This window comes from Marinomonas pollencensis, from assembly GCF_003387375.1.
GTDB classification, from domain to species: Bacteria; Pseudomonadota; Gammaproteobacteria; order Pseudomonadales; family Marinomonadaceae; genus Marinomonas; species Marinomonas pollencensis.
Genome location: NZ_QUNG01000011.1, coordinates 1 through 57,671 on the forward strand (window position 1 = coordinate 1; position 57,671 = coordinate 57,671).

Genomic DNA, 57,671 nt, shown 5'->3' on the forward strand with positions numbered 1-57,671 from the left:
AGCATCATCGAAACGGCAAAAGCGAATGGTCTTATTCCTTATGATTATCTAGTAAAGCTCTTCGAAGAACTGCCCAAAAGACAGGCTAACGACAGCCTTGATAATCTTCTGCCATGGAATGCCCAACGCCTCTAGGTGGGGGTGGCCGGACGCTCACTTTGTAAACATGATGTTCTCCAATTTATTGGAAGATCTATTTCTTCCGAATTAACAAAAATTATATGTCGAGTCGATATGTGGACGACGAAGGAAAGATTATCAAAGGATATTGGCTTTGATAATGAAGGTAATCAGAGATCACTTCATAGATTTTATTTATAATAGGGTGGTTGTAGTGATAACTCACACTAAAATCTGCTGATTTATGCGAGCAGATATTAATTTTTGAACGTCGACCTTAGGTGAAAATGAGTTAATTGAGCGAGGTTTAGCTATAAATTGTTGAAAAATTTAGACTTGAGTTATGTTGGCTTTTTAGTGATTTACCACAGCATTTCTAAAAAATACTTTTCTTCGAACTTAGTCGCATTCTCTAAGATGCCTCTCAAGCAATAGTCTTTCCAAAGCAAAAAAAATGGCATGAAGAGTTCAACCCTTCATGCCATTTTTTATTGCTACATTATTTAATATGCGAACTATTTTTGCTCAGGTTTTTCATCCCAAACAGTCAAGTCGATGTCTTTTTTCAGTTCTGGGTACTCATCAGAGTTAAAGACAGGTGTGTGTGTCTTATTCTGCTTAATGTAGTCTTTGGTTAATTTAATCACTAGGCCAGAAAGTAAGGTAATGGCAATCAAGTTGATGGTGGCCATTAAGCCCATAGCGGCATCTGCTGCGTTAAATACCATAGCAACACTTTCATAGGCTCCCCAAGGAATCATTGCCAGCGCAAGTATACGAAGGATAAAGATGCCTGGCTTGTTGGCCCATTTAAGGTAGGTTAGCGCGTTTTCTGCGTAGCTGTAGTTACCTATAATTGAGGTGAAAGCAAAGAAGAATATAGCGATAGCAATAAAGTAATGACCAAAGCCGCCAATGTGATGAGACATGGCTGTTTGTGTCAGTGCAATACCAGACTCGCCATTGCCTAAAGAGCCAGAAAGCAAAATCATCAAAGCGGTTGCAGTACAAATTAGCAAGGTATCAATAAACACACCAAGGGACTGAACCATACCTTGAGATGAAGGATGGTGAGGGTTCGGTGTGGCAACTGCGGCAATATTTGGTGCAGAACCCATACCAGCCTCATTAGAGAATAAGCCACGTTTGATACCATTTAGCATGGCGCCAGCAACGCCGCCTGCGGCTTGCTCAAAACCAAAAGCACTTTTGAAGATAAGCGCAAATGCCGCTGGCACATCAGAGATGTTGACCGCAATGATGTAAAATGCCAACAGTAGGTAGACGATCGCCATAATCGGGACAACGACTTCAGCAAAGCGTGCGATTTTGCGAATACCACCAAAGATAACAATGGCAGCCAGCGCCATGATGATAAAGCCGGTAGTGATTTTAGGAACACCAAATGCTCCTTCAACGGCGCCTGCAATTGAGTTTGCTTGTACCGCATTAAAAACTAAGCCGAAAGCCAAAATCAAAGCTAGTGAGAATACCGCGCCAGCCCAAGGTGCTTTTAAACCTTTGCTGATATAAAACGCAGGACCACCACGCAATTGGCCATTTTGATCTCGCACTTTATAGACTTGCGCTAGCGTACTTTCAGCATACGCAGTGGCCATGCCTATAATGGCCACCACCCACATCCAGAAAATAGCACCAGCACCACCCAGAGCAAGGGCTACAGCCACGCCGGCCATGTTACCAGTACCAACACGTGAAGCGAGACTCGTACAAAGAGCCTGAAATGGCGTAATGCCACCACGGTCGTGTTGAGGTGCTTTAAATACCGTTCTAACAAACTCAGGAAATTGGCGTATCTGTATGAAGCCAAGGCGGATGGTGAAAAACACACCGACAGCCAATAAACCGTAAATGAGAATATAGCCCCAAAAGAGGGTATTCAACGAATCAATGATAGTGGCCATTTGGCACTCCCAAAATTATGTTTTCATTATTAGAGGGGGGGAGGGGTCGAATAACCCCTACGAACAGTCTCTCTTTTTGAGGTGCTATTCTGTAAAAGGCAGCAAGACTAGCGTCTAAAAAAAAATTGGCAAGCCAGAATGAATAAGAAATGTTTAAATTTGGTGCATTTTTCCTGCACCGTTTTGTTCCGTCGCCAATATTTGGTGCGAAATTTTAACAAAAAGAAAAAAATTGAGACAAAAAAGCCTAGTAAGAAAGATCTTTCTTGCTTCAATTTTGTGGTGACTAAGCGCCCTTTTTAGTAGCGGGTGAATTAGCGGCAATGATCATCGAGAAGGGTGATTGCCAGAGTAGCTGAGGGGAGCTAGTGTACTTGTGTTTTGCTCTGTTATTGCCGTTAATGATCGTTATTAAAAAAGGCATTGTGGTGACCCGCAATGCCTTTTTTGCGTTTACTGTTTTTGCTCCTTGGCTATTGAGGCAAAGAGCTTTTTAGTAAGGTGAGTCCTCAAAATAAAAGTCTTCTGCGTTGTCTTTAGTGACCAATTGGGCATCTAAGATAATTCGTGATGGCTCATTATACAGGTCGCCCAGTTTTTCTTGTTTGACTCCATGCACGGCCAAGGCAACGCCAGAGGCAATCATCGAAGGTGGATAGGTGACTGTCGCACGCACCATTTTGTTGCTGTCTGATTTAATCATCTTAATAATGTCTTTAGAGCCTGCGCCACCTAAAACTGTTTTGATATCGGTACGGCCAGATTCCTCAATCGCTTTTAATACCCCTTTTAGCATGTCATCGTCTTGGCACCATACCGCATCAATTTTAGGGTATTTTTGTAAGAAGTTTTCCATCACGGTTAAGGCTTTTTGCGTAGACCAATCGCCTGGTTGTGAATCCAGTACCTTGATGTCGGGGTAATTGCCCATGACTTCGTTGAACGCATCCACACGTTGCTTGTTAATAGGGATTTGCAAGCCTTCAATGGAAACAATGTTGCCTTTGCCTGACATTTGTTTGGCCAGCCATTGAGCACCAACACGGCCTAGACCTACGTTATCACCAGCAATAAAAACATTTTGCGAAGGGTGGGCCAGTTCGCGGTCAACCACGACGGTATATATGCCTTCGTCATAGGCTTCTTCGATGACTTTTTGTAAGGTGGCAGGGTTATGAGGAAGAATCACTAAAGCGTCGATGTCTCTGACCATAAGATCTTCTACATCTCCGACCTGTTTGGAGCCAGAACTAGCTGCCACGACATAAAACTCAATGTCTTTTTCTTTCTCAGAAAAGTCTTTTACGGCCTTATTTGCCCACCATAATAAGCCCGCGGTCCAGCCGTGATCCGCTGAGGGTACGCTTACTCCTATTTTGTACTTGGCTGCGTAACTTGTACCTATACAGGTAATAAGCATTAAGAACACGATCACTTTTCTCATGATATTATTTTTATATTTCATGAATACACTCCTTTAGTATTGATTAAATGGTAGGCAAGCCAATGGGCTTACCCACGAACCTTTTTACCGATCGCCTTTAAATTGAACCAGTACTGCAATTAGGATCACGAGGCCTTTCACCATGCCTTGCAAATAGGGTGAGATACCCATCAGGTTCAGCATGTTATTGATGATGCCTAAGATGATGACGCCAATGACCGTTCCCCAAATGGTGCCTTTTCCTCCCGATAAGGCAGTACCACCAATTACCACAGCGGCGATGGCATCGAGCTCATAAAAAATCCCCGCATCACTTGGGCTAATGGAATTCAAACGAGAGGTTAATAAAACCGCCGCAATACCCACTGAAGCACCGGCAATAACAAAGGTTTGAAAATAAACCCAGCGGACTTTTATCGCAGAATAAGATGCAACTTTTGGATTTGAACCAATAGCGCAAACATGGCGACCAAAAGCACTGTGTTTTAACAAAATATGATACACAGCAGCTAATAATAGAAAGACCCAAACAGGGTAGGGAATCCCCCATAAATAACCGCCGCCAATGTCAGAGAAATGAGCGTTTGTAGAGACCATTTCTCCTGCATCACTGATGTATAAAGCCATCGAACGGAAGATAGACATGGTGGCAAGAGTGGCGATAAACGAGGCCACTTTGCCTCGGGTAATAATCAATCCATTTAAGGCACCAAAAACGCCCCCTAATGCAATTGCAGAAGACACGGCCATCGCTACCGCCCACCACCCATCTCCGGCACCATTGATGATCATGATGGTAAGTACTCCAACCACCGCGACCATAGAGCCAACGGATAAATCAATGCCGCCAGCAATAATCACAAAGGTCATGCCAAGCGCGATGATGCCGGTGTAGGACACTTGTCTTAGCACGTTGGTAATATTGCGCGGCATTAAAAAAGTGTCGCTCGCAATCGATGAGAAAATTACGAGCAAAAGCAAGGCGATAAAAGGGGCGTATGCCGCCATGTTTAATCGTCTTAAACGGGTCATCATAGGAGCAGGTTCGAGTTTTGCCATAGTAAATCCTTGAATCTTTTTATTGTTATGTTTAAGTCGCTTGGGTTGTGTCTCAAGCTTGCTTCATGGTTTTTAATCCAGCTGCGTAATACATGATTTCTTTTTCATTGATGGCATCGCCAATTAATTCACCCATAATCTCACCAGAGCGCATCACTATGACCCGATGGGATAAGCCCATAATTTCCTCTAATTCAGAGGAAATGACGATAACGGAGACACCTTGTTCTGTTAGAGAATGAATAAAGTGGTAGATTTCCTTTTTGGTGTTTACGTCAATGCCACGGGTCGGTTCGTCGAGAATGAGAATGTTCGGGTGGGTGTCCATCCATTTGGATAAATACACTTTTTGCTGATTACCGCCGCTAAGATTAATCAGATTGGTGTGTAAAGATGCGGCTTTAATATCAAAGCGTTTGACGTACTCTTGAGCAACTGCGTTTTCTTTTTTCTGTCGAATCAGCCCTTTAACATAGGCTGCCAAGGAAATTAGCGTGATGTTCTTCGGAATATCAGAATTCATGATCAAGCCTTTGCCTTGGCGATCTTCTGATAAGTAGGCCAAGTGATAAGACAAAGCATCTGCAATCGAGTTAATCGTGGCGTATTGGCCGTTTATTTCGATTTCTCCCGCGTCCTTTTTGCGCAGCCCCATTACGGCTTCTGCGGTTTCGGTACGGCCCGCACCTATTAAGCCAGCAAAGCCCAATACTTCGCCTTTTTTAAGTTCAAAATTAATGTCGTTTAACACGCCTTTAATGGCCAAATGACTGACTTTTAGCACCACGTGATCGCTCGGCTCACGACGTGACGGATAAATCTGATTTAACTCTCGACCAACCATTTTTCTGGCCATGTCTTGTTCATTTATTTCTGACACATCGTCTAGGCTGACCAAATACCCATCGCGCAGGATTGCGAGTCTGTCACACAATAGCTTCACTTCTTTAAGCTTATGAGAGATGAAAATAAGAGTAACGCCCCGCTGTTTGAGGGTGTCGACCAAGCTAAAAAAGATCTCCACTTCATGGTCGGTCAATACCGTTGTTGGCTCGTCCATTATTAAGATACGTGAGTCGTTCACTAATGCTTTGGCGATTTCCACCATCTGCTTTTCAGCAACACTGAGGTTTTCCACCAGAGCGTCTGGGCTTAATTCGGTTGCCAATTCGGTTAACAAGCGAGCCGCTTTCTCGCGCATGGCGGCTTTATCCAGCAATAGGCCTTTTTTGACTTCATTACCGAGAAAAATATTTTCAAACACGTTAAGGGTGCTGATCAGATTGAACTCTTGTGGAATCATCGCGATGCCTAAACGTTTTGCATCGGAGGTCGAGCGGATCTCCACGAGTTTGCCATCTATCTTAATTTGGCCACTTGTTAGTGGGTAAATGCCGCTAATAATTTTGAGTAATGTCGATTTTCCAGCGCCATTTTCACCTAGTACACCTAGTACTTCACCCGCGTGAATGTCCAAGTTGATATTATGCAGCACGCGTACGCCTGAGAATTCTTTAACTATGTTTTGCACTTGCATGATAGGGGGCGTCATGACTCAGTCTCCTAGTGACGAATCATTAGAGGCGGCTGCCTCTAGTGGTCGCCATGCGCTGTTGTGAGCTGAAGAAGACAGCACCGCATTGATAAATTTCATGCCTTCTACGCCATCATTAATACTAGGGATAACGCCTTGAACAGATGACACTTCCGAGCCTTCTTCAATGGCATGAATCGCCGCAGCAATATCTAGATACAAGTTTGCAAAACCTTCTAAATAGCCCTCTGGATGACCAGCCGGAACTCGAGACAGACGATTGGCTTCTTCGCCTGCGCCAGGGCCTGCTCGAGTGATTCTTTGGGTAGGTTCACCTAATACGGAAAGCCACAGTTCATTGGGAGACTCTTGTGACCATTCAAGTCCTGCTTTGTCGCCGTAAACTCGAATTTTCAACCCATTTTCATTGCCTGGTGCGACTTGGCTAGACCATAACATTCCTTTGATTCCACCTTCGAAACGCAGCATGGTATGAACGTTATCATCTACGCGACGGCCATCTACAAAAGCGGTTAAATCTGCAGAGACTTGCTGCACTTTCTTTCCAGAAATAAAGCAAGCCAAATTGAATGCGTGTGTGCCTATGTCGCCTAAGCACCCGGCTAGGCCTGATTTTTCAGGATCTGTGCGCCATTTCGCCTGTTTGTTGTCTGTGCTTTCCGCTTCTTCTGTCAGCCAGTCTTGCGCGTATTCTGCTTGAATGACGCGTAAATTGCCCAACACTCCGCTATCGACCAAATGCTTTGCATGTCTTACTAAAGGGTAGCCAGTGTAATTATGAGTAAGAGCAAAGAAAGCGCCGGACTGCATAACCAGCGCTTTTAATGCCAAGGCTTCATCTAGGTCTTTTGTCACCGGTTTGTCGCAAATAACATGAATCCCTTGCTCTAAAAACGCTTTTGCAACTGGGTAGTGCATGTGATTTGGGGTGACAATAATGACTGCCTGAATACCATCTTCGCGTAGCTTTTCCTGTTTGGCCATTTCTATAAACGAGGAGTAGGACCGTTCCTCACTGATGCCAATACGAAGTGCTGACGCCAAAGCTCTGTCAGGGTCAGAAGAAAGGGCACCTGCCACCAATTCAAAACCATCATCTATTCGAGTCGAAATACGGTGAACCGCGCCAATAAAAGCGCCGTCACCACCACCGACCATGCCAATGCGGATACGTTTATATTCCATTTTATCGCTCCTTTACTTCAGACCAAGAATGCGGCGGTTGGCAGCGTTGTCTATGCCGCTGCTGGCAAAATCATCAAAGGCTCTTTCTGTCACCTGAATGAGATGCTCGTTAACAAATTTCACACCTTCTTTTGCACCTGCTTCAGGGTGCTTCATACAGCATTCCCATTCGATAACCGCCCAGCCGCCGAAGTCGTATTGGGTGAGCTTTGAAAAGATGCTTTTAAAGTCGACTTGGCCATCGCCTAGTGAGCGAAAACGCCCCGCTCGGTCAATCCAGTTTTGATAGCCGCCATACACACCTTGGCGTCCGGTAGGATTAAATTCAGCGTCTTTCACATGGAACATCTTGATACGCTCATGATAAATATCGATGAACTGCAAATAATCGAGTTGTTGTAATACGAAGTGAGAAGGATCGAACAAAATATTGGCGCGGGGGTGCTGGTTGGTGGCTTCAAGAAACATGTCAAAGGTTACGCCATCGTGTAAGTCTTCACCGGGGTGAATCTCATAACAAACGTTGACACCGCAACGGTCAAATTCATCAAGGATGGGCAACCAACGATTGGCCAACTCTTCAAAACCCGCTTCGACCAAACCGGCAGGACGCTGTGGCCAAGGGTAAAGGAATGGCCATAATAGGGCGCCAGAAAAAGTAACGTGATTGGTTAAACCTAAGTTTTTAGACGCCTGAGCAGACTTTAATAATTGCTCCACGGCCCATTTTTGGCGAGCCTCAGGGTTGCCTTTGACGTGATCTGGTGCAAAGCCATCAAACACCTCATCGTAGGCAGGGTGGACGGCGACTAATTGACCTTGTAAATGCGTGGATAATTCAGTCACCTCCATGCCATATTGAGCGAGTGTTTGCTGAATGTATTGACAGTAGGTCAGGTCAGTTGCAGCTCGGTCTAGGTCAAATATCCGCGCATCCCAGGTTGGGATCTGAACGCCTTTAAAGCCGAGATCAGCGGCCCATTTCACGATATTCTCAAAACTGTTAAAGGGCGCTTCATCGCCAACAAACTGCGCAAGGAAGAGAGCAGGTCCTTTTAAGGCTTGCATAATAGTTGCCTCCATTATTATTTTTATTGGTTCGGTTTTTATCTTTTGTATTGCTTTACATTTAATAGCATAAAGAATTTTTTGCCAATGCATTGCGAGCGCACGATATCGTCTATTTAAAGCATTACGAGGGGTTATAAAAAAGCCTTTCTGATCACTAATAATTAAAACTCGAAACAGGTGGAAAATAGCAGATAGGATAGTTCGGCAAGGATTTATAAAATTGAGATTGATTAAAAGTATTTAAAAATCAATGGCTTGAATTTCTTTGTTATGTAGATAATGAGTTGTTTATTACTGGTTCTGTATGAAGCTCAAAAGATAAGCTGGTTTTATAATGTATTACCAATAGCCAGTTTTTCGTGGCCATAAGCCAATGAATGGGGCATTTTTACTATAAAAAAACGCTACCAAAAAACAAAAAAAGATAATGAGTTTATGAGCTCGCTCTATCAGCATTCATCACTAGAGATATTTAACCTCGCGAATTAACTAACGGTCATGTTAACTGGTGATAAAAGCGATTATAAGGAAGCAGGGTATTTATAAAAAAGTAGAGTATTCATAAAAAAGTAGAGTATTCATAAAGCAGGAAGGTATTAAGAATAGATAAGCTGGAAGAAAGGATTAGTAAGAGAAAAATGACCTGGCACTTAATTGGCAAGGTCATTGTTACGACGCAAGTAATCTAGTTTACCGTTTTATACACGGCAGCGATGTCTTCATCGCTAAAGCCAGCTTTTTTAGCTTGTTTGAATGCTTCGTTCGCCGTGGCAGCGGAAGGTAGGGACAAATTCAGTTTGTCGCCTAATGCTACCGCGAGACGCATGTCTTTTTGCATGTGTTTAAGCGGGAAGCTGGTGGTGTAATCTTCGGCAAGCAGCATGGCGCCTTTGCCTGCAAACATGGGGTTAGCGATGGCACCAGCGGCGATAACATCGAGTATTTGTTCACCATCTAAGCCCGCTTTTTGGCCAAGCGACATGCCTTCACTAAAGATGCTTAACATGCCGCCCATCATCATGTTGACCACCAGTTTCATACTGGCACCTTGACCAACTTCGCCTAGGAATGGCGACATTTTCCCCATCACGTTAAAAGCAGGCAGAGCTTCCTCATAAAGGGATTGATCACCGGCGGCTAAAATAATCAGGGTGCCATCTTCAGCGGGTTTTTTGGTGCCAGAGACTGGCGCTTCTAAAAAGCGACCGCCAGCCTTTGTAATAGTGTCGGCAATAGTTTGGGATGTGCTGTCGTCTACGGTCGACATATCAATGTAGCCGCGACCTTCACCAATGCCGGCTGCTACGCCGTCAGGACCTTGGCAAATGACCAGTGCCGCAGCGGGGTCAGAGACCATGGCAAAGGTAATATCACAGCTTGCTGCCACCTCTTTAGGAGTGCTGCCTTGCGTGGCGCCTAACACAACAAGTTCGGTTGTTTTTTTTGCATTACGGTTCCAGACAGTGACTTCAAATCCTGCCTTGATAAGATTGGTCGCCATGGCTTTGCCCATGATGCCTAAACCTAAAAAGCCTACCTTTTTCATAAAACTCACTCTTTTTATCGGGATGTTTGCTGCAATAGTAAAATTTTACCATGCTGATTGGAAATGTCCGCGCGATGAATGAAGTAAAAGCAGAGGGTTGAATGGCCCGATAAGAAAAAAGCAGCACCCTTGTAAAAGAGCGCTGCTTTTATAAAAGCTCAGTGGTGTTCGAATTAGAGTAGGTCGTTCATAGCACACTGAATATGGTTAAACATACCGCCGTCACAGGCCAAATTCGTGCCTCGAATCCAAACACTGTCTGCTGATGCTAAAAAAACAATGGCAGGCGCTATATCATCTGGGGTGCCCGGGCGATCCATGACTTTCATGTCTTCTTCTACACGCTTTCCTAATGTGGCAATAAAATCTTTAAGAATAGGGGTTTCAACAGGGCCTGGGCTGACACAATTCATACGAATACCGCGGTCTCGCCAAGTCCAACGGTTTTGCATTGTCCATGTGATTAAAGCTTCTTTGCTGAAAGCATAGCTACGGGCGTCGTCTATGTTGTGCTCTTCACAGAACGCCCCCACCTGATCAAAATCCACTAATGAGGAAGCAGCCTTAATGCTAGGAATCGCCTCAGGCCAACCAACCCCTGCCAACGAGGCTACATTAACAATGGCTGCGTTATCAGCCAGTTTATCAACACAGCCAAGCGTTAGACGCTTTAGGGCTAAAAGGTTGACTTGTAAAACCAGTGTTGCCCCCGCTGTTGGTGGCACACCAGCAATATTTAATAGGCCATTGGCACCACTGGGCAGCGCCTCAATAAGAGCATCAATTGATACAGGGTCAGACAAATCCGCGTGATGAAATTCATCAACAAACTGAGTAGTAGGGTTTCGGTCTACTCCGATAACGGTGGCACCTTCTTTTTTTAGCAGTTCACATGTTTTTGCACCAATACCTGAAGCACAGCCAGTTACAATGATTTTTTGGTCTGAAAATTTCATGGTCTTCTCCTGTGATGAAAATAGAGTAATGGATAACGCCAGCGCACTGCGATTATGAGACAGCTGTTGGATTTAATACTCTTTGATGTAACGATTAAATGGGATAGTGCTGTTTTGGGTTTTCAATAGTAATCCAGCGCAAGTCGGTGAATTCTGCAATGGAGGATGTGCCACCAAATCGACCATAGCCACTGTTCTTAACGCCACCAAAAGGCATTTGTGGCTCGTCACCCAATGTTGGCCCATTAATATGACAGATACCAGATTCGATTTGACTTGCAACGCTCAATGCCCGTTGAATATTTTGTGTAAAGACCGCAGCGGACAGACCATATTCAGTGTCATTGGCGACCACAATGGCTTCTTCCACGCTGTTTACTCGAATAATGGATTTGACTGGGCCAAATGATTCTTCTTGATAGACGCGCATATCCGCCGTGACATTATCGAGTAAGGTGGCTTCCACTATTGTCCCCTGAATACCGCCTCCAGCCGTTAGGGTTGCCCCTTTAGACAGCGCATCCTGAATCAGTTGATGCATTTTTTCTGCGGCCTCAAGTGAAACGAGAGAGCCGAGAATGGCATCTCCTCGTGGGTCGCCGGCGGTTAACTGGGCGGCTCTTTGAGATAATTTTTGACTAAATTCATCCGCTACTTGGTGATGAACGATCAGTCTCTCCGTTGACATGCATATTTGCCCTTGATTCATAAAGGCACCAAATAACGCGGCGTTTACGGCGCCGTCTAGGTCCGCATCTTCAAGGATAATGAGAGGCGCTTTACCACCTAATTCTAGTAATGCAGGTTTAAGGTTTTCTGCCGCCAAACGGCCAATAATACGGCCCACAGCGGTTGAACCGGTGAAGTTGATGTGCTTAACCTGCGGGTGTTCGATTAACGCTTTGACAATGTCTGGTGCATTTTCTGGTGCATTGGATAGCACGTTTAACACCCCAGCGGGGAAACCTGCTTCAGTAAAAATCTGGCCAATAAGAGTTTGCGTGGCAGGGCACAACTCGGATACTTTCAAGATGACGGTATTGCCACAGGCAATGGCCATTGCAACCGCGCGAGTGGCAAGAATAACGGGGGCATTCCACGGAGCGATGCCAACACAAACGCCTTTTGGCTTGTGCACACTCATCGAAAGGGTGCCGGCTTTATTTGACGGGATAACGTCACCACCGACTTGCGTCGTTATTGCCGCAGCTTCTCTTAAAAGACCGGCAGATAACATACTATTGAACCCTGCCCACATTTTAGTGGCACCGATTTCCGTTAGCATTCGCTGTTCAAACTCTGCAGATTTCGCTTCCATAATATCCGCGGCTTTTAACAGCAGCTGACGACGTTCATTTGGCCCCGTTTTGGACCAGGTTTTGAAGGCCTCTTGAGCAGACATAACCGCACGATTGACGTCTTCTTTAGTGGCCGCAGCCGCTCGGCTTGCCAGCTCACCAGTGATAGGATCAATGCGTTCAAATGTTTTTCCGTTTGATGCACCGACATTTTTTGAGTCGATTAATAATTCAACATTCATGGATGACCACTCCTAAAAGTGCCTACAGTTATAAGATGCGCTCAGCTAGGCCACGAAGATATGCTAAGTGGCCATGTGAGGCGCTATTTTTTGTCTGTGTTAATCTTGTTTTTTTCTACTACTTGATAGCCAACGGGTAAAAAATGCCAGTTAAAGCGACGTTCTAACTCACCCCATATTCCTTTTGGTAAAAACAGTGAGAATGCAATCGCGATAGCGCCAAGACTAACAAGGTACCAAACACCAGTGCTACTAAACCAAGTTTCCACGAGGAAGAAGATAATGGCACCAAGAATAGCGCCTTCAAATTTACCAATACCTCCAACCAGCACCATAAAGATCATATAAGCAGACCATTGCACGCTGAAGTAGGTTTTCGGTAAAAAGGTAGTAGCACTGGTTAGCCAAAGAGCCCCCGCAACGCCAATACCAAAGGCCGCAATCACAAACAGTAGTTGTTTGGTTTTTTCTGGTTTGACTCCGACCGACGTTGCTGCTTCTTCGTTATCTCGTATGGCTTGAATAGCAGAGCCTGTTTTGCTTCGTAATACGAAGAATAATAAGGCTAACAAACCGGCCATTGAGCCAAGGGTTAGAAGGTAGATAATGGTTAATCGTTGCGCCGAATCGTAATGGTTAAGACTAACCAGGGAAATCCCAGTTTCGCCTTGAATTAAGCCATCTAAGTTCACCATTAAATGCAGAATGGAAGCGACTACCCACATGCCAATGGCGAACTCACCACCTTTTAAACGCAGCATAACAAGAGAGATTGGGTAGGAGATTACACCGACAATTAACGCGGCCAGAGCGACGGAAATAAAAGGGTCTAAACCAAGGTCTGCGATACGGATAGTAAAATACGCACCAAGACCAAAGAAAGCTTGTTGGCCAACCGAAATTAAGCCACCGTAGCCGGCCAAGGCATTCCACATGGCGGCTAAGATGACATAAATAAATAACGCGGTTAATCTGTCCAGCAAGCCATTAGAAGCAAATAAAGGAGCTAACGCTAATAGCACCAGCACCAAGCCCGCGAAGACGATCGCGTAACGTGAAGAGGGGGTCCAACGCTGAATAGTAACACTGTTTGTCCATTGACTCATTTTGCACCTCCGAAAGCAGCCTTCATTCGATGGCTTACCCCGCCTTTGGCCAGAACTAAGCGGATTAAAAGAATGATAATAAAGAGAATATGACCCCCTAGAAGGAAGCCCTGGGGGTGAATATTAGCGCCGATAGTTTGTGCTAACGCGAGAATAATACCGCCAATCAGTGTTCCCCAAAGAGAGCCCACGCCACCAATAATGGTGGCTTCAAAGGCAAACAGGAGTTGTGGCCCGCCTGAGTAAGCGTCGAATACTCCTCTGACGCCAAGTGCAAGGCCAGAAATCGCCACCGTTCCCATCGCCAAAGCGGCGGCGATGGCGCTGGCTTTTTTCGGATTAATGCCAACAATGCCAGCGGTATCAGGGTCATGGGCGGTGGCTCTGATTTGTCTACCTAATGGCGTCTTTTTCATAAACAGTTGTAAGCTGCCTAAAATGATAATGGCGGTAACTAGGATATACACAGAGGTTTTGCCCACGTAAACGCCGCTGAATAACTCCCAGGATTGCCAAGATAAGTCACCAATGTAAGGGGCGAGAGAGCGAGTATTTGCGCCAAAATGCTCAAACAAGAGGTTCTCAATAACGATGGCCAAGCCAAAGGTAGTGAGGATGGGTAATAGCTCTCCTCCTCGGGCGCTTTTTTCCAACAAAAAAGCTTGTAGCGCCCAACCAATTAGCATCATCAAAGGTGTCACAATGAGCAAACCTACAAAGGGTGATAAATGGTAGTGTTCAGCCAAAAACCATAATAGATAGCCAGCTAAAACAAGTAAGCTGCCATGGGCCAAGTTTATAATTTTCATTACAGAAAACATAAACGACAAGCCGCATGCAAGCAGTGCATAGTAACCACCAAGAAGGATGGCTTGAATAATTTGATTGGTCACGCTGCGTCTCCATTATGAGTTCTTATTTTATGAAGCCCAAAATAAGCATCAGTGATTTCGTCTCGGGTTACCAGTGACATGGGTTTGTCGAGAACAATCTCTCCTTCGAGCATGCAAATGGCTCGATTGGCCACCTTCATTGCCCGAGATAAATCTTGTTCTACTAGAATAATGGTGGTGTCTGTTGCCAGTAACCTTTCCAAATTTTGATACACTTGATCTACAACAAGAGGTGAAAGCCCTAATGAGACCTCATCAAGGATCAGAATGTCGGGGTTACTCATCAAGGCACGTCCAATGGCCGTCGCTTGCTGTTCACCACCTGACATGGTGCCCGTTTTGGTGTGTCTTCTTTTGCTTAAGTTAGGAAACACTTGAAAGATTTTTTCTATGTTCCATTCACCGCTACGGGCGGAAGTTGCACCAAGTAACAGGTTTTCTTCTGTGGTCATATTGGAAAACAGCTTACGGCCTTCAGGGACCAGCGCTAACCCTGCCGCGACGCGTTTATGAGAGGATAATTTGGTAATCTCATTTCCGTTGAGTTGGATTGTCCCAGCAGCTGGCGAATGAGCACCGCTAATGGCTCTTAAAAAGGTAGTTTTACCCGCTCCATTGGCTCCAATAAGAGCAACCACATCGCCTTTGTTAAGCGTCATACTGACACCACGAACGGCGGCTAATTGGCCATGACGTACGTCTAAATTGTTGACTTGCAAACAGCTCATTCGATGCCACCTCCTAAATACGCTTTGACTACTTGGGGATTGCTAAGCACCGCTTGAGGTTCTCCATCCGCAATAATCTCTCCAGAGTCCATGCAGATAAGGCGTTCAGCAACCTGCAGTAATACATGCACTATGTGTTCAATCCAGATGATGCCTATGCCTTGGCGGCGCAGCTCTTTAATCGTATCAACCAGTTGTACGGATTCGGCTTCGGTTAACCCACCCGCAATTTCATCCAGTAATAAAATCTTGGGCTGAGTAGCGAGTGCTCTGGCAAGTTCTAAGCGTTTTCGGTCGAGTAACCCAAGTGATTCGGCTTGACGGTTAGCAACATGCTCCATGCCGCTTAGCTGAATAGCGTTAAGAGTATGCTGATAAGCGGTTTGCTTATCAGCATCAACACCATAGGATGCTGCAACAAGCACATTCTCAAATACCGTCATACCATCAAAAGGTTTAGGAATTTGATGGGTTCTTACAACGCCTAGGTTACAGCGTGCAGAGGCGCACTTTTCTGTGACGTCTTGATTGTTTAATAATATTGACCCTTGATCCAGCTGAAAGGCGCCAGCAAGCGCACTTAACAGCGTGGTTTTCCCTGCTCCATTAGGGCCGACAATGCCAACGGCTTCATCGGCATTCATAGAGAAATTTATATTTTTAAGAACGGATACACTGCCAAAGTTCTTTACGAGATCACTGGCGAGTAAACCGTTTGATACTGCATGTGTCATCATCTTGTTCTCGCTTAGATTAGGCGTTGTATGGCGTTAGTTTATGGGCAATCGGTACATTCGGGTCCGTGGCATGTTCGGTGATTAGGTAATCAAATTTGAATGGACCTGATTTACTTTTCACCCATTGCGTCCCGATGATTGGAGTAATAGCTACATTGGGAACCGGGCCGCTGGTGAAATCCACTTGCCCAGCAATGGTACTGACATTGAGCTTTCGCATTGCCATGGCAAGATTAACTTTGTTTTTTGGGTCGGCAGAGGTAATAAGGGTTTCCATGGCTGCATCGAACAAAGACAAGCAAGCGCCGATTTGTTGTGTCCACTGTTTATTGGTTTGTGCTTCATACAGATCGCACAATTGTTTACCAGTTTGTCCTGTTAATGGAGAACGATATGGCATGTCTTTGTGCCAATAACAAGCACTCGCAAGTTTGTTACCAAGGCCACCTAGCGCTTCGATGTCGGAAGGGAAGAGTCCTGTTTTAGCGATCTGGGCGATTTTAATCTGACGTGTTAATCCTTGCTGAGCAGCTTGACGCCATAGGGCAGAGAAGTCAGAAGGGATTGGGAAAGCATTAAATATTTCAATACCTTCGCGTTTAAAGAGGGCAATCTGTGACGAGAAATCTGAGGTGCCGGTTTCATAAGCACCAGGGTCAATTATTGTGTAGCCAGCGGCTTCCAGCTTGGGTTTTAAAAAGCGACGAATAGCGTTTCCATCGGCGTCGTTAGGGTACATAACACCGACTTTTTTGTTGGTTTCAATGAGCCCCCACTGGGAGATGTAGGTTTGATAAAACTCATCCACACCAAAACTAAAATGGTATGTCCATTTAAAAGGCGACGGTTGTCCTGGCTTGGCACCACGACCAAAGTACCATGCCTCCCAGGGCAGCACTGCAGATAGGCAGGGAATACCAGCAGCTTCACAGGCATCAGAAACTGGGTTGATGGTTTCTGGCGCCACAGTAGAGAGCATGAAGTCAATATTTTCATTATTAATCAAGTCTTTAGCCAGTTGCCCTGCGCGGGAAGGGTCAGATTGACTGTCGCGATCAAGAATCTCAATTTGGTATGTTTCATTGTTAATTTGCAAACCATCGGCAAGCGCCTGACGAACTTGTGACAACACAAAAGGGTCCGTTTCACCAAAGGCCCCTAAATGCCCAGTACGTGGAGAAATAAAGCCTACTCGTAGCTTTTTGTCTGACGTTGCTGCGGCAAAGGTTGGGTTGATTGCCATGATGGCGCTACCTGCAATAGCAGAAAGAGTGAACTGTCGTCTTGATATGCCTGTTTTAGTTATTTTTTTCATATAAAAACTCCATAGGGTCCCGTTGCTTAATAGCAATCGGGGTAAGTGAACAAAATGGTTGGTAAAGCGTTTGTAGAACTAAATTTGGGGGGGAGGGCAATCGTCGTTTGCGATGGTGATCCAACGAGATTCAGTAAATTCATTAATCGAGTGACTGCCGCCAAAGCGCCCGTGACCGCTGGATTTCATACCGCCAAATGGGGCTCTAGCATCATCGGCTACCGTGGTTGAGTTGATATGACAAATACCGGATTCAATGCGTTTTGCGATATTCATTGCCCGATACGTATCTTGGCTAAATACCGCCGCGGCTAGGCCGAATTCCGTGTCATTTGCAATGCTTAGCGCGTCATCATCAGAGCAACAACGTACAATATGAACAAGTGGACCGAAGCATTCTTCATAATAAATGCGCATGGAAGGTGTCACATTATCGATCACGGTAGCGTCTAGATAACAGCCATTTACTGTGCCACCACACAGCACAGACGCGCCTTTTTCCACCGCATCATCAATAATTGCTTGCAGGCGTTTTCCGGATTTTGTGTCGATCAGTGCGCCCAGTTTGTGGGAAGCGTCATGATTTAAACCACTGGTAAGCGTCTTCGCTTTGGCCACAAAGAGTTGGGTAAATTCATCCGCGATAGGGTCTTGTAAAATGACTCGTTCAGTAGAAATACAAAGTTGGCCTTGGTTCATAAAAGCACCATAGCACGCCGCTTCGACTGCTTTGTCTAGGTTGGCATCATCCAACACGATAAAAGGGGCTTTACCACTGAGTTCTAAGATGCAGCGTTTAAGATGTTTGGCAGACAATTCCGCAATTAATCGGCCAACTCGAGTCGAGCCAGTAAAATTAATGTGCCGTACCGCTGGGTGAGAGATGAGTGATTCGACAACATCGCCAGCCTCATCAGGGCGGTTAGTAATAATATTAATGACATTTTCTGGAAAGCCAGAATCCTTGATGATTTCAATCACCCGTTGATGGGTTTTTGGGCAAAGTTCAGAGGCTTTTAAAATAACAGTGTTGCCACAAGCCAGGGGCAATGCAATTGCTCGTACTGATAATAGAATAGGGACATTCCAAGGTGGAATACCCAAACAAACCCCAACAGGTTGTCTCACCGCAAGGGATAAGGAGTGAGCCGAACTATTAGGTAATAAGTCGCTGTTAATTTGGGTCGTTAAACTTGCCGCTTCTTGTAGGAATTCAACGGCGATATCAATGTTCATGTCTAGAAAATTATCGGCTGAACCGACTTCTTCGGCCGCGATTTTCTTTAATTCTGCACTGTGCTTTCTAATGTTTGCCGCGGCATTTAATAATAATTTTCTTTTCTCTTCAGGATTAACAGTAGACCAGTTAGAAAATGCTCTGGCTGCTTTGTCGGCAAGCGCAACGGCCTCATGCGACGCTTTTTTGTGATCCATATGGGCAAAAGGCGAGTGTGATAAGGGCTTTATTTGATGATTCCGTATCAAATTTTCTGTGTTCATAATGTGTTACCTATCCTGACTCCGCTTATTGTTTTTATTGCAGTATTCAGTCTATCGTTGGGCTTTTAAAAAAGCGCCTGTTGATGTTTTTTTTATTGTGAATTGATTATTAATTAGACTGAACCCAAGGTAAATGTTATTTTTTGGTCTATAGTTGTTGATATTTGGTTTTTGCGCGATGTTTTTTTAATTAGGTTTACTTATTATGAATCAATCCGTTTCCGTTAATATTCATGTCCATGCTCGCAGTGAAATTCATGAAACCACCTTGTCTCATAAAAAAATAGAGCCCAAGCGGGGTATTTATGAAGAGTTTGCCCATGTGTTTTTTTTAACCTCTGGTAATGCTTTATTGGACGCTGCAGGGCAGCAAATAGAAATGCAGGCGGATTCCATTGCCTATATACCGGTCTCGGGCTCATTTTCAGTCGCGATAGAAGCAGGCAGTACGGGCTACCTATTAGGCGTGTCACAATATTTGCTGATTGAGTTATTAGGATCCAGCGCAGAATCTGTGTTGCTTCGAGAATTTTCGGAGCGAAGTACCTACCTAGATGCACCCGATCGTCACTTTATTGAAGAGTTTCATAATCTCGCCCAAGGATTCATCAATGAACTGAGTGACGACAAGCGAGGCTCTAGAATGGCAATTGCTTCCTACTTTAGCTTGATCTTGATGGGCTTGTGGCGTGTTTCTGGCAGCCAAGAGTCTGCCGATCAAGGCGTAGGGGAAATCAAAACATTATTGCAAAGCTTTCGCCATCTTGTGGAAATACACTATCGGGAGCGTTGGACAATTCAGCAATACGCCGCCGCCTTATTAGTAAGCCATGATCGTCTTCATTCCATATGTACTCGAACTTTGTCTAAAACGCCGAGTCAATTGGTTCAAGAAAGGGTTATTTTTGAAGCAAAACTACGCTTAGAAAGGTCAGGGAGCAGTATTCAACAATTGGCGCATAATTTAGGGTTTTCTGATGCCACTACTTTTAGCCATTACTTCAAGCGTTACTCGGGTAGCACTCCAGCCGCTTTTAGACGAATGATTAAAAAGCCACATTTAGTGAGCGCGGATTCATTATCGTTTGGGCATGCTGATTGGCCATAGTGGGATATTGTGGTGCCTATAAAACGCTGGACCAAGAAAATAGAACAGGGAAGGCGATTTTAACTCTAAATGTAATCTTTTGTATTATTTTGCAAACCTTCTTATGTATTTATTAGTGCTTTGGTGAGATCAAATAGCCGTAGGTTTATTTTCACTGTATTCTCCAAATTAATAATTTCTAAGGATTTTCTTCATCTTTCATTATTTTATTACGCGTTCTTTATGCTTTTTGATAAATATTTACCATTTCGATATTTGAAATAATTATAAGGAATAATGTAAATATGATGAAATGCGCTATGGTAATATCATTTGTGACACTACTATAATGACTGCGTATTAGAAGAAGCAGGAATGCTTTTTTTATTGATGACGAAAATAAAAATAAGAATGGAGTGACTCATGACTACCTCTTCAAGATGCTCATCTACAATGTTCAAAATCAGCCTTGTTACCTTATCTGTAGCAGCGGCATCATCTGCGTATTCCGCAGGCTTCTCTCTTGGTGACCAAAGCGCCACTGCGTCAGGGTCAGCACTTTCCACGGCGGCGGCGTCTAGCGAAGACATTTCTTTTAGCTATTGGAACCCGGCTCTTTTCCTTAATGCGAAGAAAAATACTTTCTATATCTCTGGGGCTTACATTATCCCTAAGATGGACGTGACTAATATTGAGGCAACTGATGCAAATAATCCAACTGGGAACACAGCAGTAGATGGATCTACAACTAACACAGACTCGGTAGATAATACCATAGTGCCATCCTTGTATTACGCCATGCCGTTATCGGATGATACAGTCGCGGGTATCTCTATTAATGCGCCGTTTGGACTTTCGGGTGATTATGGGGACGACTGGGCAGGGCGCTTCCATGCTACGGAAACTGCGCTTCAAGACATTGCCTTAAGTTTCTCTCTCGCGCACCGTGTTAATGATTGGTTCTCAGCCGGTGCCAGTGTGCAGGTGCATAAAGCAGAAGTGACTTTAAAATCACAAGTAGGGAATACTTCATCCGCTTTAGGAGCGGGTGCTCTTGAGGGTAGTGGGGATATTGAAGCGGATGATATCGGCTATGGTTATAGCCTAGGTGTATTATTTACTCCTGTGAAAGGAACTCGTATTGGTGTGGGCTATCGCAGTAAAATCGACTTTGATTTTGAAGGGGATGTGAAGTATAACAATGTTGATAACCTATCAAGTGCTAACTTAGTGAATGCAGATGTTAGTGATTCATTGACATTCCCTGATGTCTTGACCATCAGTTTAGAGCAAGCATTAACGCCTAAATTGAAATTGGGCTTGAGTGTTATCCGCACTGGTTGGAGTTCTATGGATGAAGGTTTAAACATCGACTTCGACAGTGACCAACCAAATTCAGTACTCACATTTGGTTTTGAAGACCAATGGATGTATTCTGCGGGTTTAACCTACGACTACTCTAAAAAGCTAACACTGCGTACCGGTATCGCTCGTGATAATTCACCAGCGACCGATGAATATCGTTCCGCGAGAACTCCAGATGGAGATCGTACCTGGTATTCAGTGGGGGGAACGTATCACTTTAATGACGCTTCATCCGCGACCTTTGCCTACACCTATGTAGATATCGAAGAAGTATCGGTGGATCGAGATGGAACAGGTGAAGACAGTGCACGAGGCTCTTACAGTGCAGATTATTCTTCTTCTGCCAGTGTTATCTCCCTCGCTTATAACATGTCTTTCTAACCGAAGTTAGTTGTTCATCGGTTAATAGCCGAAGGTAGAAAAACAAGCCAGACCTCTTATCAGGTCTGGCTTTTTACTGTCTGCACCCTAGCAATATATTCAGCTTTAAATCATCGAATAGCGTGCTGGTGACACTAAACGTAGCCAGATTCTAGCCGTAGCCAAGTACCTACGCTTTCTAGTGGCTGTGATTTTCTAGTGCATGTAATGCAGTGGCGTTGGCAAAAGTATAAATATAGCGAGTGTGCGGCTATCGCTGTGTAGGTAGATATTGGCAGCTGCGTCTTATGAAAGACGCTTTATTGGCTCTTGTCGCAAGACATAGGTGAAGGAGGGGCTGTGTTTAGTCTACTAGGAAGCGGCTTATCTAGACAAAAATACAGTTAGTCATACACATGAGGTGTCGACTAATACACCATGCGAAGTTCTTTGGCTTTCTGATGATTGTTATTGGTCCAGTCAGTCATAGGGGCAGGTTTTGCGAAGTAATAGCCCTGAAGAGTGTTGCAACCTAGAGCGATCAGTAAATTGGCTTGCTCTTTGGTTTCAATGCCTTCGGCGATGACTTTCATATCAAGCGAGCGCGCAAGTTGAATCGTAGATTTAACAATGTCTAAGTGGCGCTGATCATCTGGTAATGGCGACACAAAGCGGCGATCTATTTTGAGCACAGTTGCAGGTATGTCAATCAATTGCCCCATGGTGGCTTGGCCAGTGCCAAAATCATCAATGGCAATCACAAAGCCATATTGGTGTAAGGCTTTTAAGCGTTTATGTATCAGAGGGTTGGTCATTACTGGGCTGGTTTCGGTGATTTCAAGCTCAAGCATGTCACTCAACCAGGAGTGATCGGCTGCCAGAGACATTAATAGTGCAAAGAAAGCATCGTTCATCAGCTCTTGGCCCGCTAAATTAAACGCAACGGGAGTGCGAATGTGCTCATCGTGCCAATCTTGTAACACAGGGATTAATGAGCGTAATAGGTTTTCTGCCAACGTGGGTAATAAACCTAGTTTCTCTGCCACTGCAATGAACACAAAGGGAGAAACAAAATTACCATCTGCTTTTTGCCAGCGAGCGAGAGCTTCAAAAGAGCAAACTTGGCCATCAGGGGAAACTTGAGGCTGCAACCATAGGGCAATGTCATTACGCTTTATTGCATCGCCAAGTTGCAAACCTAATTGATGTTCTTGAACCAGTTTATTTTCTAACTGGTGATCGTAGTAAGAATATCTCTCTACACTGTTTGAATACTCTAGCGCCATCTCACAGTGTTCTAATAGTTGTTCTGCCGTTTGACCATCGTTTTGGTAGTAGGCGATGCCCACTTGGAAATCGATATTCAGTACCTTGCCATCCATTCTGATATGTTCAGGTAGTACAGATTTTATCAGAGCAGATAAGTTTCGTTGAATGAGGTAAGCCTGGCCTAATGGTAAAAAACAAGCGAATTTAACACCACGCAAACGACTAATGATTGTTTGATCGGACAGCTTACTCTGTAGTGTTTTGGCAAAACTAAGAATGATGCGATTAGCGTTGTCTTTTCCATATTGCTTATTTAGCAATTTAAATTGGCTTATGCGAATGATAAACATCGCACCAGTGTAGTGGTTTGTTTCCTGCTTAATTTTACGGTTTACCTGATTACAAAAATTCTGAAAATTTGGCAAGCGAGTAAGCGCATCAAAATGCACCAAACGGCTATTTGTCTCTTGAGAGTTCACTAATTCCTGTTTCATTGCCTTCAAATGGGTAATGTTTTGCAAATGAAGCATATAGTGGCCGTGATTGGTCAAAGTGGCTCTGTGAACTTCGATAAAGACATCTGTGTCTCTTTTTAACGCGCACTCTACTGCATTAGACTGCCAGAAATACCTCTCTGTTTTCTTGTTTAGTGGCATTAACCAAGACTGGATTTTGCTGTTTTCAATTTTATCCGTTTCGTTCAAACCCAACAGATGGTGAGCCGATCGGTTGGCTTTAAGTACCTTGCCATATTTGTTACAGAGAATGGTCGGGTTGCCGGTGTGCTCAAAGATCTCTTCATACAGGCTGTAATTTCTATTTAACCGACGATACAGAGATTCTAGATGAGTGGTGTTGTGCTCTAGAGTGTACATGATTCGAGAAACAGCAAAAGGCAGAGCAAAGTTCAAAGTGACAAAGGTCAGTATTTGAAAGTAAAAAGAGGTAAAGGCAGGCACTACGCCTGTTGAGGTATGGGCTTCTAAACTGTGTGAGCCGCTGACAATTAAATAAAATGAGCCAAGATTGGCAAAGCTAAGTAACAGGGAAAAACGGAAATTAAACAGCAACCTTGCCATTAAAGGCAAAGAGTACAATGAAATTAAACCATACTTTGCAGCGTGAGCATCATTCGACAGAGTAACAAGAGACAAACCAATAAAGGTCAGTGTACTCAAAAATATTAATGAGCTTATTTGTGTGTATTTTTTGCAGAAAAAGAGTAAGCCAACCAACAATGCCAAGCAAAGGCTATTGATCACTAAAAACAACTCACTTTCTGCGACAGAAGTAATGAAAAGGCTATTAAGCTCAACACCCAGAAAAACCAGTGAAGTGAATGTGATAAGAATGCGTAAAGCACTTTGCTGGAAAGTACTTTTGTCGTATTGGCTAAGTTGATCACTATCAACTAAGAAATATGCTTTAAAAAAGTCAATTAACATCGATTAACTTCGCTAGCCCTAAGAAAAACCTGAATCATTTCAGGGGATTACTAGAGGCTACCGAAAAATTTAGTTAATGACCATCCTGTTTACACTGATAAATAAATAAAATAGCAAAGAATTCGTCAAGATAGTGTTCCATCATGGTCAATTCGCTTTTTTATGATGTAATTTTGAACAATTCATCCTTTTTGTCAGTAAATTTGTAGAAAAACAAGCAATCTGTTTTAGCCGTTTAGGGCGTTAATATTTCCTCTGATTTAGCTTTTGCATTGGTAGTGGAAATTATTTTTCATTGCTGTTTTCAGATCATACTCACATGCGTTTTCTCTCATCAGGTCGTCACCTTCCCAAGAGACACTCATAACCGCTGGGGCAGTTTGTCCATAACTTGGAATAAAGCGATAGGCGGCAATCACGTCGATGCTTGTGTTAGGTCCTAATTGCACGCTTTGTCCCACTAAACGCTGATGGGTGTCTATGTTATAGAGGGTGTAATCTGTGGTGTATTCACGTCCTCCATTTTCGTGTTCAAAATTAAGCCAGATTTTACGGTAGGTCTTTGACTCGTTAGTCGGGTTGTTAAGTCGTAAACGGGTATAAATTATTTGCGCTTGGGTAAGGCTTGGTTGAGACTGCTGGGACACTTTTAAGTAACCAGTGTTGCCTTTCTGCCATGGTGTTTTGGCGCCAAAAGAGGCGTCTACAATCTCGATGTTTTGTTTTTTTAGCTGCGCAGTAAGGTACTGGGACGCGTCTTTTATGGGGGCATATAAAGCAAGAGCGGCAAGAGCGCCAATAATAATTTTATTTAGATTCTGACTTGGTTTTCTAATACGTAAACTAATCATATCCACAGCCTCGGTCTCTATTTTTACTGTTTGTTTGTACAGTACTGTATATAAAAACAGTAAAGCTGTATAGATGTTTCTGTAAGATTGTGTGATTTTTGTGCTTCTTTTTAGATTTAGCCAGATAAATCAACACAATAAAGAAATCTAAAAATAATGTTTGATTTTATGTATCTCATTGAAATATAAGAGTATATCGGTGATTCCCACAGCCTTCTTCACGGTTTTTGTGGACAAAAAATTACGTCCATATTTTTTAAGCATTTCAATGGCTTTTGTGAGTTTTAATGGCAATATAAACACCAGTCTCTATAATGCTGCCAACTTAAAAAGTAGAGGTTTCAAGTGGAAAAGGTAGATGTGGTAATAATCGGCGCTGGTGCATCCGGTTTGATGTGCGCGGCAACGGCGGCTTACCGTGGTAGAAAGGTAGTCGTGTTGGATCATGCGAATAAAGCCGGTAAAAAAATCCTGATGTCGGGGGGTGGCCGCTGTAACTTTACTAACATGGATGCGGCACCAAAACACTTCTTGTCTGACAATCCACACTTCTGTATTTCAGCGTTGCGTCGTTATTCACCACAAGATTTTGTTGATTTAGTTGATCGCCATGGGCTGGATTACGTAGAGAAAACACCGGGTCAACTTTTCTGTGAGCACTCAGCAAAGGACTTACTTGAAATCTTACTCACCGAGCTCGAATGGTCTGGTGCAAGATTACAATTAAACAGCAAAATCCATGCTATTGATTATCAAGCAGAGCAAACTGTGATCAACACTAATCAAGGTGACTTTTGTTGTGACTCTTTAGTGGTGGCAACCGGTGGATTATCGATTCCAACCATGGGGGCAAGTGGTTTTGGTTATGAAATTGCGAAACAAGTAGGGCATGATATTTTGCCAACGCGGGCAAGCTTAGTACCGATCACTGTGCAGCCAGATCGTAAGGCACAACTGGCTGAGCTATCTGGCATTGCTTGTGACATTGTTGCCAGCGCAAACGGCACCAGCTTTCAAGAGCCGATGCTATTTACTCACCGTGGTGTCAGCGGACCTTCTATTTTACAAATCACCAATTTTTGGCAGCCCGGAGAAGAGCTGACAATTAATTTGGCCCCAGAGTTAACGCTTGAAAGCCTACAGGCAATCCGTCAAAACACGCCAAAGAAAAGCTTTGAAGGTGTGTTGTCAAATCAGCTACCAAAGCGCTTAGTGGAACTGATTAAAGGGCAGTTTCCTTGGTTAAACGAGCGCAGTGCCCAAACCTCCAATGAGCAAATCGAAAGCTTACATGCTTATCTCTCGCGTTTTGACATCGCTCCTAATGGCACCGAAGGTTATCGCACTGCAGAAGTGACCTTGGGTGGCGTCAACACCAATGAAGTGTCCTCTAAAACCTTTGAATCCAGTAAGCAAAAAGGCCTGTATTTTATTGGTGAAGTACTTGATGTAACCGGCTGGTTAGGTGGATATAACTTCCAATGGGCATGGGCCAGCGGCTTTTGTGCAGGACAACATGTGTAGCTGGATCGTTGGAATTAAAGTGTTAACTTTTTAATTGAACTGTTAACTTTCTCCGGTTTTGATGGAATTAAACCGTTAACTTTTCAGCCCTAATTTTCCTCAAATCGCCCCAATGCTAGATGCAATGGGGCTTTCAGAGTTTTTCTCGCAAAATCCCGCCAAAAATGGAATTGAAGTGTTAACTTTCTAGTTTGCACTGATGTGGTGCAATAGAGATTGAAGAATGGTTTGACGATTAGTGTAAAAAGCTGTCTAGTTAAGGCTGCTCGATTCAATCAACGAACGAGAAGAAGGGATGGAAACTTCTCAACAAGATAAAGCGGTTACTGGATGCTACTGCCGCAGCCTGCGGCGATGCATCGGCACATTATATGGGCAAGCGGTCTCCAATCGTTGGAAACGAGAAAGATTGAGGTCGAACTAACACAAAGCTCTCAAGCGTAAATAAGAACATCTCAAGCTATAGAATACTCATCAGGTCAAAGAGCCTGAGGACATAGCCTGCCTATGTTCTTGTCATCGAGCTTGGAAAGAGGTAAAAATTACAAAGATAAGAGAGCGGAAAAGCTCAAAGTAAAGGGTGTTCAATACGACTAAAAAGCAAAAGCACTCAAAAACGAACCGCAAAAATACAGGGAAGTCACATCATGAAAAAAGCAAATTCCCTATATAAAGAAGCGGCCGCTCAGCAGACGGTTATAACTGCGGCTGCGCCGCACTATAACCCTTAATTGTTAGCTCACTCAGTGCAAACCATCAATATTGAGGATAATGTGCTTTTAAAGGGAAATGCTAAAAGAACTTATGATTGGTTCATACAAAGGTTGCAAGAACTCGATTCTGAAAAAGCATCTAAAAATGGGATGTTAGCTCGACATGATTGGTGGAGATATAACTACTATAAACAGCCATATTTATTACTCGAAGACAATGAAACGATCATTGAAAGGTTTACGGACGTTTTTACAAACGGTCTTGAGATTTCCCATGAGGGTAAAATCAGCGTAACTCCAATGGTTCAGAATGATCAAAGACTTGCCCAGTTGTTTACGGAGCTTATAGAAGAAACAAATTGGCGGGGAGTTCTAAACCAAGACTCAATGTCGATAGCACGGGAGCAGATTCAATCATATTTTGAAAATGGCACTCCTATAGCTGTTCAACTATTTGAAGGGGTTGAAGGAGACGGCAATAACAACTGGCTCTTGAAATTCTCTAAAAAGAAATATGTTCAAGAAATGTTCACGCATGGACGTTTCCGCATATCACCAGCATCAGAATATGCAAAAGGCAGTCACATTCGTGCGATCAAAGATTTAGAAACGGTTAGAAACTATAGATTAAAAGCAATAAATGAAATATTAAAAGGTAACGACAGTTTCGAATTTCAGGGAGAAAAATCTCATATAGAAAATGGGGTTGTTCCTATAGAATTCGTAATGGGTAATTATTTTTTATTCTGTACTTGCAAAGAGATTAGTCGAAGAATGCCAACTGACTTTGAGTCAGATGCTGTATTAATAATCAAAGACAAAAAAGAATTTATAGCTCGCCTCGAAGCAGAGTTACTAATAAGCTATCCAGACTGGGAATTCCTTGAGGGTGATGTTTACTATTACGACCCTTACCATGATCTTCCAACCGACCGGAACCAAGAATTTTATAAGCATCTATCGTATACATACCAAAAAGAACATCGATGCATTCTCAGGCCTAAAAAGCCTGAAGATTACATAGAGCATCTTGAACCATTTTTTATCCAGTTGGGTTCATTGAGTGATATTTCAGAAATGCTCTATATTGATAGCAAAAATTAGAGACCGTAAGCTAACAAGTAAATCCAGGTGACGCCTTCGGCGCACCTGATTTAGGCGTTATCTCCTCAAAGGAATTTGAAATATGGCAAAGCCTTCGAAGAAGGAAAAAAGAAAGCAGAAATCAAAAATAAAAGCTAAGGCTGCTCGTCGTGCAGTGCACGATAGGAATAGTGAAAGAAAATTAGCAGAGAACATTCTTAGATTTGGAAAGAAACTTACCCGAAGACAGTTTGATGCATATTGTTACTGCCGAATGCCCTTAGTACGTTTTAGCGCAGAGGAGATCGAATGGTACTCGCTTTTTGATAATAAGCTTCTAGGGATCGTGATTAGAGATGTTACAGATAACGATTATGGATTCATCGTTCTAGGTAGGGATTCAAGAAGATTATTTCGTTGCCTCGAAGTTAGTAGAGAGTTTCATGATACTCCAGAAAAGGCACGAAAAGATCTAGCTAGGAAGATTTTTCAAGACTATTTAGGAAAGGCTCAGGATATATATCCACAAGGCGACGAAACTGATGCAGGATTTGATCTATTTGCAGATGTTATTCCTGAAAATGAGCAGCATCATGGCTACAGAATACTTAAGAATGAACCTCGATTTGAGGCGGCTAGGAATATCGTATCTGAAATCGTAAATTCGTTTGTTGATAATGATGGGCATTTTGAGCGAGAATTTCAGTCAGTAAATTTCCAAGCTAGATTATGGGAATTGTATTTACACATATACATTCATAACGCAGGCTTAATGGTAGAAAACAATCACCCAGCACCTGATTTTGAAGTTTCTTTCTTTGGAGAAAAAATATTCATTGAGGCCGTGACAGTCAACCCTTCTGAGAATGCAAATCGTCCTGATTTACCTCCTCCTCAGACACATGAAGAAATTGAGGAGAGATTAAACGATTTTATGCCTATCAAGTTTGGAAGTCCCCTATTCAGTAAGCTGAAAAAAAAGTACTGGGAAAAAGAGCATGTCTCGGGAAAGCCAATTATTTTAGCAATTCATGACTATCACAACGATAATGCGATGACGTGGTCACGAACAGCTTTGTCAGAATATTTGTATGGGATAAGAACACGTATTGTCGATGGGAAGCCCTCCGTAGAGGATATAGAAAAACATAGTTGGGAAGGAAAAGAAATACCTTCTGGATTCTTCTTCCAAGATGAAGCTGAAAATGTGAGCGCAGTGCTTTTTAGCAATCAAGCAACAATTCCAAAGTTTAATCGCATGGGGAAAATAGCTGGATTGGGCAGTGCTGATGTCAAGATGATTAGGAATGGATTCTTATATAATCCAGATCCAGAAGCTATTCATCCTATCCCATTTACTAAAGATTTAGATGATCCTGATTATGAAGAATCATGGTCAGACGGGCTAATAATGTTTCATAACCCAAATGCGAAAAATCCTGTAGATCCAGATGTATTCTCTGATATTAGTCATGTATTCTACTCGAAAGAAGAAGGCTTCTATGGATATCATCAGCCTTACGATGTTCTTGGTTCAATCACAGTAGTGGTTACAGAGGCCAAAGAATGAACATAACAAGCGGCTGCTGTCGGACTGGCAAAAGCGGGTATTAAGCCTCAAGAGAGATGAATTACGGAAATGACGTCTTCACAAAAGCTAGCAGATATCGTTCGAAAACAATTGGGGTCAGATGAAGATAGAGCACTGACCTCATCCGTATTCCCCAGACACACATTACGTCACCTTTAAATTTCCCCCCCCAATCCCATCCGCATTTTTCTCAATTCTCGATCCAGCTTGACCTGTCGAGTCTGCAGGCTTGTGTGCTGAGCCTATAAACACCAAAACCTGTTGTCGCAATCCGTTGCTAAAATTATGCTGTATATTTATACAGAAATTGGGTTTTGCGCATTATGAAGGTCATGTATCTTGGCTCTGCTGAATCGGCCGATTTTATTTCAATCAATAAGTTAAACATTCCGCTCTATGTTGAGTCGGTGTCGGCGGGGTTTCCGTCCCCAGCCCAAGACTTTGTGGAGCGTACGTTGGACTTGAACGAGCTGTGCATTCAGCACCCGAGTGCTACCTTCTTTGTTCGTGCTCAAGGGGATTCAATGGTTGAAGCGGGGATTCACTCAGGAGATATCTTGGTGGTGGATCGATCGTTAACGGCTCGCCATGAGGACATTGTGATAGCGTGCCTGCATGGTGAAATGACAGTTAAAACCCTTGAATTAAAACCTCATGTCTTGCTTCGTCCGAAAAACAAAGCTTATCGTCCCATTCTGATAACAGAAGACTCTCAGCTGGAGATTTTCGGTGTGGTGACTGGGGGTGTCCGTAAACTTGGGCGTGGCTAATGAATACAGTCTGAATACCTTATTCATGCTTGGTGGATGACAGGTTTTAGCGGAAAACGCACCGAATTCTTCGCCTCCCAGGGCATCACTTAGCAATGGTCCATGAAGCGTGAGTATTTGTCCCCAGCATACACCACTCGATGGAGTGCTTTACTGCTTGTTTACTAAATAATTAGGATTTTATGTCTTCATATTACGCAAAAATTGTGATTTTTTGTAATCGGGTATTTATGATAATTTTTGTATAATATTATTGTTTTTCTAAAAAATATTAGTTTAAAGCTAATTTTTTGAGTGTTTTTTATTACTTTTATAATATTGTATGTCAAAAGATAATTTTATATTTTAAGTTGTTGTTTTTGATTGTTTTTTTTTGTTTATTAAAGAAATAAAAATTTCAAAATTATTAGTTATTTTTAATATTATTTATTTTTTTAAATAATATCTAATGGTTGAATTTCTCTATGTTGAATTGATTTTAAATTCGTGTGATTTAATATTCATTGAGTTTTTAAATCGGTTCATAAAATGAGACAAGTTAATCAAAATAAACGCTACGCAGAACATCACGAATCATTCGTAAATTTAGAGATCCCCTATATTCCTATGATTCGTACAATGGACTTTACTCGGTCGTCTGGTAATCGATCTAAAGTTCCTCATTTCAGTGACTCTGATCGCTTGATTCATTTTATGTCTGTCAATGAACGATGGGCTTTTCTTCAGATACTTTACAACTACGATGTGATTGATGTCTATGAACAATGGGCTATCGACCTCGAAAGTTCGATGTTGATATGCCAAGAGCTGAACATCAAGCATCCTAGAATCCCTAGGGAGTCAGGCTGGGCTTATCAAACCTTTGATTTATTGATGAAGCTAGATGCCTCTAACGACGACCTTTGTGAAGAAGATGTTAAGTGGCTTGCAATAGCGGTGAAATCAAGTCACCACGCCTCGAATAAACGTGTAATCGATAAACTCTTAATTCAAGAAGCTTACGCTCACATGAAAGGGTATGAATTTTGTCTGATTACAGATGATGAAATTCGGAATGTATACAGTGAAACATTAGACACTTTGTATTTTCACTACCAACTACGCCCCTCGACAGAAATTTACTACGACACTTGGTTGAGCACTTTTCGTGGTGAGCTTTTGTTCAACTCAGATATGCGCTTAGGGAAACTCATCAAGGCTGTGGCATCCAGTGTTGGTATCGAAGATGAAATGTCCGCTCATTTCTTTTGCCACGCTCTATGGTGCAAAGATTTTACGATGGACTGGGAGCAACGCCTTCGGTATGAGCGAAGTGCTGAGTCTCTAGGGGTGATGCCACTATGAATAATAGCACGTTGGCTGCTCAAAACTTCGGCTCTCTCCCTATTGAAGTATGCGATCCTTTCAACAAGTTTGAAGTCATAAAATTGAAAGAAAGTAATTACGGCGAGGTTGATCCTGTAGTGATCGGTGCTACTGAAATACTAGCAGACTCACTTATCGTTCATATTGATCATGATCGGGGGGTGGCTTTTTTAATGAATATTCGTACTAAGCCTAAGAGACCAAAAAAAGTCGCGATCACTGATTTAAATGAAGCAATTCAAAGTAAAGAGGTCATCCGAGTACGTAGTTTTAAGAGAAGCCGAAAGGTTCACTTAGATGATTTGAGTGACAGGGAGTTGCAGTTGGCTAGAGAGCGATTCGCCATCATTGAGTCGATTGGTGACCTGCATGAATTCTTTGGTAATAACTATGGGAAAGAGATTATTACTGGTGTTGCTGAAGATCATGATTACTCGAAAACGCATGTATACAACATACTTTGGACTTATTTATACAATGAGTGTAGTTATGCTTCGCTAGGGAAAGGACTTGGTGACGCTGCCACCCGTATCCCCAAGAAAGAACGTAACATTACAAAGCCACTGGGTAGGAAGAGTAATAAAGAGAAGCGGCTAGGTGTGGCTACTCGTAAAATGCTTATGCCGGAGGATTTTGAGAACCTTGATAGTGGTCGTCAGGTTTCATCTACATTTGACCTAACAGGGTTGCCTGAGGTAGCTGGCCCAATTCAAAAATATTGCGGCGCATTCAAATAAAAGTTCGCTATTTGCGAATTTGGTTGACAGGTGGTGCGCCAATAACTAAGATTTACAGCGTAGTTTTAAAAGAGAGATTTCGCCAATAAATTGGTTTATGTACGCATAAATCGAGGGGGAAACCCTACCTACTTCACGTGTCTGTTACGCATACTCACTGTATCGCCTGACAATACATGCTGAAAAATTCGCAAATTTTGACGAGTCAAATTTGCGTGAAACCGGGGGCATTGTTTTGATTACTCTCAGCTCTTTTGAAGGCGAGATCCACATCGAAAAGCAACAATTCAGTTGTTTGGGTTATGTGGATTCACTGGAGCTAAAAAATGCAAGAGAAAACAGACTACGATCAAAAAACTGAAGTTGGAGAGAAAGGTAAGAAAAAGAAGACGATTTGGAAGTGGACTTGGATAGTGGTGCGAATTGCTGACTGGGTATGCCGACTTATTGCCTATTTTGAAGATCTTGATGGATAGCTGATGTTCCCCCTTGTTTCAAAAATTCAGGAGAGTATAAATGATGTCTAAAGCTTTAAAACTCATCAGACAATACAATGAAGTTAAACAGGCTGATTTGGCTAATGCATTAGGTATTTCAAAGTCTTATTTATCTGAGATTGAGTCAGGTAAGAAAAATATTAGTCTAGATCTTCTGGAAAAGTACGCTCAGTACTTTGACGTGCCATTGTCATCTTTGGTATTTTTTTCTGAGAACTTATCAAAAAAAGGGAAAATTTCAGAAAAATTTAGAAGTTTAGTTGCTGATAAAATTCTGAAAGTCATGGAGTGGACAATTAACAGTGATAAAGAAGAAAAAGTCCAAGCTTAAAATTCGTACTAATGGAAAAATTTACCGGCTTCAGGACTCACCATTTTACAAGCTCACTTCAAAAAAACGTTTCGCTAGTTTATTAAATTTAGAGTATGACCAACTCAAACAGCTTTTATCAAATTCAGATTCTAAATTTGAAAAGTTTACTCAAGTGAAAGAGGGTAAGAAGCCTAGAGCAATTCAAAAGCCTATCACTAGTTTTGCCCCATTACATTGCCGAATAGCCAGTCTTCTATGCAGGATAGGCACGCCGGAATACTTGCACTCGGGTAAGAAAGGCAGATCTAATTTATCTAATGCTCAAAGTCATTCAGGTAAGCATAAGTTACTTGCTGTTGATATTGAGTCTTTTTTTGAGTCAACTAGTCATGAAAAGGTATACAGCTTTTTTAGAGGTCATTTGAAATGTTCTTCAGACATTGCAGATGCACTATGTAAACTTTGCCTCTGTGATAGTCATATTCCGACGGGAAGCCAACTGAGCATGCCTTTGGCATACTGGGCTAATTCAAATATGTTTAACGAACTAGACATGCTAGCGACTAAGCACAGAGTTAAAATGTCTGTTTATGTTGATGATGTCGTTTTTTCGGGTGAGCAGCTCAATAAACTTTTTTTATCAACGGTAAAAAAGATTTGTGCTAGATATGGAATGACTGTGCACCCAGATAAAATCAGACTATACAATAAAGAGCAGCCTAAAGTTGTCACTGGAGTTGCAATTATCGGTGGCGAACTTAAGGTTGATCATAAGCAGCATAAACTCTTGGAAAATGACCTTAAGCTTTGGAATGCGTGCAAGGAAGATCCAATCGCATCAGATCTGTCTTTACCTAGAAAAATTAGCGGTAGATTAAGTGCAATGGGATCAGTTGAAAAAGAATATTTAGATCGGGCACGAAGTTTCAGGAAAAAAAATTCCATCCGTTAGAATTTTGGTCTAACGCTTTCCCATGTTAGCGTTCAAAGTATGGACATTTTAGAACCTTGACAATCCTTACTACCAGAATCCGCTCAGCAGCTTATCCAATGTAGATCTAAATCCAGTCAGAGCGAAATGAACGTGTGAGTTGAAATCGTATAAAAAAGCATCTGCTGATATGCATTTAGAAGTTAAAAAGTTAACAATTTAATTTCAACTTGATATTTTTGAATGTTTTTTGATCAATGTAGGTTGTTGGCGAAAAAGTTAAGAGATCAATTTCATTTTTGCCAAAAATGCGAACACAACCATGTTGCCTACAGCCTCCAAAAGTTAACAGTAGAATTCCAACGATCCATAGCCACACCCATAGTTAGAACAACTTCAGTGACTAACGCTCTAAGTGCAATGTTTGGTCAGTGTAAAGCGATGTATCTATTTTATAGGTATGTCGCTTTTTTTATGCCTTTTAAAAGCTAAATGCTCTTCTATACAGCCTTGAAAATTTCTTCAAATTAACCCTGCTCACCCTCAAATCCCACCGTTTATCCCCACATTCTTCACTTTCATAAAGTGTCTTTCAGACGAAAGTGGGGATGCTTTCAACAGCTATCCTAGTGAAATAAAGTAAAAAACAAGAATAGGCATGAAATAAAAATTGTTTTTTTCATTTGTCTATGTATTATCTAATGAACGATTAATATTAAATTAATTTAATAACTATCTATTTAGTATTTAGATTAAATGTAAATAAATATTCTGCATTGTTTGGGTGCGAAAATATTAAGTTTTATTTTTTTTAGTGGTTTTTATATTGATCGTGTTGTTTTTTTTTTAAAACTAAGGTTATTTAAGTTGTTGTTTTTATTGGATTTATTTTTCTATTTTGAAGTGTTTGTTTGTTTGTTGAATTTATTGGTGCGCTAATTTGGTTTTATGATCATAAATGGTGCTTAGCCTAGTCTTAATCATATGGCAGGATAGAATGACTTATATATTTAGACCAGAAGAAAATGTAGATGATTTTGATAAGGTCTACTACCCGGGTTTCAACTTCTCTAAAGAAACTCAAATAAAAGAGCTTCATTACCGTGAGGTCTGTTCTCTTGAGTTATCAGAAGGTGATCTCATTAAGCTGACAAATTCAGATGGCGGCAGCTCTGTTCTTTTGTTTGCCGTAGGAGAAGAGGGTGAGGACGCTGGTTCGCTACTTTCGACGCAGACGCTTCCAGCGGTCAAGTTAGATGAACAAGTTTCTATTTCAGCCGAATACCTGAGCTTTCTAGCATCAAAGCATAGCCATTTACAGAACATTTGCTGTCGCTCGGTGTTTGATAAAGCAACACTAGCGCAAGAAAACTACCTGATCCGCAGCCAAGGTAAGCTAACTCTATGGCTGGCTTTCCCCGTGCCGGTTGATGCGATAGAGCAAGGAGGAGGTGGCACTGTTCACATAGAGCATACTCGCAAGAATCAGACTGATGAATACCCATTGCCTAAACCATTAGGTGAGATTGTTCAAGAGTTCAGAGTCGCGAGCGGCACAGCTCAAGCTTATCAAGTAAAGGCTGGCGAATACATTCAGGTGATTGATATAGAAGGGCGTCAGTGCTCTGATTTTATGGCCATGTCCCAAGCAGCATTAAAGCAAGGTAAAGAGCGCTATATTGACTCCACTGTGACACGAACCATGGTCGGCAGAGCGTATCCAGCTCCCGGTTTGTACGACAAATTTTTTGATCAAGATATGCAGCCTTTGTTAGCCGTTGTTCAAGACACAGTGGGTAGACATGACACCTTTGCTTTAGCTTGTACGGCAAGAGGTTATGAAGAACGTGGTTTTCCGGGTCACCTTAATTGCTCTGATAATATTTCTCGTGCCTATGAGCCGTATGGCATCCAACCTCGCCAAGCGTGGCCTGCAATTAACTTTTTCTTTAACTCCACCATAGATCCACACACCAATCACCTATCTAGCAATGAGGCATGGTCACGGCCTGGAGATTATGTGGTGATGAAGGCGTTACAAGATCTAGTCTGTGTTAGCACAGCGTGCCCAGATGATATTGACGCGATCAATGGTTGGAATCCAACGGATCTACAAGTTCGTGTGTACAGCAAAGACAGCAATATTCCCAAAGCGATCGCCCATCGCCCATTTACAGAGAGTGAATACAATATGACGATTGAAAGTGCTTTTCATCCTCGAACCAGTGCGCTAACACAATCCTTTTCTGTGGCGCGAGACCTTTGGCTGCCGACTCACTATGAAGCGACGAGCGCCATCGAAGAGTACTGGGCATGCAGCCAGAGAGTCACTATCCAAGACATGTCGTCGTTACGCAAGTACGACATCATGGGGCCGGACGCAGAAACCCTTTTACAGCTAGCGATGACTCGTGACGTGAGTAAATTGTCCACGAACCGCGGTTTTTATTCCTTGATGTGCAGTGAAACAGGCACTGTTATTGATGACGGAACATTGTTTCATATGGGGCCCCATTTGTATCGCTGGTGCTGTGGGTCAGAGGAAAGTGGTCGTCAACTGAAAAGCATCGCAGAAGAGAATAACCTGAAAGTATGGATCAAATCTCTTTGGTCCGCGATGCCGAATCTTGCCATTCAAGGACCTAAAAGTCGCGAGTTATTAGCCAAACTGCTTTTTGTTCAGCCAACACAACCTTTGCTTGAAAACGTCAAATGGTTTGGTTTCACCATTGGTCGCTTGTATGACCGAAATGGGCCTTTATTCATGCTGACAAGGTCGGGCTTCACCGGAGAACTTGGCTACGAAATTTTTTGTGATAAAGAAGCTGCTTTGCCGATTTGGGACGCAATCATGAAAGAAGGCGAAGCCTTTGGCATTACCCCTATGGGAGGGGAGGCCCTGAACATCAAGCGTATTGAAGCGGGATTAATGGTCGCCGCTAATGAATTTCCACCGACCGTTGATGCGTTTGAAGCAGGTCTTGGTTTCGCAGTTGACCTTAAGAAAAAGCACTTTGTTGGACGAGAAGCCTTAGTTCGTCACTCAGAAGCACCCAAAGTCCAATTAGTGGGGCTGCATCTTGAAGGCAGTGAAGTCCCTCATCATGGTGCGCCTATTTTTTATGGCCGTAATCAAGTCGGTGTGATCACCAGTGCGGTGCGATCACCAGAGCTGGACAAAGTTATTGCGCTTGCACGTGTGGCGGTCGAATACAAAGAACTAGGCACCGCCTTAGAAGTGGGTTGCTTAGACGGCCACATGAAGCGTCAAGTCGCCAGTGTTTGCTCAATCCCTTTTATCGACCCTAAGCGCGAAAGAGCACGAGCTTAAGTTTAACTATTGTTTATAAATCTGGAGAAATCTAAATGAAGCACTCGTTACTAACCAAAATGATGCTTGTGGCCTCAATCAGCACGGCGTCAGTCAGTTATGTTCAGGCTGCTGATAAAGTCATGATTGCAGAGTTGACTTGGCCTGGTGCAAAGATCATCGGTAATTTAATCAAGGTGGTCATTCAAGAAAAGCTGGGTGGTGAAGCCGATATGGTGCCTAGCACTAATTCTATTGCTTTTTCTGCCATGGATGGGGGGCGAGGTGATATCGATGTTCATCCAGATGTATGGTTGCCGAATCAACAGGCGCTTGTGGATGAATATGTAGAGGCTAATAAAAGCGTTACATTGTCGAAGGGGTATTATGAAGGGCGTACTGGTTTTTGTGTGCCGAAATATATGTCAGAGCAATATGGCATTAAATCTGTGTATGACTTAGCGACGCCAGAAGCACAAAAACTGTTTGATTCTGACGGCGACGGGATGGGAGAAATTTGGGCAGGTGGAGCCGGTTGGACATCCACTAATATTAATAAAGTAAAAGCGCGTGATTACGGTATCGATTTATTTAATACCGTAAGCACGGAAGATGAAGCCATTTTTTATAACCGCTTAGAAACCTTATATCAGCAAAAGAAAGGCGTCGCTTTCTACTGTTATGTCCCACACTACGTTCATGCTTTGTATGACGTTGTTCTTCTAGAAGAACCAAAGTATGACGCCGCTCAATACAAAATGTTACAGCCTCAAGAAGACCCAGACTGGTACCAAAAATCCAGCATTACATCAGGGGATCCGGTTAAGCATGTGCACGTAGCCTATTCAAAAACCTTGGAAACAAGAGCGCCAGACGTGGCCAAGTTCTTAACCAATATTAGTTTGAGTGCTAACGATGTTTCTAGCTGGACATATCAAGTTGTAATCAAAGGCAAAGACCCAGAAGACGTGGTGCGTGCTTGGGTAAATGATCATGGCGCCACCGTCGATAAATGGTTAGGCATCGAATAATCCAACGTTAATTAATCTGCATACTGAGCAGTAGTAGATCAAGATTTAACGATTTATTACTGCTTAGTTTGGGAGGGATATCTTGAACGAAATTAAAAAAGCCCCTGCGATCACCGTTAATAATGTCTGGAAAATATTCGGTGATCAAAGCGAGAGCGCCTTTAAGGCAGTGCAAAAATTTGGCTTAACAAAAGCTGAAGTTTTATCAGAATATGAATGTGTCGTAGGTGTGGCAGACGCGAGCTTTGAGGTAGAAGAAGGAGAAATCTTTTGCATTATGGGGCTTTCGGGGTCAGGTAAATCAACGCTAGTTCGACATATTAATCGACTTTTAGAGCCGACGGCAGGTGAAATCATAGTTGGCGGTGACGACGTAACAAAGCTAGATCCTGATGCTCTAAGAGCAATGCGCAATCGTAGAATCGCCATGGTATTCCAGAATTTTGGATTGATGCCCCATCGCACCGTGCGGGACAATGTCGCCATGCCATTGGAGATTCGAGGCGCGTCAAAAAAAGAGCGTTGGTCTAAAGCCGATGAAGCTTTATCTCTAGTAGAGCTAACGGGCTGGGAACACAAATATGGTCATGAATTATCAGGTGGCATGCAGCAGCGTGTGGGGTTGGCACGAGCATTAGCATCGGACCCAGATATTCTACTGATGGACGAACCCTTTTCAGCGCTTGATCCCTTGATCAGAAGACAACTACAAGAGCAGTTTATGGCCTTATCTGCCAAGCTCAAAAAAACCACCATCTTTATTACTCACGATCTAGATGAAGCGATTCGTATTGGTAATCGAATTGCGATTATGAAAGATGGGCAAATCGTACAGATAGGCACACCAGAAGACATAGTAATGAACCCAGTTGACGATTATGTGGCCAATTTTGTGGCAGGGATCTCTAAGCTGAATCTGGTTTACGCCCACTCCATAATGAAGCCCATCGCGCAACGTGAAGAGGCTCTTGGCCCCATTCCCGCAGACGCAAAACGAGTGCCTCACACCATAGACCTTAATGGTTTGATTGATTGTTCCGTTGAGCATCAAGGGCCACTCGTGGTTGAGCAAGAGGGGCGCGATGTTGGCGTAATAGACACCATAGATCTCATGCTTGCGATCCAAGGCAACCGAAAAGAAGAGGTAGAGTAGCATGTCAGAAAAAACATCGGTTACGAATGACACAGACAAATTGACACGTACTTTTGTACAGCGCGGCGGAGACTATTACGTAAAACAGTTTGCTCGATTAAGTGAAGCCAAAGGGTTTAAGGCTTCCTTTCAGCCCTTTGCCGGACTTTTTGGTCCCATTTGGTTTGCTAGCCGTGGCCTATGGTCTTGGTTTCTCTGCTTTTTATTAATAGAAACCTTTGGTTTTGTACAACTAATTAAAGGCTTATTTGGGGATTTGGGCAGCGATCAGGTTGCTCGAGCAGAATCGATTCAGTTAATGATCAATTCTCGACTGGATCAAATCGAAACTGCCCGAGCCGCCGGTTCATCTTCTGTTGCTGCGCTAGAGCGAGCAGTGGCGTCACTGCAAACGGCGTTAGATCAAAGTATGGCCGCGGCACACGCCGCCTCCAGTGCTAGCCTTGGCTTAATAGTGCTGGGCATATTCATTATTGTCGCAGCCAAAGCCGTCGAATCTGTGATTGCTAATTGGACACTGGAAACCCAGTTCACACGCTGGCGCTCTAATAATGCTGTATTATCCGGCTTTTCAACAGAGCGCTTAATAATCGGCAGTGTGTTGTTTTTCACTGTTACTGGCTTGTCATCAATCCGCTTTGCACAGCCAGATGCCGTACCCTTGTTGCTTAGTTTTCCTGCTAATAATAACCTCAGTTCCACTTTGGCAAACGGCATAGGTGATTGGTTTGATTGGGCCAAAGCATCAGGTGGTGATTTCTTTAACAGCATTACATTAAGCGTACGCTCATTGTTAGATGGTTTAGAAACCATTTTTGTTGGCACGCCATGGCCTGTGGTCGTTTTGGTGGTAGCGATTTTAAGTACCTTAACAGGTGGCCCAAGAGTTGCCGTGTTTACGGTTTGCGCGTTGGCTTATCTTGGCGTGTTAGGCTTTTGGGAAAAAGCCATGGCAACCATTTCACTACTGGGTGCCGCAGCAATGATCTCCATTGTGCTAGGAGTGCCATTTGGGATCTTATGTGCTCGTAAGCCTAAGGTGTTTATGGTGGCGCGTCCGGTGTTAGACTTTATGCAGTCCATGCCGTCGTTTGTCTATCTGATTCCGGTTATTGCCTTCTTTGGAGCGGGTAAACCCAGCGCCATCATTGCTACCTTGGTATTTGGCTCGCCACCGGTTATTCGCTTGACTGTGTTGGGGCTACAGCAAGTGCCTCATGCAGCAAGGGAAGCGGCCATGGCATTTGGTGCTACGCCAGCGTACTTGTTATTTAAAGTCGATTTACCACTGGCATCGAAAACCATAATGACAGGGGTTAACCAAACCATTTTGATGTCATTAGCCATGGTGGTGGTCGCTTCCTTGATTGGCGCCAAAGGCTTGGGTGAAGATGTACTTTCAGCCCTGCAATACGCATCAGAAGGGGAGGGTATTTTAGCGGGTATCGCAATCCTATTCTGTGCGTTGATTCTTGATAAAATAGTCGCAGGTAAGCAGACGAAATAATCTGCGTAAGTGATTTTCTATTTGAATTAAAAAGGCTATCTAATGTTTTTTAGATAGCCTTTTTCTTCTTTATATAGCAAATCATACATGAGGAAGTGGAGAGAAATAGAGCCTTCAACCCTCTTTAACACGTGAGCTAACAAATAAAAAAGCATCAAAAAGTCATACCCTAGTAATAGCGCTGACGTGTCACATCTTTTATCTTTTCGTTAATTTTTTAAACCATAAAGTTCTATTGGAGCGCCATTTCATCGTAAGTTTCTTACGCATTGCTTATTTGGTTAGCTCGAAATGATCTGTTATGCGGTGTTATTATTCCTTTAATTTATATATAATTTCGTCTCATATTTATTAATTATCTGGAGTGCTCTGATGCGTCGATTCGTGACTCTGATGGCTTTGGTGTTGTGTGCTTGGAGTGGTTTGGTGGCAGCAGCGGATAAGCCTCTTGAAATAGGCTATATGCCGATTGTCCCAGTTTCTCAAGCTTTTATTGTGTTAGAAAATAACACTTTAGAGGATGCAGGGGTTAGCGACCCTAAACTGTTCAAATTTCAAAATGGACCTGCCATTGTGCAAGCATTGCTAGCTGGCCAGTTAGATGTTGCCTATCTTGGTATTGGTCCTGCTATGGTAGCCCGTGCCAAAGGGGCTGATATCAAAGTAGTTGCCTCTAATATTATTGAGCAGGTCAGCTTAGTCGCATTGGGTGGTTTGTCTCCTTATTTTGATAACGGCGATGCCAAAACAGCGTTTGCGCGTTTCAAAGCAGATAACGGCCGCAAAGCGGTTATTTCTACTTTCCCAAGAGGCTCAGTGCCAGAAACCGTATTGCAATATTGGTTGCAGAACCAGCTTGGTATGAGCAGCGCTGAGATCCAACAAAACATCGACATCATTTACCAAGGCGCAGCTCAAGTTCAGCAATCATTGATGACTGAAGCGGTTGATGGCGCAGCGATTCTAGAGCCTGTGGTGAGTATTGTTAGCGACCGTAAATCCGATGCCAAAGTAGTGGCGTCAGGTTCTGGCATGTTTCCTCATCAACCTGGTGCGGTATTAGCGGTGCGTGAATCGTTAATTAATGAGCGTCCTGAATTGGTGAAAGCCTTGGTTAAGGCCCATGTGGCGGCAACACACGAATTGCGCGATAACCCGGAAAAAGCCTTGAAATCGGTTGGCAAATACGTAGGTGGTGGCCGTTTACCGAGTAGAATTGTGTTGAATGCAATCAAGCACTCTCACGATCAGTTCCAAGCTGATCCAAATAGCATCATAGATGGCACACGTACCATGCGAGATTTTCAAGCTAGCCAAGGCACACTGAAAGCCAGTGTCGACCTAGAGGCACTGTTTGATGTTCGTTTTTATAACGAACTGATTAAGGAGTAATTCCCCATTATGGCATTACAGGCTCATCCTTTAACACGCACCCAAGCAGGGCGTTCCTTACTGGGAATGCTCGGCGTCGCTGCTTTTGTGCTGCTTTGGAAATATGCTCAATCGGCAGGCTGGGCCGCGGCAGGTACTATCCCAGATCCATTTAGGCTGCCACAAGCTTTAGCAGACGAATGGACATCGGGTCGCTTGATACCAGCGGTATTGTCTAGCTTAGTGCACTATATCTGGGGCTTAGCGATTGGTACTTTCCTAGGCTTTTTGATTGGGACATTAGCGGCGTCTTCTTCCTTGTTGGATGCACTGCACGCTTGGTTGGCGCGCATTTTACGCCCCATTCCTCCTTTGGCTTGGGTCGTGTTTGCCATTGCTTGGTTTAAAGTGAGCCACGCAGGGGCTGCGTTCGTTATTGCCATTGGCGTCTTTTGGGTGAACTATTTTGCCACCTATTCTGCGGTGCGCAATGTGGACTCTCGCTTTTATGAACTGGCTCGTGCTTTTGGTCAAAACGGTCACTTGCGTCAAGCGTTTCAAGTCACCTTGCCAGGCGCAGCGACGGGAATCTTTTCAGGCATCCGTACCGGTATCGGACAAGCCTGGATGACATTGATCGCCGCCGAGTTATTAGGGGTTCCTGGTATGGGGCAAGAGATGAACTCCGCCGCTGGCGTGGGTGCGTATGAAGTAGTTGTGGTTTACATGCTGATTATCTCTCTGGTTTATACCTTGAGCGATACTCTGTTTGGTTTTATTGAGAAGCGAGTGTTGACATGGCGTCCATCCTAAATATTGAAGGTTTGAGTTATCACTATGGTAATAACCCAGACCCTGTCTTTGCCAACCTGGACCTACGGATGGAAGATGGCGAGTTTATCGCTGTAGTGGGTGGTTCTGGTGTGGGCAAATCGACTTTGTTACGTTGTGTGGCGGGTCTTGCTAGTGCGAGTCATGGCAGCATTGAATTGCAAGTTGAGGAAGACGATACTCGCCGTTCTCGTAGTGTGGTGTTTCAAGATGGTCGCTTGATGCCTTGGCGTCGCTTGCGCAGCAATGTGGCTTACGGTCTGAAAGGCCTTAAGTTAACAGCAGAAGAAAAAGCCAATCGCGTTGACGAAGTGCTTAAATTAGCTCGTCTTGATCAGCTGGCTGATCGTTGGCCGCACCAATTGTCTGGCGGGCAAGTTCAGCGTGGTGGCATCGCCCGAGCATTAGCGGTTAAGCCTCATTTATTATTGATGGATGAGCCTTTCAGTGCGGTAGACGCGATTACGCGTCAGCATTTGCAAGACCAGCTATTAGCCATCTGGGAGCAGACTCGTAAAGCGGTAATGTTTATTACCCACGATATTGAAGAGGCCATTTATTTAGCCGATCGAGTGGTGGTATTGTCTGGCTCACCGGCAAATATCGCACTTGATCAGCGCATTGAGCTGCCTCGCCCCCGTCGTCGTGGTTCAGATGACCTTCAAGCATTGGCTCAAGACATCGCAAATGCCCTTTAAACTTTTATAAGGAACTCTCTTCCATGGCAGTTACTCAATTATTGATCCACGCACCGACTGTGGACGCCCTAAAACGAGCGCAAAATAACGCTCGCAATATGCTCAAATTGGAAGCCGACGCTGAAGTGGAAATCGTCGTCAATGGCCCAGCTGCCGCATTGGCAGTTACTTTGACAGACGAAGATATTTTAAGCCGCTTGGTGATCTGCCGTAACAGCCTACAAACCCAATCTCTTTCTGCTCAAGAAGGCGTTAAGCAAGTGGACGCTGCGGTGCAATATTTGGCTCATCAGCAGGTAAAAGGCTGGTCTTACATCCGCGCTTAGGGTCTTTTTTGCCTTAGATGCAAGCATACGAAAACGCTCATGAGGCAGTGCCTCATGAGCGTTTTTTTAGATCTAGTCTATTTATCTAATTTAATAATCAAATCTAACGATCTAATATAAGCGACATCTTCTAATAACAGTTACACCACAGACAGCAAACGCTGTACGGCATCTTCCACCGTCGCACGAGGGCAGCCCAGATTGACCCTCATGTAGCCATGGCCTTCTAAGCCGAACTTCTGTCCCTTATCCAACCAAAGACGTGCTTTTGTGAGCATGAAGTCTTCCAGCTCTGGTGCGCTCATTCCTAACCCGCGACAGTCTATCCAGGCTAAATATAAAGAATCCGCTGGCAAGACTTTGATCTTGTCCGTGGCGCTGTTAATAGTGTCTGCCAAATAGCGATGATTGCCACGCAAATACTCAAGTAATTCTTCCAACCAGGCTTCGCCATGAGTGTAAGCGGCTTCTGCTGCGACCATGCCAAGAGTGTTAACCAATGGAAACATATTGCGTTCGTATTGGCGTGAGAATTCAGCGCGCAAGCGAGGGTTAGGAATGATGAGTGTGGCACTCTGTAACCCTGGCAAATTAAACGTCTTGCTTGGAGCGGTACAAGTCACGCTGTTTTGCGCGTAATTTTCCCCTAGTGATGCGAAGGGAACGTGCTTTTTCAAAGGGTTAATAATCAGGTCTTGATGTATTTCATCGGAGATCACCAGCACGCCATGACGCGCACAAATATCGCCCATGGTGCGCAGTTCATCTTCCGTCCAGACATTGCCCGTTGGGTTATGTGGGCTACTCATAATAAACAGCTTGGTATTCGGCTGAATGGATTGCTCGAAAACCACAGGGTCAAATTCATAACCCGTCTCTGTACGAGTAAGAGGTGCCAACGCAAGATGACGTCCGTTCAGCAGCATATCATCGTGAAAGTGAGCATAAACCGGTGGTTGGATCAGAATGGAATCACCCGGCGAGGAAAAGGCCTGCGCCACGGTTTTCAAACTGGTGATAATACCCGAGGTATGCACTAGCCAGTCGGCCTCTACTTGCCAATCAAAACGCTTTGCTTGCCAATTAATAATGGCTTGTTGGTAGCTGTCTGTGGCGCCTCTTGGGTAGCCAAATACACCTTCATCCACCGCGTTATGAAGTGCGTCGAGAACCGCTTGTGGCGCACGAAAATCCATATCAGCCACCCACATAGGTAACGGATCGGCGCTTGCTTGATGGGCTTCTAATAGGCGATTCGCCCCTGTCCATTTCATAGAATTCGTTTTAGAGCGGTCTATTACTTCGTCAAAAATAGACTTTGTAGATAAGGGCATAGGTACTCCTGATTATGTGGCAGCTTGGTGTCGTTTTCCCATATTGGACAAAGTATTCGCCAGCTAAAAATAGAATGACGTATTTATATTTAGCATGAGGTATCTAATGAAATTAAACGTTTTATTTTCATAAAGCCATGATTTTCAGTCATAGTTGGCGTCGGCAGAGCTATTAATAGAAGCACACTAATAGAAAAACGTTAATAGCAAAAGGTGCGATTAGGGGGCTAGGGCGCTAACCACAAAATCAATGAAAGTACGTATTTTAATTGAGGGGTTGCGGCTTCTAAAAATCAGCTGTACAGGCTTAGGCGCAGGTGTGAATTCATCTAATAGGCTAATCAGATCGCCCCGTGCTATTTCATTACACACTAAAATACTTGGCTGTAAAATGATCCCAGCGTTGTGTAATGCAGCGGTTTTGAGGGCGTGACCGTTATTGGCGGCCAGTCGAGTGTTGCGTTTGCGAAAGGCATCGGTATCGAGTTTTGCGCTTTGTGTGGTTTGCCCTTGGCTGTAAACAAAGCCTAAACAGGTGTGTTTTTTTAACTCATCTAAGGTCTTTGGTTCACCATGCTTGGCTAAATAATCTGGGGCGGCGCAATAGACTAATGGGTAAACGCCGAGTTGACGAGCCACGAGAGTCGAGTCGTGAAGCTCACCGATTCGAATAAACAAATCCGCATCAGACTGAAAAGGGTCGATCAATGCGTTTTCTAGGGTCATTTCTACATCGAGAGAAGTATGCTGTTGTAAAAAATCCGCCACAATCGGTGCTAACACCTCGCTGCCATAGGTCACAGGACAATTCACTTTAATCGTACCTTGTGGCGTATTTTGCAATGTTTGAATGCGATTTTCAGCGAGTTGAACCTCTTCTAGAATGCGTTTGCACTCTTCGTAGTAGGCTTGTCCGCTTTCGGTCAAAGACTGCTTTCTGGTGGTCCTGTTTAACAAGCAAGTCTGTAAGGCGGCTTCTAAAAACTGTATGTGTTTACCTACCATGGTAGCCGACATATCAAATTGGTCAGCGGTTTTACGCAAACGGCCATTCTCCACCACAGAAACAAAGACCTGCATGCTTTTCAGTTTGTCCATTGTGCACTCACAGTTGACTAATAGTCTAATAAAATGGAGTTTATCAAATATGAGGATGTAATTATATTGGCGCATTTGCTGCGTGAGTATGAGTGGATAATGATTAACATAACAAAAGACACACTTTCTATTACCGCGGAGTTGCTAATCAAAGACGCGGTCGCATTAGACCAAGGCTTATTGGCGATTCAACAATTTTGCGCCGATATGAATAGCGAATCAGGTTGCTATATGGCGGTAGCGCACCAAGACAGGAGCGAGCCACGAAAGGTTATTCTATGGGAAATGTACCGTGACCAAGCGGCTTTTGACGCGCATTTTAACGAAGAACATACCCAAGTATTTATTCGGGAAGGCTTAACAGAGCTGGTCAAAGCGACTCAAAGTCAGCCAATGGCAGAGACATTTAAAGGAGTTCAACTATGAAGTGGGCAATCATCGGCACCAGCTTTATTTCAGGCATTATGGCCGACGCCATTAACGGCGATGAGCACAGCGAGATTCACTCTGTCGCTGGCAGAAACCCAGTTACGCTAAAAGATTTCGCTGAAAAATATGCGGTGCCGCATACCTTTACTGACTACGATGCGTTGATCAGCGACCCCGCAGTAGACATTGTTTACATCGCTCTGCCAAACCATCTACATCATCACTACATTGAAAAAGCCGCCGCCGCAGGCAAGGCGATTTTGTGTGAAAAATCCTTGTCAGTGGACATGGAGAAAAGCAAACAGGCGTTGGCCGCGGTGAACCAGCATCAGGTGTTTTTCGCTGAGGGTTTAATGTATCTATGCCACCCTTTAATCGAAAAAGCACTGAGCGTGTTGGCATCTGGTGTGATTGGTGAGGTGAAAGCCATACAAGGCTCTTACGTTGCCGCCATCTCACAATTTGTAAACGTTGAAAGCAAAGGCGCTTTATACAACCTAGGTTGTTACCCCATGTCTCTTGCGCACCTTATCTTGCAACAAGCGTTACCAGCAGGGCAGGGGATGGATTATCAATTATCTGCCATGGGCAGAATCGGCAACGACGGCAATATCTGTGAGTCCAGCGCCACATGGCGTTTCGCTAACAAAATCAGTGTGCAACTGCATACCGCAGAAGATTACGGCCTTAAGCACCACTTTACCGTGCTAGGCAGCAAAGGCAGTCTCACCTTTACCAGCAACCCATGGCTACCTACCGAGTCAAATGAGCTGGAACTAGAAATCTACGAGACTTCCAAAGAAACCATCACAGTAGAAGCGCTAGGGGATGCTTTTTATCACCAAGTGCGCGCCGTTCGTAATGCCATAGAAGCGGGCGACAAATCGCTCAGTTTTCCAAAAGCGACGTGGCAAGCATCCGAAGATGTTATGACGTTATTGACCGACTGGGAAGCCGCTGCCAGAGCGATGCTCAAATAAATAGAGTGCAATCAAATGTCATTTCAGTGAGGCAAAATGGCCTCACTTTTTATTCCCGTGATATAGCTCTGATTAAGAAACGTACTAATTCTATTGTTGGTGCTGTTTTTTGAATAGCGTCACTGGCTTTGTTGAGCTTAAATGAAGAGAAAGCAGCTTTTCTTCCTTATGACCACCTAGAAAAAAACATACGTTCTACCATATAATAGATTTTTAGGATGTGTGGAAATTATCAAGCATTAAGGCTAACTGCACGCTCCAGTTGTTATTAAGCTTGATGTCACTATTAAGGATTTATTTTGAATAAACTCAAGGTGTTTACAAGGTATTTAAGAGCTAAAGTAAGAGATATAAAGTTCTATTATTTTTCTTCTCTCTATTCTAGGAAGTCCAAACCTAATACTATCAATCAAGTTAAAGCTAAAAAGATTGCATTGCTTAGATGGGATGGAAAAATAGGTGACATGATAATGACGTGTCATTTTATAAAACTCATTGAAAACAACGATCCAAGCCTTGAGATAACGGTCTTTTCATCCAGCGCTCTTGCTGATTAGTGGTTGAGCAAAGTCAGTAGCAAAGTGACAGTTGTGAAGTGTCAACATAGAAAATTTGAATCCCCAAAAATATTTAAGGAGTATTCAGGTTTTTTTGATGTTGTTGTCGACTTGTCGCAAAAAATCCGATTAAAAGATATAAAAGCAATGCATTTTCTAAATGCCAAAATTAATATTGGTTATGTTGAAAATGATATTTTTGATATAAAAATACCAAGTTCTTTTGTTAATATAAAAGATAGGCAAGCCCAAGCCGCTTCAATTGTATTAGGGAAGCAGCTAAAAGATGATAGAATACCAAGGCCTACTGTATTAAATGGTTTTGATTTTATTAGACCTAGTGGGTTTAGTGTTGCAGTTAATCTTTTTGGTGCTAATAAATATAGAACTTTTTCATTTGAATCTGCGGTAAAATTGATTGAAGGCTGGTTGTTAGAATGGCCTGATGAAAATATAATACTCATGCCAGTACCAGGTAAAATAGAGTTTTTATCTAAATTAGCGGACCGATTCTCCAACAAAAATGTTTTTCTTCCTAAAGAAAAACCAAGCTTGGATTTTAGCTTATATCTTTTGTCTCATTGTGATCTTTGCTTCACTCCTGATACTTCTGTTGTGCATATGGCATCAGCGTTGAACACACCAACATTAGCCGTTTATCGTAATGAAATGGTGAATTACCATGGGTGGAAACCTTTGTCCGATAATAATAAAACAGTGTTTTATGAAGAAATGGTTAACGAAGTAGATAAAGGTTATGTAGACAGTTTTAACTGGTCTGATTTGGTGCTCATGAAAAATGAGATGTTTGCATCAAAATTAAAGGAAGCATAAAGTCACTTTATCTACAACGTTTCTCAAGCTTTATCGATTGTATGGGGAGGTGTTTTATACACTTCTCCTAGTCATGAAATGCTCTACATTCTGTGGCGTATCATATGGTCGATAATAAACAAATTTGTGCCTTTCTAGAATAAACCATTACTTTGGTTATCCAGCTTTTCAATCGGCAGAGTAGGGTTAGTCTTGATCCTAAATTTAGACCTTTGGCTTTTTTAGGTTTTAATAGCGTCAGGCATTTTCTGGTCATCGACTTTGCTTTGGGGTATGTTGAGCCCCAAGAAGTCTTGCTATCTATGCGTATTTAGCCTTCTTAACGTCTTGTTTTATCAGTTAATAGATTAGGCATTATGCAACTAGTTTCTTCATTATTGCAGCAAATGAGCGTGTATCTGGTGTTGGCTTATATGTTAAGCAAGACACCGATTTTTTTGCCATTACTCAATATTTCCTCACGGCTCACCCACAAGTTTATTTGTTACCTTTTGTTCTCTTTGTTTTGCATTATGGGCAGCTATTTTGGTTTGGCATTAGATGACGCCATTGCCAATACACGGGCTATTGGTGCTGTGATTGGTGGTCTTCTGGGCGGTCCTGTGGTGGGCTTTTTTGTCGGTTTAACCGGAGGCTTGCACCGCTATAGTATGGGCGGATTTACCGATGTAGCGTGTGCTATATCCACCACCACAGAAGGCCTTATTGGCGGTCTAATGCATCTCTATTTTGTCAAAAAAGAGCGTCCAGATCGTTTGTTTAAGCCCATGATTGTGTTTGCTGTGACTTTTGTTGCCGAAGTCACTCAAATGTTGATTATCATCGCTGTCGCCAAGCCTTTTGAGCAGTCTTATCAGCTGGTATCAGAAATCGCCGTACCTATGATAGTTGCGAACTGTGTGGGCGCGGCGTTATTTGTCAGCATTCTACAAGACAAGAAAACGATCTTTGAGAAATATTCAGCGACTTTTTCAAAACGTGCCTTAACCATCGCAGAGCGCAGTGTAGGAATTTGGAGTTCTGGTTTTGATGCCAGCAATTCTGAAAAAGTGGCACGAATCATTTATGAAGAAACGAAAGTTGGCGCGGTTGCGATCACAGATACGGAGAAAACCCTAGCCTTTATCGGTATAGGAGATGATCACCATAAACCCAACACACCAATTTCTTCTAAATACACGCTGCAAGCGATGGCATTAAACCAAGTCATGTTCCTCGGTAGTGGAGAAACGCCTTATCGATGTTCCCTTTCTAGCGAGTGTAAGCTAGGTTCTGCCATGGTGATTCCGTTGCGAGCCGGTAAAAAAGTTGTTGGCTCAATTAAACTTTATGAGCCAAAACGTAAAATTCTCTCTAATATCAACCGCTCAATGGGAGAGGGTATTGGCCAATTGCTGTCCAGTCAGATTTTATACGGTGACTTTCAACACCAACAAACATTGCTAAGCCAAGCTGAAATCAAATTGCTCCACGCTCAAGTGAATCCACACTTTCTGTTTAATGCGCTCAATACCATCAGTGCAGTGATTCGTCGCGATCCTGATAAGGCAAGAAATCTGATTCAACATCTGTCGCAATTCTTTCGCAGCAATCTAAAGCAAAACATTGAAACCGTGACGCTTAGAGAAGAGCTCGCACATGTGAATGCGTATCTTACCATCGAAAAAGCCCGCTTCACGGATAGGTTAGAATTAGACATTAAGATCGATGATGAGCTGCTCGATCGGCGATTGCCCAGTTTTACTTTGCAGCCTTTGGTTGAAAATGCCATTAAGCACGGGGTGAGTCATCTGATAGAAGGAGGTAAAATACGTATCTACAGTGAGAAGGTGCTGTTAGGCGACTGCATTTATGTGGAAGACAATGCAGGGCGCTTTGTTAAACCTGAGGATGATTCAGACGGTTTAGGGCTGCAGATTGTAACTAAACGATTACGGAATTATTTTGGCGTTCACTCTGATTTAGTCATTGATTGCCAGAAAGACGAATACACCAAGATGTGCTTTTTGTTGCCTCAACCATGCTTGCCAGACACGCAATCTGGTGAAGTACCGAGCTCATCTTATTAAGATGGTTGACGCTCCGTAACATACGTTTTTTTTGAGTGTTTTTCGGCACAATACGCCGTGCTGTGGGGATCATTCCTAGCTTTTCGTCATGTAAAAATACTAATGTGAGATAAGGAAATTATGTTAACGGCAATCGTAATAGACGATGAGTTTTTTGCTCGTGAAGAGCTGATTGAGCTGCTCCATGAAACAGGAGAAGTGGATGTCATCGATCAAGCGGCTAATGCGATAGATGGACTAAAGCTAATTCATAGCGTGAAGCCAGATGTGGTGTTTTTGGACATTCAAATGCCCAAAATAAGCGGCATGGATCTGATAGCTATGCTTGACCCTGAGACCATGCCGAGCGTGGTGTTTACCACTGCATACGACCAATACGCAGTGAAAGCATTTGAAGACAATGCCTTTGATTATCTGCTGAAACCGATTGACCCCAAACGGCTGATGGTGAGCGTACAACGGCTAGCTAAAGTAAAAAGCGCACAGCAGCCGGCACACACACAAGCACAAATAAACGCCCTAGCGACCAAGTCCTTGCAGCAAGTGCCTTGTGTCGGGCATCAGCGAATCATGTTGCTGCCGATTCAAGAAATAGAAGTCGCATACAGTGATATTTCTGGGGTTCATGTGCAAACCGCAGACAAACTTGAGACGAGCCAACTGACGTTAAAAACCCTGGAAGAAAAAACCGAGCTATTGCGTTGTCATCGCCAATATTTAATCAACACACAAGCCATTAAAGAAATTCAGTTTTTAGACAATGGCTTGGCAGAAGTGATTACCAAAAGTGCGAAGGTTGTACCGGTTAGCCGTCGCTATTTAAAAGCGTTAAAAATGGAGCTTGGTATCCTTTAGTTTTGTTTTTCTCATTTCTGATTGACCACTAAGGGGCAAAACAGACCGCTTAACTTACTATTTAACCGCTTAACCAATCGTCACATGATTATTATTGCTGATGGATTTATTGTCTTTTTAAAAAATAAAACCATCGTTCCATAGGACAATAATAATTATGATGATGTTTCTTTTCTGTGTGGCTGCGTTGATCGCAGGCTATTTCATTTATGGCACCTTCGTAGAAAAAATCTTTGGTATCAAAGAAAATCGCACAACGCCGGCTTTTTCCAAGCGCGACGGAGTCGACTACGTGCCCATGTCCAACAAGAAAATCTACCTAGTACAGTTACTAAACATAGCCGGAGTAGGGCCAATCTTTGGGCCTATTATGGGAGCGCTTTACGGTCCAGCCGCCATGTTATGGATAGTGTTAGGCTGTATCTTCGCTGGTGCGACCCACGATTACTTCTCAGGCATGCTTTCCATACGTAATGGTGGAGCCTCAGTGCCTTCTATTACCGGACGTTACCTGGGTAAAGGTGCCAAGCACTTCATGAATGTGTTCGCGATTGTGCTTTTGTTGCTGGTGGGTGTGGTATTTGTATCCGCCCCAGCGAGCATGATTACTAACCTAGTGAACGAGCAAACCAGCACAACGGTTTCCATGGGCACCATGGTCGCGATCATTTTTGCCTATTATATTCTGGCGATGGTTGTTCCCATCGATAAAATCATAGGCCGTTTCTATCCACTGTTTGGTGCACTACTGATCTTTATGTCGGTCGGCTTGATTGCTGCCATTGCCTTCTCTAGTGATCATGCCATTTTGGCCGGTTATCAATTTAGTGACATGTTCACCAACATGAATCCTCATGATTTACCGCTTTGGCCTGCTTTGTTTATTACCATTGCTTGTGGCGCAATCTCTGGTTTTCATGCCACCCAATCACCGCTGATGGCTCGTTGTCTAGAAAACGAGAAGAATGGCCGCTTTGTGTTCTTTGGTGCCATGATAGGTGAGGGTGTGATTGCCTTAATCTGGTGTGCCATTGCTTTGTCTTTCTTCGGTTCTATGGGCTCGTTAGGCGATGCGGTGGCAGAAGGTGGTCCTGGCAATGTGGTATACACATCGTCCTTTGGTTTGTTGGGTACCTTTGGTGGGGTTATTGCTTTCTTAGGTGTGGTGATCTTACCGATTACTTCTGGCGATACTGCATTTCGCTCTAGCCGTTTGATTTTAGCTGAATACTTCACAATGGAGCAGAAAAGCCTAAAAAGTCGTTTATTAATGGCGCTTCCGTTATTTGTTATTGGCGCTATTTTAACGCAAGTTAACTTTGGCATTATTTGGCGCTACTTTGGTTTCGCTAACCAAATGACTGCCGTCATGATGCTATGGACCGCTTCAGCCTATCTGTTGCGTTTCAATAAGTTTCATTGGATCACCACGATTCCAGCCATGTTTATGACGGCCGTGTGTATTACCTTTATCTTAAACAGCAGCACTCTCGGCTTTGGCTTACCAATGCAGATCTCAACCATCATTGGTTTGGTGGGCATGCTGGCCGCGACCCTTTATGTGATCAAAATATCCAAAGGCAAAGGGGATCCAGAGCTGGATCATGCAGAAGAAGAAAAGCTGAATGTGACGCCAGAAACCGTTTAGCGTCCAAGATATTCTTCTAAATCTAAGGCCGAATGATGCAAATCATTCGGCCTTTTTATTGCTTTGCTTACAACGGATAATCGCTTGCTCTGTATGGCTTATAAGGAGGGTTTTAACGCGGCTGTCTTTATTAAGATTGATAGTTATGTTATAAAGTAACACCATATCGCTGGGTTAGGTTTGGAAGCTGCTAAGCCCAATGTTTCGGGCAAATTATCCCAAGTCGATCCACGCTTAATTGACGCAGTTTTTGAGTTAACGCATGCAAAAAAAGCAACAAACATTGGTCCAGGTTCTATGCTGCGTCTTATTGGTGATTTTGCTTGGCGTTATGTCCAGCGTACACGATACGGACATAGACGAAGGCCATCACCAGCATCATCAATGTGAGATGTTTCACTTTTCTCAGCAGTGGTTGCCTGCGTCTGAGTTTGTTTGGCCTGTGGTATGGCAAGCGCCGCAGCGCAGTCTGCCGCTGCTGGTTACTTTTTTCAGTATTGTTGTTTTTATCTCCCGAGCTCGGGCCCCGCCGTCATTGCGTTCTATTTTCTAATCCCCTGAAAGCAAAACCTATTTCACGCTTGTGTTTGATAAGACAAACCCGTGGGTTAGGTGTGCCTATTTGAAGATGACTTTAGAAGAGAAACCGAATGACAGAATTGTCGTATGCCGCTATTCGCCGTCACAAAACGCGAATAAAAGCCGCATTAGCAGGCGGGGTGAGCCTTGTGCTGTGCCTGATGTTTGTTTTATTTAGCCAAGCCACCAACAACAACCAGACTCGCTCAAATACGTTAGCGATTGGTGGTCCTTGGGAATTCACCAGCCTTGAACCCTCCAAGCAAGGCTATATTTACACGCGCATGAGCATCCTAGAAACCTTATTAAATGTGGATGCAAAAGGCGATCTAATCGCCGGTCTTGCGCGCAGTTGGCAAAGCAGTGCCGATGAAAAAACCTGGACCCTGACATTGCAACCTAATGTGTTGTTTCAAGATGGTTCACCGCTGAATGCAAGCGCCGTGGTCAGTGCATTACGCTTTGCGCAAGATAAGCATGGCGCATTGCAAAAAGCCCCGATCGAAGCAATACGGGTGAAAAATCCACAGCAAGTAGAGATTGTATTAAGCCAGCCACACACAGTATTGCCTGCCTTGTTAGCGCATTACTCCACCGCCATATTGGCGCCAAGTGCTTACGATCAAGAAGGCAAGGTCACCCGTTTAATTGGTACAGGCGCTTACTTGTTAGACACTTTTGAGCCGCCACATAAGTTGAGTGTGAAAGCCAACCCAACTTATTGGGGGATTAAGCCAAGTATTGAATTCGCTCAGTATCTTACCGGACACCGTGCTGAAAGCCGTATTTTGCAGGCAAAATCAGGGGATGCCGACATAGTCTATAGCCTAAACGCAGCCATGCTTGATCAATTAAAGGGTAGTGATCAGGTAACGGTTCATTCCGCTGCCATACCGCGTACCTTGCTGCTAAAACTGAATGCAGCCCATCCATTTATGAACCAAGTGGAAGCGCGCCAAGCACTGAGTTTGGCGATCAATCGTCCAGCCATTGCCGAGCAAGTGCTGCACGTTGCAGAAGCGGCCAGCGATCAAATTTTCTCGCCTTCTATGGGCGCTTGGTATTTAGACCAGCCGCAAGAAAACCATAACCTAGCGAAAGCCGCTGAGTTATTGGCCGGACTAGGTTGGCAAAAAGATGCACAAGGCTGGTTGGTGCGTGACGGTCAGCGTTTTCAATTGACTTTAACCACCTACGCGGATCGGCCAGAGCTGACAACCGTGGCGACAGCATTGCAAGACCAATGGAAGCGGCTTGGCGTCGAGCTTAAAGTCGATGTGACCAACTCCAGTATGATTCCTTCGGGCCACGCTGATAACACCTTAGAAGTGGCGTTAATAGCGCGCAACTTAGGCGTAATAGCCGACCCAGTATCGTTAATTGCCAACGAGTACACCCATGGTGGTGGCGACTGGGGGGCAATGAATTGGCACAACCCAGCAGTCGACCAAGCACTGGAGCGACTCACCACACAGAGTGACCCAGAGCAAGCAAAGCGTGATGCGCAGCTCGTGGCTAGCGCCATTTATCAGCAAAAGCCGGTGCTATCCATTGCTTATTATCAACAGCATAACGCGGTCAACGCACGGGTAAAGGGCTTTCAATTTGACCCCTTCCTACGTGATTACTTTATTAACAAGATGGAGCTGGTCGACCATGTGGACGCTCATTAAACACCGAATATTTCAATTGATCCTGGTTGTCTGGGGCGTGGGCACTTTAACCTTTGTGTTAATGCGCAGTTTACCCGGTGACATGGCGTATCGTATTGCTGCCAGCCGTTATGGGCAGGACAGCGTCGACTCAGCGGCTGCCGAATTGGTGCGCCAAGAGTTGGGGCTTGATGCCAGCTGGTGGCAGAGCTACGCCCAATGGTTAACGGATTTAGTGCAATTTAACCTGGGTAAATCCTTGGTCAGCGGTTTGCCGGTGATCGAAACCGTTCAGCATCAGTTAGGTCACTCTGTGTTGTTGGCCTTTACCAGTGTCTTGTTGGCGTCTTTGATTGCGATTTTCGTCGGCGTGTTATCGGCGTTTCGTCAGGGGACCCTCGACCATGGCTTTTTGTGGTTGTCGACCTTGTTGCGCTCTATGCCTGTGTTTGTCATCGGTCTGATGCTGATTTTGATTTTCTCGGTGGCTTGGCCGATTTTACCCGTCGCGGGTTTTGGGACTTGGCAACATTTGGTGCTTCCAACTTTGGCATTGGCGCTCAGCCTTGCGGCGGTGTCTAACCGAGTGGTACGCAACAATACCTTGCGTATTATCCGCGCGCCATTTTATCAATTTGCCGCGATCAAAGGCTTGTCGACGCGACAAACCTTTGTTCAACATGGCATTCGTAATATTTCTGTCCCAGTGATCGCCTTTATTGGTATTCAGTTGGTGACTGTGATCGAAGGCATTGTAATGATCGAATCTTTGTTTTCTTGGCCAGGCATTGGCCATGGTCTGGCGCACGCCATTTTTGCCCGTGACAT

At 43.6% G+C, this 57,671-nt stretch carries 49 protein-coding genes and 1 pseudogene (1 of these 50 running past the window's edge); 31 read left to right on the forward strand and 19 right to left on the reverse strand.

Going from position 1 to position 57,671, the window contains the following annotated elements:
* Positions 1 to 135: transposase domain-containing protein (locus tag DFP81_RS14045; protein WP_147299427.1), on the forward strand; the 135-nt coding region annotated here is incomplete at its 5' end.
* 500 nt (positions 136 to 635) lie between these two features.
* On the opposite strand, the gene DFP81_RS14050 is transcribed toward DFP81_RS14045, so the two are convergent.
* The 15 genes from DFP81_RS14050 to DFP81_RS14120 all read right to left on the reverse strand — a co-directional run bounded on the left by DFP81_RS14050 (position 636) and on the right by DFP81_RS14120 (position 18,680).
* Complete coding sequence (locus tag DFP81_RS14050; RefSeq protein ID WP_115898539.1) at positions 636 to 2,045, reverse strand: alanine/glycine:cation symporter family protein; 1,410 nt, start codon at positions 2,043 to 2,045, stop codon at positions 636 to 638.
* Positions 2,046 to 2,538: 493 nt separating this feature from the next.
* Positions 2,539 to 3,510 (reverse strand): substrate-binding domain-containing protein, encoded by a 972-nt coding sequence (locus DFP81_RS14055; protein ID WP_181903103.1) that lies wholly within the window; start codon positions 3,508 to 3,510, stop codon positions 2,539 to 2,541.
* A 63-nt stretch (positions 3,511 to 3,573) separates the two neighbouring features.
* Positions 3,574 to 4,548 (reverse strand): ABC transporter permease, encoded by a 975-nt coding sequence (locus tag DFP81_RS14060; protein WP_115898540.1) that lies wholly within the window; start codon positions 4,546 to 4,548, stop codon positions 3,574 to 3,576.
* Positions 4,549 to 4,600: 52 nt separating this feature from the next.
* The gene (locus DFP81_RS14065) at positions 4,601 to 6,100 is read right to left on the reverse strand and encodes a sugar ABC transporter ATP-binding protein (protein ID WP_115898541.1); all 1,500 of its coding nucleotides are present in this window, start codon (positions 6,098 to 6,100) and stop codon (positions 4,601 to 4,603) included.
* 3 nt (positions 6,101 to 6,103) lie between these two features.
* Positions 6,104 to 7,288, reverse strand: a complete 1,185-nt coding sequence (locus tag DFP81_RS14070) for a Gfo/Idh/MocA family protein (RefSeq protein ID WP_115898542.1) — start codon at positions 7,286 to 7,288, stop codon at positions 6,104 to 6,106.
* 12 nt (positions 7,289 to 7,300) lie between these two features.
* Positions 7,301 to 8,356 carry a sugar phosphate isomerase/epimerase family protein gene (locus DFP81_RS14075; protein ID WP_115898543.1) on the reverse strand — a complete coding sequence of 352 codons (1,056 nt, stop codon included), beginning with the start codon at positions 8,354 to 8,356 and terminating at the stop codon, positions 7,301 to 7,303.
* A 688-nt stretch (positions 8,357 to 9,044) separates the two neighbouring features.
* Positions 9,045 to 9,905 (reverse strand): NAD(P)-dependent oxidoreductase, encoded by an 861-nt coding sequence (locus DFP81_RS14080; protein ID WP_115898544.1) that lies wholly within the window; start codon positions 9,903 to 9,905, stop codon positions 9,045 to 9,047.
* 173 nt (positions 9,906 to 10,078) lie between these two features.
* The gene (locus DFP81_RS14085) at positions 10,079 to 10,861 is read right to left on the reverse strand and encodes a coniferyl-alcohol dehydrogenase (RefSeq protein WP_115898545.1); all 783 of its coding nucleotides are present in this window, start codon (positions 10,859 to 10,861) and stop codon (positions 10,079 to 10,081) included.
* 94 nt (positions 10,862 to 10,955) lie between these two features.
* A complete protein-coding gene (locus tag DFP81_RS14090; protein ID WP_115898546.1) occupies positions 10,956 to 12,401 on the reverse strand; it encodes an aldehyde dehydrogenase in 1,446 nt (481 codons plus the stop codon).
* 83 nt (positions 12,402 to 12,484) lie between these two features.
* The gene (locus DFP81_RS14095) at positions 12,485 to 13,507 is read right to left on the reverse strand and encodes a branched-chain amino acid ABC transporter permease (protein WP_115898547.1); all 1,023 of its coding nucleotides are present in this window, start codon (positions 13,505 to 13,507) and stop codon (positions 12,485 to 12,487) included.
* Positions 13,504 to 14,400 carry a branched-chain amino acid ABC transporter permease gene (locus tag DFP81_RS14100; protein ID WP_115898548.1) on the reverse strand — a complete coding sequence of 299 codons (897 nt, stop codon included), beginning with the start codon at positions 14,398 to 14,400 and terminating at the stop codon, positions 13,504 to 13,506. Before DFP81_RS14100 ends, DFP81_RS14095 begins: the two co-directional genes overlap by 4 nt.
* Complete coding sequence (locus DFP81_RS14105) at positions 14,397 to 15,128, reverse strand: ABC transporter ATP-binding protein (RefSeq protein ID WP_115898549.1); 732 nt, start codon at positions 15,126 to 15,128, stop codon at positions 14,397 to 14,399. The genes DFP81_RS14100 and DFP81_RS14105 overlap by 4 nt, the downstream gene beginning before the upstream one ends.
* Positions 15,125 to 15,865: an ABC transporter ATP-binding protein gene (locus tag DFP81_RS14110; protein WP_115898550.1), complete on the reverse strand. Its 741-nt coding sequence runs from the start codon at positions 15,863 to 15,865 to the stop codon at positions 15,125 to 15,127. The genes DFP81_RS14105 and DFP81_RS14110 overlap by 4 nt, the downstream gene beginning before the upstream one ends.
* Positions 15,866 to 15,881: 16 nt before the next feature.
* Positions 15,882 to 17,180 carry an ABC transporter substrate-binding protein gene (locus tag DFP81_RS14115; protein WP_115898551.1) on the reverse strand — a complete coding sequence of 433 codons (1,299 nt, stop codon included), beginning with the start codon at positions 17,178 to 17,180 and terminating at the stop codon, positions 15,882 to 15,884.
* A gap of 78 nt (positions 17,181 to 17,258) precedes the next feature.
* Positions 17,259 to 18,680: an aldehyde dehydrogenase gene (locus DFP81_RS14120; protein ID WP_115898552.1), complete on the reverse strand. Its 1,422-nt coding sequence runs from the start codon at positions 18,678 to 18,680 to the stop codon at positions 17,259 to 17,261.
* A gap of 205 nt (positions 18,681 to 18,885) precedes the next feature.
* Here DFP81_RS14120 and DFP81_RS14125 point away from each other — a divergent pair, with 205 nt between their 5' ends.
* Both DFP81_RS14125 and DFP81_RS14130 read left to right on the forward strand, forming a co-directional pair.
* Entirely contained in the window at positions 18,886 to 19,788 is a 903-nt protein-coding gene (locus DFP81_RS14125) for a helix-turn-helix transcriptional regulator (protein ID WP_115898553.1), read from the forward strand.
* Between the two features lie 432 nt (positions 19,789 to 20,220).
* On the forward strand, positions 20,221 to 21,513 hold the full coding sequence (locus DFP81_RS14130; protein ID WP_245959178.1) for an OmpP1/FadL family transporter: 1,293 nt from the start codon (positions 20,221 to 20,223) through the stop codon (positions 21,511 to 21,513).
* Positions 21,514 to 21,920: 407 nt separating this feature from the next.
* Here the strand turns inward: DFP81_RS14130 and DFP81_RS14135 are convergent, their stop codons facing one another.
* Both DFP81_RS14135 and DFP81_RS14140 read right to left on the reverse strand, forming a co-directional pair.
* Complete coding sequence (locus DFP81_RS14135; RefSeq protein WP_115898555.1) at positions 21,921 to 24,206, reverse strand: GGDEF domain-containing phosphodiesterase; 2,286 nt, start codon at positions 24,204 to 24,206, stop codon at positions 21,921 to 21,923.
* A 260-nt stretch (positions 24,207 to 24,466) separates the two neighbouring features.
* Positions 24,467 to 25,057, reverse strand: coding sequence for a hypothetical protein (locus tag DFP81_RS14140; protein WP_115898615.1), 591 nt, complete (start codon positions 25,055 to 25,057; stop codon positions 24,467 to 24,469).
* 345 nt (positions 25,058 to 25,402) lie between these two features.
* Here DFP81_RS14140 and DFP81_RS14145 point away from each other — a divergent pair, with 345 nt between their 5' ends.
* The 18 genes and pseudogenes from DFP81_RS14145 to DFP81_RS14225 all read left to right on the forward strand — a co-directional run bounded on the left by DFP81_RS14145 (position 25,403) and on the right by DFP81_RS14225 (position 44,808).
* Positions 25,403 to 26,581: a BaiN/RdsA family NAD(P)/FAD-dependent oxidoreductase gene (locus DFP81_RS14145; protein ID WP_115898556.1), complete on the forward strand. Its 1,179-nt coding sequence runs from the start codon at positions 25,403 to 25,405 to the stop codon at positions 26,579 to 26,581.
* A 746-nt stretch (positions 26,582 to 27,327) separates the two neighbouring features.
* Entirely contained in the window at positions 27,328 to 28,398 is a 1,071-nt protein-coding gene (locus tag DFP81_RS14150) for a hypothetical protein (RefSeq protein WP_115898557.1), read from the forward strand.
* An 82-nt stretch (positions 28,399 to 28,480) separates the two neighbouring features.
* Positions 28,481 to 29,947, forward strand: coding sequence for a hypothetical protein (locus DFP81_RS14155; protein WP_220342995.1), 1,467 nt, complete (start codon positions 28,481 to 28,483; stop codon positions 29,945 to 29,947).
* A 344-nt stretch (positions 29,948 to 30,291) separates the two neighbouring features.
* Positions 30,292 to 30,738, forward strand: a complete 447-nt coding sequence (umuD, locus tag DFP81_RS14160; RefSeq protein ID WP_115898558.1) for a translesion error-prone DNA polymerase V autoproteolytic subunit — start codon at positions 30,292 to 30,294, stop codon at positions 30,736 to 30,738.
* Positions 30,739 to 30,837: 99 nt separating this feature from the next.
* Positions 30,838 to 30,906: pseudogene (locus DFP81_RS18460) on the forward strand (DUF4113 domain-containing protein); the annotation flags it as partial.
* Positions 30,907 to 31,266: 360 nt separating this feature from the next.
* The gene (locus DFP81_RS14170) at positions 31,267 to 32,082 is read left to right on the forward strand and encodes a TnsA endonuclease N-terminal domain-containing protein (protein WP_115898559.1); all 816 of its coding nucleotides are present in this window, start codon (positions 31,267 to 31,269) and stop codon (positions 32,080 to 32,082) included.
* On the forward strand, positions 32,079 to 32,840 hold the full coding sequence (locus DFP81_RS14175; protein WP_115898560.1) for a hypothetical protein: 762 nt from the start codon (positions 32,079 to 32,081) through the stop codon (positions 32,838 to 32,840). The genes DFP81_RS14170 and DFP81_RS14175 overlap by 4 nt, the downstream gene beginning before the upstream one ends.
* Positions 32,841 to 33,166: 326 nt before the next feature.
* A complete protein-coding gene (locus tag DFP81_RS18250; protein WP_181903104.1) occupies positions 33,167 to 33,316 on the forward strand; it encodes a hypothetical protein in 150 nt (49 codons plus the stop codon).
* Positions 33,317 to 33,356: 40 nt separating this feature from the next.
* On the forward strand, positions 33,357 to 33,668 hold the full coding sequence (locus DFP81_RS14180; RefSeq protein WP_115898561.1) for a helix-turn-helix domain-containing protein: 312 nt from the start codon (positions 33,357 to 33,359) through the stop codon (positions 33,666 to 33,668).
* Positions 33,640 to 34,602 (forward strand): reverse transcriptase family protein, encoded by a 963-nt coding sequence (locus tag DFP81_RS14185; RefSeq protein WP_115898562.1) that lies wholly within the window; start codon positions 33,640 to 33,642, stop codon positions 34,600 to 34,602. Before DFP81_RS14180 ends, DFP81_RS14185 begins: the two co-directional genes overlap by 29 nt.
* Before the next feature lie 976 nt (positions 34,603 to 35,578).
* Positions 35,579 to 37,912, forward strand: a complete 2,334-nt coding sequence (locus DFP81_RS14190; RefSeq protein WP_115898563.1) for a DUF1989 domain-containing protein — start codon at positions 35,579 to 35,581, stop codon at positions 37,910 to 37,912.
* Positions 37,913 to 37,947: 35 nt separating this feature from the next.
* On the forward strand, positions 37,948 to 38,922 hold the full coding sequence (locus DFP81_RS14195) for an ABC transporter substrate-binding protein (RefSeq protein WP_115898564.1): 975 nt from the start codon (positions 37,948 to 37,950) through the stop codon (positions 38,920 to 38,922).
* 82 nt (positions 38,923 to 39,004) lie between these two features.
* Positions 39,005 to 40,075: a quaternary amine ABC transporter ATP-binding protein gene (locus DFP81_RS14200; RefSeq protein WP_220342997.1), complete on the forward strand. Its 1,071-nt coding sequence runs from the start codon at positions 39,005 to 39,007 to the stop codon at positions 40,073 to 40,075.
* Position 40,076: 1 nt separating this feature from the next.
* Positions 40,077 to 41,582: an ABC transporter permease gene (locus tag DFP81_RS14205; protein ID WP_115898565.1), complete on the forward strand. Its 1,506-nt coding sequence runs from the start codon at positions 40,077 to 40,079 to the stop codon at positions 41,580 to 41,582.
* Positions 41,583 to 41,954: 372 nt separating this feature from the next.
* Positions 41,955 to 42,974, forward strand: coding sequence for an ABC transporter substrate-binding protein (locus tag DFP81_RS14210; protein ID WP_115898566.1), 1,020 nt, complete (start codon positions 41,955 to 41,957; stop codon positions 42,972 to 42,974).
* A 9-nt stretch (positions 42,975 to 42,983) separates the two neighbouring features.
* Positions 42,984 to 43,766: an ABC transporter permease gene (locus DFP81_RS14215; protein WP_181903105.1), complete on the forward strand. Its 783-nt coding sequence runs from the start codon at positions 42,984 to 42,986 to the stop codon at positions 43,764 to 43,766.
* The gene (locus DFP81_RS14220) at positions 43,751 to 44,482 is read left to right on the forward strand and encodes an ABC transporter ATP-binding protein (RefSeq protein WP_115898567.1); all 732 of its coding nucleotides are present in this window, start codon (positions 43,751 to 43,753) and stop codon (positions 44,480 to 44,482) included. The genes DFP81_RS14215 and DFP81_RS14220 overlap by 16 nt, the downstream gene beginning before the upstream one ends.
* Positions 44,483 to 44,505: 23 nt before the next feature.
* The gene (locus DFP81_RS14225) at positions 44,506 to 44,808 is read left to right on the forward strand and encodes a DsrE family protein (protein WP_115898568.1); all 303 of its coding nucleotides are present in this window, start codon (positions 44,506 to 44,508) and stop codon (positions 44,806 to 44,808) included.
* Positions 44,809 to 44,948: 140 nt separating this feature from the next.
* Here the strand turns inward: DFP81_RS14225 and DFP81_RS14230 are convergent, their stop codons facing one another.
* Together DFP81_RS14230 and DFP81_RS14235 are read right to left on the reverse strand one after the other, a co-directional pair.
* Positions 44,949 to 46,142 carry a MalY/PatB family protein gene (locus DFP81_RS14230; RefSeq protein WP_115898569.1) on the reverse strand — a complete coding sequence of 398 codons (1,194 nt, stop codon included), beginning with the start codon at positions 46,140 to 46,142 and terminating at the stop codon, positions 44,949 to 44,951.
* Between the two features lie 219 nt (positions 46,143 to 46,361).
* Complete coding sequence (locus DFP81_RS14235) at positions 46,362 to 47,240, reverse strand: LysR family transcriptional regulator (protein WP_115898570.1); 879 nt, start codon at positions 47,238 to 47,240, stop codon at positions 46,362 to 46,364.
* Between the two features lie 99 nt (positions 47,241 to 47,339).
* On the opposite strand from DFP81_RS14235, the gene DFP81_RS14240 reads away from it, so the two are divergent.
* The 10 genes from DFP81_RS14240 to DFP81_RS14285 form a co-directional block, all read left to right on the forward strand.
* Positions 47,340 to 47,666 carry a putative quinol monooxygenase gene (locus tag DFP81_RS14240; protein WP_115898571.1) on the forward strand — a complete coding sequence of 109 codons (327 nt, stop codon included), beginning with the start codon at positions 47,340 to 47,342 and terminating at the stop codon, positions 47,664 to 47,666.
* On the forward strand, positions 47,663 to 48,649 hold the full coding sequence (locus tag DFP81_RS14245) for a Gfo/Idh/MocA family protein (protein ID WP_115898572.1): 987 nt from the start codon (positions 47,663 to 47,665) through the stop codon (positions 48,647 to 48,649). Before DFP81_RS14240 ends, DFP81_RS14245 begins: the two co-directional genes overlap by 4 nt.
* A gap of 299 nt (positions 48,650 to 48,948) precedes the next feature.
* Positions 48,949 to 49,206 (forward strand): hypothetical protein, encoded by a 258-nt coding sequence (locus DFP81_RS18370; protein ID WP_115898573.1) that lies wholly within the window; start codon positions 48,949 to 48,951, stop codon positions 49,204 to 49,206.
* 33 nt (positions 49,207 to 49,239) lie between these two features.
* Positions 49,240 to 50,040, forward strand: coding sequence for a glycosyltransferase family 9 protein (locus DFP81_RS14255; RefSeq protein WP_115898574.1), 801 nt, complete (start codon positions 49,240 to 49,242; stop codon positions 50,038 to 50,040).
* 356 nt (positions 50,041 to 50,396) lie between these two features.
* Positions 50,397 to 52,109 (forward strand): sensor histidine kinase, encoded by a 1,713-nt coding sequence (locus tag DFP81_RS14260; RefSeq protein ID WP_115898575.1) that lies wholly within the window; start codon positions 50,397 to 50,399, stop codon positions 52,107 to 52,109.
* 120 nt (positions 52,110 to 52,229) lie between these two features.
* Positions 52,230 to 52,964 carry a two-component system response regulator BtsR gene (btsR, locus tag DFP81_RS14265; protein ID WP_115898576.1) on the forward strand — a complete coding sequence of 245 codons (735 nt, stop codon included), beginning with the start codon at positions 52,230 to 52,232 and terminating at the stop codon, positions 52,962 to 52,964.
* Between the two features lie 157 nt (positions 52,965 to 53,121).
* Positions 53,122 to 54,612, forward strand: coding sequence for a carbon starvation CstA family protein (locus DFP81_RS14270; protein WP_115898577.1), 1,491 nt, complete (start codon positions 53,122 to 53,124; stop codon positions 54,610 to 54,612).
* A gap of 262 nt (positions 54,613 to 54,874) precedes the next feature.
* Positions 54,875 to 55,165, forward strand: coding sequence for a DUF2607 family protein (locus DFP81_RS14275; RefSeq protein ID WP_115898578.1), 291 nt, complete (start codon positions 54,875 to 54,877; stop codon positions 55,163 to 55,165).
* A 97-nt stretch (positions 55,166 to 55,262) separates the two neighbouring features.
* The gene (locus DFP81_RS14280) at positions 55,263 to 56,864 is read left to right on the forward strand and encodes an ABC transporter substrate-binding protein (RefSeq protein ID WP_115898579.1); all 1,602 of its coding nucleotides are present in this window, start codon (positions 55,263 to 55,265) and stop codon (positions 56,862 to 56,864) included.
* On the forward strand, positions 56,848 to 57,671 hold the 5' portion of the coding sequence (locus DFP81_RS14285) for an ABC transporter permease (protein WP_115898580.1). 109 nt of this gene lie beyond the right edge of the window; 824 of the gene's 933 nt are visible here — the first part of the coding sequence; its start codon is at positions 56,848 to 56,850; the stop codon falls past the right edge of the window. Before DFP81_RS14280 ends, DFP81_RS14285 begins: the two co-directional genes overlap by 17 nt.

What these genes read in the sequence shown, in the direction of transcription:
- DFP81_RS14050 (WP_115898539.1), bottom strand. Translation starts at nt 2,045, where the DNA reads ATGGCCACTATCATTGATTCGTTGAATACCCTCTTTTGGGGCTATATT.
- DFP81_RS14055 (WP_181903103.1), bottom strand. Translation starts at nt 3,510, where the DNA reads ATGAAATATAAAAATAATATCATGAGAAAAGTGATCGTGTTCTTAATG.
- DFP81_RS14060 (WP_115898540.1), bottom strand. Translation starts at nt 4,548, where the DNA reads ATGGCAAAACTCGAACCTGCTCCTATGATGACCCGTTTAAGACGATTA.
- DFP81_RS14065 (WP_115898541.1), bottom strand. Translation starts at nt 6,100, where the DNA reads ATGACGCCCCCTATCATGCAAGTGCAAAACATAGTTAAAGAATTCTCA.
- DFP81_RS14070 (WP_115898542.1), bottom strand. Translation starts at nt 7,288, where the DNA reads ATGGAATATAAACGTATCCGCATTGGCATGGTCGGTGGTGGTGACGGC.
- DFP81_RS14075 (WP_115898543.1), bottom strand. Translation starts at nt 8,356, where the DNA reads ATGCAAGCCTTAAAAGGACCTGCTCTCTTCCTTGCGCAGTTTGTTGGC.
- DFP81_RS14080 (WP_115898544.1), bottom strand. Translation starts at nt 9,905, where the DNA reads ATGAAAAAGGTAGGCTTTTTAGGTTTAGGCATCATGGGCAAAGCCATG.
- DFP81_RS14085 (WP_115898545.1), bottom strand. Translation starts at nt 10,861, where the DNA reads ATGAAATTTTCAGACCAAAAAATCATTGTAACTGGCTGTGCTTCAGGT.
- DFP81_RS14090 (WP_115898546.1), bottom strand. Translation starts at nt 12,401, where the DNA reads ATGAATGTTGAATTATTAATCGACTCAAAAAATGTCGGTGCATCAAAC.
- DFP81_RS14095 (WP_115898547.1), bottom strand. Translation starts at nt 13,507, where the DNA reads ATGAGTCAATGGACAAACAGTGTTACTATTCAGCGTTGGACCCCCTCT.
- DFP81_RS14105 (WP_115898549.1), bottom strand. Translation starts at nt 15,128, where the DNA reads ATGAGCTGTTTGCAAGTCAACAATTTAGACGTACGTCATGGCCAATTA.
- DFP81_RS14110 (WP_115898550.1), bottom strand. Translation starts at nt 15,865, where the DNA reads ATGATGACACATGCAGTATCAAACGGTTTACTCGCCAGTGATCTCGTA.
- DFP81_RS14115 (WP_115898551.1), bottom strand. Translation starts at nt 17,180, where the DNA reads ATGAAAAAAATAACTAAAACAGGCATATCAAGACGACAGTTCACTCTT.
- DFP81_RS14120 (WP_115898552.1), bottom strand. Translation starts at nt 18,680, where the DNA reads ATGAACACAGAAAATTTGATACGGAATCATCAAATAAAGCCCTTATCA.
- DFP81_RS14125 (WP_115898553.1), top strand. Translation starts at nt 18,886, where the DNA reads ATGAATCAATCCGTTTCCGTTAATATTCATGTCCATGCTCGCAGTGAA.
- DFP81_RS14130 (WP_245959178.1), top strand. Translation starts at nt 20,221, where the DNA reads ATGTTCAAAATCAGCCTTGTTACCTTATCTGTAGCAGCGGCATCATCT.
- DFP81_RS14135 (WP_115898555.1), bottom strand. Translation starts at nt 24,206, where the DNA reads ATGTTAATTGACTTTTTTAAAGCATATTTCTTAGTTGATAGTGATCAA.
- DFP81_RS14140 (WP_115898615.1), bottom strand. Translation starts at nt 25,057, where the DNA reads ATGATTAGTTTACGTATTAGAAAACCAAGTCAGAATCTAAATAAAATT.
- DFP81_RS14155 (WP_220342995.1), top strand. Translation starts at nt 28,481, where the DNA reads ATGGCAAAGCCTTCGAAGAAGGAAAAAAGAAAGCAGAAATCAAAAATA.
- umuD (WP_115898558.1), top strand. Translation starts at nt 30,292, where the DNA reads ATGAAGGTCATGTATCTTGGCTCTGCTGAATCGGCCGATTTTATTTCA.
- DFP81_RS14170 (WP_115898559.1), top strand. Translation starts at nt 31,267, where the DNA reads ATGAGACAAGTTAATCAAAATAAACGCTACGCAGAACATCACGAATCA.
- DFP81_RS14175 (WP_115898560.1), top strand. Translation starts at nt 32,079, where the DNA reads ATGAATAATAGCACGTTGGCTGCTCAAAACTTCGGCTCTCTCCCTATT.
- DFP81_RS18250 (WP_181903104.1), top strand. Translation starts at nt 33,167, where the DNA reads ATGCAAGAGAAAACAGACTACGATCAAAAAACTGAAGTTGGAGAGAAA.
- DFP81_RS14180 (WP_115898561.1), top strand. Translation starts at nt 33,357, where the DNA reads ATGATGTCTAAAGCTTTAAAACTCATCAGACAATACAATGAAGTTAAA.
- DFP81_RS14190 (WP_115898563.1), top strand. Translation starts at nt 35,579, where the DNA reads ATGACTTATATATTTAGACCAGAAGAAAATGTAGATGATTTTGATAAG.
- DFP81_RS14195 (WP_115898564.1), top strand. Translation starts at nt 37,948, where the DNA reads ATGAAGCACTCGTTACTAACCAAAATGATGCTTGTGGCCTCAATCAGC.
- DFP81_RS14205 (WP_115898565.1), top strand. Translation starts at nt 40,077, where the DNA reads ATGTCAGAAAAAACATCGGTTACGAATGACACAGACAAATTGACACGT.
- DFP81_RS14210 (WP_115898566.1), top strand. Translation starts at nt 41,955, where the DNA reads ATGCGTCGATTCGTGACTCTGATGGCTTTGGTGTTGTGTGCTTGGAGT.
- DFP81_RS14215 (WP_181903105.1), top strand. Translation starts at nt 42,984, where the DNA reads ATGGCATTACAGGCTCATCCTTTAACACGCACCCAAGCAGGGCGTTCC.
- DFP81_RS14220 (WP_115898567.1), top strand. Translation starts at nt 43,751, where the DNA reads ATGGCGTCCATCCTAAATATTGAAGGTTTGAGTTATCACTATGGTAAT.
- DFP81_RS14225 (WP_115898568.1), top strand. Translation starts at nt 44,506, where the DNA reads ATGGCAGTTACTCAATTATTGATCCACGCACCGACTGTGGACGCCCTA.
- DFP81_RS14230 (WP_115898569.1), bottom strand. Translation starts at nt 46,142, where the DNA reads ATGCCCTTATCTACAAAGTCTATTTTTGACGAAGTAATAGACCGCTCT.
- DFP81_RS14235 (WP_115898570.1), bottom strand. Translation starts at nt 47,240, where the DNA reads ATGGACAAACTGAAAAGCATGCAGGTCTTTGTTTCTGTGGTGGAGAAT.
- DFP81_RS14240 (WP_115898571.1), top strand. Translation starts at nt 47,340, where the DNA reads ATGATTAACATAACAAAAGACACACTTTCTATTACCGCGGAGTTGCTA.
- DFP81_RS14245 (WP_115898572.1), top strand. Translation starts at nt 47,663, where the DNA reads ATGAAGTGGGCAATCATCGGCACCAGCTTTATTTCAGGCATTATGGCC.
- DFP81_RS14260 (WP_115898575.1), top strand. Translation starts at nt 50,397, where the DNA reads ATGCAACTAGTTTCTTCATTATTGCAGCAAATGAGCGTGTATCTGGTG.
- btsR (WP_115898576.1), top strand. Translation starts at nt 52,230, where the DNA reads ATGTTAACGGCAATCGTAATAGACGATGAGTTTTTTGCTCGTGAAGAG.
- DFP81_RS14270 (WP_115898577.1), top strand. Translation starts at nt 53,122, where the DNA reads ATGATGATGTTTCTTTTCTGTGTGGCTGCGTTGATCGCAGGCTATTTC.
- DFP81_RS14275 (WP_115898578.1), top strand. Translation starts at nt 54,875, where the DNA reads ATGCAAAAAAAGCAACAAACATTGGTCCAGGTTCTATGCTGCGTCTTA.
- DFP81_RS14280 (WP_115898579.1), top strand. Translation starts at nt 55,263, where the DNA reads ATGACAGAATTGTCGTATGCCGCTATTCGCCGTCACAAAACGCGAATA.